The organism is Streptomyces chattanoogensis, from assembly GCF_001294335.1.
In the GTDB taxonomy this organism is placed as follows: Bacteria; Actinomycetota; Actinomycetes; order Streptomycetales; family Streptomycetaceae; genus Streptomyces; species Streptomyces chattanoogensis.
Genome location: NZ_LGKG01000145.1, coordinates 56,273 through 113,943 on the forward strand (window position 1 = coordinate 56,273; position 57,671 = coordinate 113,943).

Consider the following 57,671-nt stretch of genomic DNA (forward strand, 5'->3'; position numbering starts at 1 on the left):
CGACCCCGTCCCGCGGCACCCGGATGCAGCGCTTCGAGTGCGAGGGCGGGATACGGCTGGACGACGGGCGGTTCGGTGACGCCGTCGACCTCGAGCACGCCCGCTTCGTCATGGAGTCCGACCAGGAGCTGTCGCTGCGCCGCATCCAGACGCCCGAGCTGCGGTTCCTGTGCGAGCGGCCGCAGCGCGGCCGGGTGATCCTCTCCGGCGCCCGGGTGGTGAACCTGGTCGACAAGTCGGCGAGCTGGCCGGGGCTCGGCGGGCTGTGGATGGCCGGCTTCGCGTACGAGACGCTGATTCCGCGCGGCCATTTCCCGCTCTCGCTGCGGCTCCAGTGGGTGGCCGCGGCGACCCCCGAGTACGCGCCCGAGCCGTACGAGATGCTCGCCACCTCGCTGCGGGCCAGCGGGGAGGACGCCGACGCCCGCGAGGTGCTGCTGGCCAAGCAGCGCCGCCGCCGCGAGACGCTGCCGCTGGCGGCGAAGGCCTGGGGCTTCCTGCAGGACTGGACGGTGGCGTACGGCTACCGCCCCGGCCGGGCCGCGGTCTGGATGGCCATCCTCTGGGCCATCGGCACGGTCTACTTCTCCGAGAACCCCCCGCCCCCGCTCAAACCGGGCGAGACCCCGCCGTGGAACCCGTATCTCTACGCCCTCGACCTTCTCCTCCCGGTGATCGACCTCAACCAGGACGCGGCCTGGAAACCGGGGGGTGCCGCCCAGTGGGCGGCGGCCGTACTGATCCTCGCAGGCTGGGTCCTGGCGACGACGGTGGCCGCCGGGGCCTCGCGGCTGCTGCGCCGACAGTGACCCGTCCGCTGCGCTTTGCCCGGGCCCCACGTTGTCGGCTTTCCCGCCGTGGGGGTTGTTCGCCGTTGCGCCTGCGGCGGGCGGGGGTTGTTTGTCGGCCGCGGTGCCGGCCCTCCGGACTCCGTCCTGCGGTCCGTCCCCTCCCGACGGTGGGGGTGCGGGCGGGAGGTCGCCCCCACCGCACAGGGCATGCCGGACGCCACGCTGCCGACCGCGGAGGGCCCCGCGGCCGGTTTCGGCGACGACCCGGTGCAGGCGTTCCACACGGTGGGCTGTGTCGCGGATGCGGCCACCATCCGTGCCAAGTCGTCCGCTGCCGACAGCGGCTACGAGGTGCTGGCCACCGGCACCACCCGCTTCCGGCTGCGGTCGGTGGATGCCTCCGGGCCGTATCTGACGGCCGAGACGGAGGAGCTGGAGGAGGACCACGGCGAGGGTGCGGGGGCGCTCGCCTCGGGTGTCGTACGGGCCTTCCGTACCTATCAGAAGCGGCTGGCCTGGGCGAACGAGCGGACCCTGTCGAGCGGCCAGGACCTGCCCGCCGACCCGTCGGTGCTGTCGTATCTCGTCGCCGCGGCGGCCGTGCTGGACGTGCCCGCCAAGCAGCAGCTGCTGGAGGCCCCGGACACCGCGGCGCGGCTCGGCCAGGAGCTGAAACTCCTTCGCCAGGAGTCGGCGCTGCTCGGTAAGCTCCCGTCGCTGCCGGCGGTGGATCTGACCCGGCAGCCGACCAGCCCGAACTGATACCGACGCGAGGCACGACGACGGTGGCGAAGAAGTCGAAGAAATCCGTCGGGACGCCCGCGACGGTCGCCCTGACCGAGGCGGGTGTCGCCTTCACGACGCACTCCTACACTCATGACCCGGCCGCCGCCTCGTACGGCGAGGAGGCCGCCGAGGCGCTCGGGGTCGCACCGGAGCAGGTGTTCAAGACGCTGCTGGCGGATGTCGACGGCACGCTGACGGTGGCCGTGGTGCCGGTGTCCGGTTCGCTGGACCTCAAGGCGCTGGCGGCCGCGGTGGGCGGCAAGCGGGCCGCGATGGCGGACCCGGCGGCGGCCGAGCGCACCACGGGGTACGTCCGCGGCGGGATCTCGCCGCTCGGGCAGCGCAAGCGGCTGCGTACGGTGGTGGACGCGTCGGCCGAGGAGCGGGAGACGGTCTGTGTTTCGGCGGGGCGGCGCGGCCTGGAGGTCGAGCTGGCGCCCGCGGACCTGGTGGCGCTCACCGGGGCGCTGCTCGCGCCGATCGCCCGCCCGTAGACACCGTACCGGGTGGCCGATAACGGCCGCCGGCCCCGTGCCGGGGCATCCGCGGGGCTTTACGGCGGCCTCGTCCTCGATTACACGGACCGGTCGAGGAGGTACGCCATGTCGAAGCGCACCCGCAAGCGGAAGTGGCGGATCCGGAAGCACCGGGCGAATCACGGACGGCGGCCGGCCTGAGAGGCCGTGGTTCGTCCGCCGCCCGGTGACGGGCAGGCCGCCGCCCGGTGACGGGCGGCGGGCGGCTAGGCGGCCGGGGGTTCCTGCCCGTGCGCGGCCGGGGGTTCCTGGCCGTACTGGCCGGACCAGTCCGGGTGGGGCGGCTCCGGGTCGCGCGGTGCGAACAGGGCGGTCAGCGCCAGCTGGGTCAGCATCGCCGCGACCGGCCAGGCCACGAGTGCGCCCTTGGCGCCCAGCCGCAGCGGGCCGTCGAAGGTCACGCCGGGGCCGACCTGCTTGGCGTGGGCGGCGACGTCCGCCATGGGGCCCAGCCACATGCCGGTCAGCCAGCCCAGTACCGCGCCGAGCAGGCCGCCCACGACCAGCGCCACCACCAGCGGGATGCCGCCGCGCCGGCGGAAGAGGAAGACCGCCGCCGTGGTGAGCACGCCGAAGGCGACGGCGAGCAGGATGAAGGTGCCGTCGGTGCCGATCGCCTCCTCGCCCTCGGTGTTCTTGAGGTAGACGGCCTTGGTGTCCGAGATCAGCGGGGTGTGCGGGGCGAGCCAGTTCCACAGCACGCCGAGCAGCACGCCGCATACCGCGACAAGGAGCGCGATCACCACGCCCTCGCGCAGTTCGCGGGCGAGTTCGGGGCCGCCGGAGCCGGCCGTGGCCCCCGTGCCGGAGCCGGGTGCGGCCCAGGGGTCGTGCGGCTCGTCCGGCGGTGGCGGGTTCTCGCCGTCGTGCGGCTCGTGGGGCGGCTGGTTGTTGTGTGGCGTCAGCGGTGCGGTCACCCTGTCATCGTGCCAGGTCGGCGCGGTGGGGCGGGAAGAGGGACGCCCGTGGGGGCCGGCGGCCGCGGTCAGCGGCCCGCGGCGCGGCGGTATGCCCAGGTCGCGACGGTCAGCGAGAGGACGCCGACGGCGGCGCAGACGCCCAGGTCGGCGCCGATCATCAGCCAGTCGGGGCGGGCGGCGTAGCTGCGGGTCAGCGCCTCCACTCCGTAGGTGGAGGGCAGCAGATCGCGGGCGTAGCCGATCGCGGTGGGCAGGCCGCCGGGCGGGAGGACGCCGAGCAGCAGGGCGGCCGACATGCCGAGCTGGCCGCAGAGAGTGGCGATCTCCTGGCGGGGGGCGAGCAGTCCGAGGGCCGCGCCGAGGCCGGAGAGCGCCGCTCCGGAGACGGGAATCACGGCGGCCAGCACCCACAGGTGCGCCATCGGGAGGTGGAAGAGGACGCCGCCGATGAGCGCGGTGGCGAGGGTGCCGGGGACGGTGAACGAGGCGTAGGCGGCGGCCGCTCCCAGCACCACGGCGGCCGGGGGCACCGGGAGCGTGGCGTAGTGGTCGAGGCCGCCGTCGGCGCGTAGCCGGCCGAAGTACTGGGCGAGGAGGTTGAGCGCCACGAAGGCGACGACCAGGACGCTGGCGCCGGAGACCACGGACCGGGCCTCGGTGCCGTCGTGGACCACCCCGCGCATCATGATCATGATGCCGACGGACTGGAAGGTGGCGACGAACAGCAGGGGGATGCGGGCGACCCGGGCGCGGGAGAGCTGGGCGCGGTAGACGGCGCCGAGCGCGGGCAGCAGCCGGGCGCGCGGCGCCAGCGGGGCGGGCGCCGCGTCGTCGGGCCACGTGCCGGTGCTCCGGGACGCCTCCGTGTCCGGCGCCGCACCGGTGTCCGTGGCTGCCCCGGACACTGCCTGCGCAGGAACCGCACTCACACCGTCACCAGTCTTTCCTCGGTCCGTCCGCGGTCTGTCCCCACCCGGTGCCTCATCCCTTGACCAGCCCCGCCGCGCGTCCGCCGAGGGAGAGGTAGACGTCCTCCAGGCTCGGCGTGGCGAAGGTGAAGTCGTCGAGGGCGGCGAAGGCGGGGCCGCGGGTCACGGCGGACACCGCGGCGCGGGCCTGGTCGGCCGGGAGCCGCAGGGTCCAGCGGCGGCCGGAGACCTGGGCGGCCGGGTGCAGGGCGGCGACCTCGGCGACGTCGAGGGGCGGCCGGTCGCGCCACACCAGCTCGAGGCGGACCTCTTCGGCGACGCGCTCCTTGAGGCCGCCGGGCGTGTCACAGGCGATGACCCGTCCTTGGTCGATCACCGCGACCCGGTCCAGCACGCTCTCCGCCTCCAGGACGTTGTGGGTGACCAGGAGCACGGTGGCGCCCCGCTCGGCGCGGCGGCGGTCCACCGCGGCCCAGACGGCGCGCCGGGCGACCGGGTCCATGCCGGTGGTGGGCTCGTCCAGGACCAGCAGCGGCCGCTCGCCGATCAGTACGGTCGCGAAGCAGGCCAGACGGCGCTGGCCGCCGGAGAGTTTCTTCAGGGGGCGGGCGGCGAGGTCCGCCAGGCCCAGTTCGCCGATCACCGCGTCCCGCTCGGCGCGCGCCCGGCGGACGTCGAGGCCGCGCAGCCGGCCGGTGGTCTCCACGGCCAGTGCGACGGTCATCTCGTCCAGGGCGGTGGATTCCTGGCCCAGATAGCCCAGCAGCCGGGCGGCGCGCGCGGGGTGGCGTACCAGGTCGTGGCCGAGGACGGAGATGGTGCCGGAGTCGGGGCGCAGCAGTCCGGTCAGCTGGCGGACCAGGGTGGATTTGCCGGCGCCGTTGGGGCCGAGCAGCCCGAAGATCTCGCCGCGGCCCACGTCCAGGCTGATGCCGTCGCTGGCGCGTACGGCGGGCGCCCGGTCCGCCCCGCGGCGCCCGCGCACCGCCGGGTAGGTCTTGACCAGGTCCCGCACCACGCATGCCGCAGCGCCGTGCTCCACCTGTTTTGCGGCCGTCCTCACGAGCTATGAGGGTACGCGTCCCCGGCGCGGCCCCGGCCCGCGGGGCACTCGGGGCGCGGGCTCACTCGCCGGCCGGTGCATGCTCCGCTGCCGTGCGCACATCGACCTCGCGCCAGAATCCGGCGCGGATGGCATAGCGGTCGTGCTCGTCGATCTGGTCGTCCTTGTGGGCCAGCAGGCCGAACCGGGCGGCGTAGCGGAGCAGTTCGCCGTCGATGCGGTGCGGGATGCGCGGGTACTCCGTCGAGAGCTGCTGGAGATGGGCGGTGTCGGAGAGGCGGTCGGTCCAGCGGCGGGCGAAGACCTGGCCGACCTCGAAGGGGTCGCCGCTGACGGCGGTGATGTCCTCCTCGCGGTCGGCCCAGCGCTGCTCGGCGCTGGTGAGCTGGGCGAGGGTGGGCAGGGAGGCGGTCTCGGAGGGTTCGCCGACGGGGCCGCCGCGTTCGGCCCAGCCCTTGTCGGAGGACCAGCGCAGGGTGGCGGAGGGGGCGGGCACCTGGGTGCCGTTGCCGTTTCCGGCGGGCGAGGCGTGGGTGCGGCCGAGTCCGGCCAGGTCCTTGGGGGTGGGGACGACCCGGGAGCCGCCGGAGCCCGGGGAGGCGGCGGTCTGGTCCCGGCCGTCGGCGGCTGCGGTGCGGGAGGTGCCGTTGGTGCCGTTGCGTTCGTGGCCGTCGGTGTCCGGTCCGCCGGCGGCCGCGGCGGCCGCGGCGACGGCGGATTCGGGCAGCGGGGCGGAGAGGATCGCGGCGATCTCCGGGCGCGGCGCGGGGGGCGGTGCGCAGGGCCCGCCGAGCTCCTTGGCCCGTACGGCGCGGGTGATCCAGGCGCGGTCCAGGACCCGTCGTTCGTCGGCCTCGGCGACCAGGTCCTCGGACTGGTTGTAGTCGCCGTCGGCGGCCTGGACGGCCCAGAGGTGGACGGCGACGCCGTGTTCCTTGGCCGACATCAGGCCGGGCAGCAGATCGCCGTCGCCGGTGACCAGGACGATGTCGGAGCAGGCGCGGTTGCGGGCGAGCTCGGTCAGCTCGGCGTGCATGGCGGCGTCCACGCCCTTCTGTGCCCAGCGGCCGTCGCTGCGGGTCAGGGCGCCCAGCCGGACGGTGACGCGGGGCATCACGCGCAGTCTGCGGTGTTCGGGCTGGGGGACGCGGTCGGGGGCGCCGTCGAACCAGTAGATGCGCAGCAGCGGCCGTTCCGTGTCGGCTTCGGCGCGTTGTCGCAGGCCCTGGATGAGGGCGGCGTGATCGACGGTGATCCGGGACCGGGCGGGCTCTCCCGCGAGGAGACTCGCGGCGGCGCCCAGCAAATATCCGGCGTCCACCAGGACGACGCAGCGATCCACGTTCCACCCTCTTCCCTGAGGTGCTGAAGTCCGGTCGCCCCCCGGCTCGGCCCGTGGCACGAGTTCTCTTCGGCTTTCCCTCGAGTCTGCCCGACCGTACGGGTGTTATCTGCCCCGTCTGGATCATCGGCGTGGCGGATTCGGCGGGGATCTTCGGTACCTGGCGTGCGCATCCGCGGCGCATGGTGCGTCACACCGCCTCTTACGCACGGTAATTGTCCGACATGCGGCTTTTCGCCCGACGTGTAAGTCTGATCCCGGCCCCGATCCAGGATCCCCCTCAGGAGGCACGGCCATGGCGAAGAACAAGAACAAGAAGGACCGAAGTAGTCAGCAGAAGGGCGGCCCGGCCGAACGCGGCCACGAGGCGGCGGAGAAATCGGCCATCGAGGCCATCTCCCAGCCCCAGCAGCAGGCTCAGGGCAGCCCGTCGGACGTGGCCCGCAAACACCAGCGGCGCTTCGGCCACAACTGAGCCTCCCCTCGTGCCCCGAGGGCATGAGGGACGCCCGTCGCAGACGGGCCGAGGGGCGCGCCCGGTTGCGGGCGCGCCCCTCGTGCGGGTGCCGTGAGCGGTCAGCCCGCCAGGCAGGACGGGCCGAGCAGCACCTTCAGATCGCCGAACAGGGACGGATCGGGCGTGACCCGATGGCGGTCCAGCCGCAGCACCGTCGTCTTCCGTGCGCCCTGGAGCTTGATCCGTACCTCGGTCGAGCCGCGGTGGCTGCTGAGCACCTCGCCCAGCTTCTCGACCATCGGCGGGGTGACCTTGACCGTCGGGATGGTGATCGTCACCGGGGCGTTGGTGCCCGCGTCCGAGAGGTCGGGGACCATCATCTCCATGGCGACCAGCCGGGGCACGTCCTCGCGCTTGTCGAGGCGGCCCTTGACGAACACGATGGCGTCCTCGACGAGTTGGGTGGACACCAGCTGGTAGGTGGCGGGGAAGAACATGCAGTCGATGGAGCCGGCGAGGTCCTCGACGGTGGCGATGGCCCAGGCGTTGCCCTGCTTGGTCATCTTGCGCTGCAGGCCGGAGATGATGCCGCCGATGGTGACGATCGAGCCGTCGGAGTAGTCGCCTCCGGTCAGCTGGGCGATGGCGGCGTCCGCCTTGTCGGACAGCACGTGCTCGAGGCCGAAGAGGGGGTGGTCGGAGACATAGAGGCCGAGCATCTCCCGCTCCTGGGCGAGCAGATAGGTCTTGTCCCACTCGATGTCGCCGAACTCGACGTCGAGACCGAAGCCGGGGCCGTCGTCGGTGCTGTCGTCGCCCATCCCACCGAAGAGGTCGAACTGCCCTTCGGCCTCCTTGCGCTTGACCTGCACGACGTTGTCGATCATCGACTCGTACTGTGCGGTCAGGCCCTTGCGGGTGTGCCCCATCTCGTCGAAGGCACCGGCCTTGATCAGCGATTCCGTGGTGCGCTTGTTGCAGACGACCGCGTCGACCTTGTCGAGGTAGTCGGGGAAGGAGGAGTACTTCCCCTTCGCCTTGCGGCAGCGGATGATCGACTCGACTACGTTCTGGCCGACGTTACGGACCGCGGTGAGGCCGAAGAGGATGACGTCGTCGCCCTGGGCCGCGAAGTTGGCCTCGGACTCGTTGACGTTGGGCGGCAGCACCTTGATGCCCATCTTGCGGCATTCGTTCAGATAGACCGCGGACTTGTCCTTGTCGTCGCGGACCGAGGTCAGCAGCGCGGACATGTACTCGGCCGGGTAGTTCGCCTTGAGGTAGGCGGTCCAGTAGGTGACCAGGCCGTACGCGGAGGAGTGCGCCTTGTTGAAGGCGTAGCCGGCGAAGGGGACCAGGACGTCCCACAGGGCCTGGATGGCCTCGTCGGAGAAGCCCTTCTTCTTCGCGCCCTCCTGGAAGAGCACGAAGTTCTTCGCCAGTTCCTCGGGCTTCTTCTTGCCCATGACGCGGCGGAGGATGTCGGCCTCGCCGAGGGAGTACCCGGCGATGATCTGGGCGGCCTTCTGGACCTGCTCCTGGTAGACGATCAGGCCGTAGGTCAGGCCCAGCGTCTCCTTCAGGGGCTCTTCGAGCTCCGGGTGGATCGGGGTGATCTCCTGGCGGCCGTTCTTGCGCTCGGCGTAGTTGATGTGCGAGTTCATGCCCATCGGGCCGGGCCGGTACAGGGCCGAGACGGCGGAAATGTCCTCGAAGTTGTCGGGCTGCATCTGGCGCAGCAGCGAACGCATCGGGCCGCCGTCGAACTGGAAGACGCCGAGCGTGTCACCGCGGCAGAGCAGCTCGAAGGTCTTGGGGTCGTCGAGCGGTACGGAGAGCAGCTCCAGGTCGACGCCCTTGTTCTTCTTCACCATCTTGACGGCGTCGTCCATGATGGTGAGGTTGCGCAGGCCCAGGAAGTCCATCTTGAGCAGGCCGAGCGATTCGCACTGCGGGTAGTCCCACTGTGTGATCGTGACGCCGTCGGTGTGCCGCACCCAGACCGGGGCGTGGTCGACGATCGGCTCGCTGGACATGATCACGCCGGCCGCGTGCACACCCATCTGCCGGACCAGGCCTTCCACACCCTTCGCGGTGTCGATGACCTTCTTGACGTCCGGCTCGTTCTCGTACATCCCCCGGATCTCGCCCGCCTCGCTGTAGCGGGGGTGCTTGGGGTTGGTGATGCCGTCGAGGTCGATGCCCTTGCCGAGGACGTCGGCGGGCATGGCCTTGGTGAGGCGGTCGCCCATCGCGTACGGGTAGCCCAGGACGCGGGCGGAGTCCTTGATGGCGTTCTTGGCCTTGATCTTGCCGTAGGTGCCGATCATGGCGACCTTGTCGGCGCCGTACTTCTCCGTGACATACCGGATCACTTCGACGCGCCTGCGCTCGTCGAAGTCGATGTCGACATCGGGCATGGAGACGCGCTCGGGGTTGAGGAACCGCTCGAAGATCAGTCCGTGCTCGATCGGGTCGAGGTCGGTGATGCCCATGGCGTACGCGACGATCGAACCGGCCGCGGAGCCACGGCCGGGGCCCACCGCGATGCCGTTGTTCTTGGCCCACATGATGAAGTCGGCGACGACGAGGAAGTAGCCGGGGAACCCCATCTGGATGATGACGTCCATCTCGTACTCGGCCTGCTTCTGGCGGTCCTCGGGGACGCCGCCCGGGAAGCGGCGGGCCATGCCGCGCCGGACCTCTTCCTGGAACCAGGTGACCTCGGTGAAGCCGTCCGGGATCTCGAACTTCGGCATCAGGTCGCGCTTCTCGAACATCCCGGAGACGTCGATCTGGTCGGCGACCAGGCGGGTGTTGTCGCAGCCCTGCTGCCAGGCGTCCGAGGAGTCGATGGCGTACATCTCCTCCGTGGACTTGAGGTAGTAGCCGGTGCCGTCGAAGCGGAAGCGGTCCGGGTCGGAGAGGTTCTTGCCCGTCTGGATGCACAGCAGGGCGTCGTGCGCGGTCGACTCGTGCGCGTAGGTGTAGTGCGAGTCGTTGGTCACCAGCGGCGGGATGCCGAGCTTCTTGCCGATCTCCAGCAGGCCGTCGCGCACCCGGCGCTCGATCTCGATGCCGTGGTCCATCAGCTCCAGGAAATACCGGTCCTTGCCGAAGATGTCCTGGTACTCGGCGGCCGACTTCAGGGCCTCGTCGTACTGGCCCAGGCGCAGCCGGGTCTGCAGCTCACCGGAGGGGCAGCCGGTGGAGGCGATCAGGCCCTCCGACCACTGGGAGATGGTCTCCTTGTCCATCCGCGGCCACTTCTGCAGCCAGCCCTCGGCGTACGCGTCCGAGGAGAGCCGGAAGAGGTTGTGCAGACCGGTCTTGTTCGCCGCCCAGATCGTCTTGTGGGTGTAGCCGCCGGAACCCGAGACGTCGTCGCGCTTCTGGTGCGGCTGGCCCCACTGGATCTTGCGCTTGTTGCGGCGCGACTCGGGGGCGACATAGGCCTCGATGCCGATGATCGGCGTCACCCCGGCCTTCTGCGCCGAGTGGAAGAAGTCGTACGCGCCGTGCAGGTTGCCGTGGTCGGACATGGCGATATGCGTCATGCCCATCTCGTTGGCCGCCTTGAACATGTCCGTCAGCCGCGCCGCACCGTCCAGCAGCGAGTACTGGGTGTGGACGTGCAGGTGCGTGAACGGCTGTTTGGCCACGGCGCGGATCCTCCGGAAAGGGGTGGTGGTCGGGTGACGGGTGGACGGGGCGGACGGGGTGGACGGTGTCGAAGTCTACGACTCGCGGCGGACAATCGCGGGCAGCCGGCCGACCTCTCCGGGGCACTTCCGAGTAGCCTCACCCGTTGTCATCGGCAGATCCGTAACGAACAATCCACGAAAGATTCCGGACAAGATCCGGTCAGTCTTTGGACACGTTGCGTTACGAGACTCCGTAACCCCTCGTCAACCCCTCTTCCGCACACCCCGCACCCCAGGAGGCACCCAGCGATGTCGTCCCAGCACGCCCCGGCACCGGACGCCGCGCAGCGCGGCGAGGAGATCCTCGCCGTCTTCGACACCGCCTTCGGAGAGCTGCTCGCCGCCGACCCCGCGGCCTTCCGCGTCAAGTTCCGGAAGATGGCCGCCTCGGCCTTCGCCTTCTACCGGGGCACGGCCTGCCTGTTCTACAAGGACCTGGAGGACGGCAAGGACAGCGGCCCCTACCTGGACGAGCGGACCGCCCGGGTGTGGATCCACGGCGATCTGCACGCCGAGAACTTCGGCACATACATGGACTCCACGGGCCGGCTGATCTTCAACGTCAACGACTTCGACGAGGCGTATGTGGGGCCCTTCACCTGGGACCTCAAGCGGTTCGCCGCCTCGGTGGCGCTGATCGGCTACGCCAAGGCGCTCAGCGACGAGCAGATCACCGACCTGGTGCGCGTCTACGCCGCCGCCTACCGCGAGCGCATCCATGCGCTGGCCTCCGGCGCCAAGGATGACGAGGTGCCGCCGTTCACGCTGGACACCGCCGAGGGCCCGCTGCTGGACGCGCTGCGCGACGCCCGCTCGCTGACCCGGTTCGGGCTGCTGGAGTCGATGACGGAGATCCGCGACTTCGAGCGGCGCTTCGCGGCGGGCGGCGGCAGCGTCGAGCTGGACGCGGCGACCCGCTACAAGGTGCTGGCGGCCTTCGACGGCTATCTGGAGACGCTGCCCGACTCGAGCCTGAACCGCCCCGACTCCTACCGCGTCAAGGACGTGGTGGGCCGCCGCGGCATCGGCATCGGCTCGGCCGGGCTGCCCTCGTACAACATCCTGCTGGAGGGCAACAGCGACGCCCTGGAGAACGACGTCGTCATCTACATGAAGCAGGCGCAGACCCCGGCCGTCTCCCGGCACATCACCGACCCCGCGGTCCGCGGCTACTTCCAGCACGAGGGCCACCGCACGGTGATCTCCCAGCGCGCCCTCCAGGACCACGCCGACCCGTGGCTGGGCTGGACGGAGATCGAAGAGGAAGGGCGCCGGACCGGCCAGCTGGTCGCCGAGATCTCGCCGTACGCGGTCGATCTGGACTGGTCGGACATCGACGACCTCGAGGAGATCGCCGCCGTGGTCGCCGACCTCGGGCGGGCGACGGCCACCATGCACGCCGCCGCGGACGACGAGAGCGGCCACTCGCTGGTGCCGTTCTCCACCGAGCGCGCCATCGACGCCGCCATCGCGGCCGACGAGGACGGCTTCGCTCCGGTCCTGGTGGACTTCGCGCACTCCTACGGCGCCCGCGCCCGCGCCGACCACCAGATCTTCGTGGATCTGTTCCGCAACGGCCGGATCCCCGGTCTGTGACCGGTTGGTCCCCCTGCAGGTCCGGGTGCGGGTTCTCTTAGACGCGCCTTATCCGAACGCGTGGCACACTCGCTGCAATGGACATCTCGGCGGCACATCTGCGGGCACTGCGCGCAGCGCTCTTCACGGCGCTGTGCGTGACGCTGTCCTCGGCGTCCCATGTGCTGCTGTCCCGTATGCCGCTGCCGCTGACCACCGTCGCCGCGCTTTCGGGCGCCGTCTTCGCCCTCGCCTACGCACTGGCCGGGCGGGAGCGCGGCTACTGGCGGATCGCGGCGCTGCTGCTCCCCCTGGAGCTGGCCGCCGACACGGTCTTCAGCTTCGGCCAGCACACCTGTTACGGCGCGGGCGGCGGTCCGGTCACCGGGCCGCTGCGCTCGCTGGGGGTGGATCTCCTCTGCGGCGGCGGCGCCGTCGGCGCCCCCCTCGTACGGCTGCCGCAGGACGCCGCCACCCCTGCCGCCGCCGCACCGTGGCTGCTGCTGCTCGCGGCGCATCTGCTGACCGGGCTGCTGGCGGCGGCCTGGCTGCGCCGCGGCGAGGCCGCGCTGGCGCAGCTGCTCGGCGCGGTGGCCGGCTTCGCCTTCCGCCCGCTGCTGATCGCCGTCGCGGTCATCGGCGCCACGGCCGCCCCGCGCCGCCCCGCGCCCGTCCCCGTACGGTCCGCGCGGCCCGCCCGCACCGTCCCCCTGCTCGTGCACTGCGTCGTACGCCGAGGACCGCCCTGCGCGCTCGCCGCCTGAGGCCCCCCGGCGCGTGGCAGAGCGCCCGCCCCGTGGACTTCACGGCCCTCACGGACCTCACAGACCTCACGGACTTCGACGGAGCAGAACAGTCATGAGCAATCGCAACAGCCAGGCCAACAAGCAGGCAGCCCGCGAGCGGCTGCGCGCCGAGCGGGAGCGCCAGGCGAAGAAGGAGCGGCTGCGCCGGCAGCTGGTCGTCGGCGGCGCGGTCGTCGGTGTGCTGGCGGTGGCCGGCGGGATCGGGCTGGCGGTCGCCAAGTCGGGCGGCGACAGCGGCAGCGGTGGCCGCGGCGCCGCGGCAGCGGCGGGCGACAGCAAGGTATGGGCAAAGGCCGCGAAGGCCGAGCTCACCAAGCCCGCCAACGCCTCCGGCCCCAAGGGCACCACCATCGTCATCGGCAAGCCGGCCGCGAAGAACACCCTCAGCCTCTTCGAGGACCCGCGCTGCCCCGGCTGCGCCGGCTTCGAGCAGACCGCCGGTGCCACGGTCGAGAAGGACATCAAGGACGGCAAGTACAAGGCGGAGTACCACCTCGGTACGTTCCTCGACGCCAACCTCCAGGGCACCGGCTCCAAGAACGCGCTGAGCGCGCTGGGTGCGGCGCTCAACGTCAGCCCGGACGCCTTCCTGAAGTACAAGTACGCGCTGTACTCGAAGGAGTACCACCCGGACGAGAGGGGTCCGGACAAGTTCGCCGACGACGGCTACCTCATCAAGGTCGCCGACACCATTCCGGCGCTCAAGGGCAACGCGGCCTTCCAGAAGGCCGTCAAGGCCGGCACGTACGACAAGTGGGCGCTGGAGGTGTCCGACGAGTTCACCTCGCACAAGGACGTCACCAGCACCCCGACCGTCAAGGTCAACGACACCGTGATCGGCACCCGGACGCCGCAGGGCATGTCCGCGCCCTCCAGCGTGGCGGAGTTCAACTCCATGGTGGACAAGGAGCTCAAGCACTGAGCGGCTCGGGCACCTAGCGGCTCGCGCCGGTGAAACCGGCCGATGCCAAATCTTGACCCGGGAGTCTGCCGTGCTCATGGCAGACTCCCGGCATGCGAGGGAGGGGATGCGGACATCGGGCGGTACGGGCGGGGCTGTTCACCGCGCTGTGCGTCGCCCTGTCCGCCGCCTCCCATGTCCTGCTCTCCGGCACCCCGTTGCCGCCCGCCGCACTCGCCGCGGTCTGCACCGGGGTCTGCGCGGCGGCGTATGCGCTGACCGGCCGGGAGCGCGGCTTCGGGGCGGCCGCCGCGCTTCTGGTGCCGCTGCGCCCGGCCGGCAGGGAACTGCTGTGCCGGGGCGGGGAGTCGGGCACCCCGCCGGCCCGGCTGATCGCACACGCGGGCGGCCTGCTGCGCGCGGTCGCCGCGTTCGCCTTCCGCCCGCTTCTGCGCGTACCGGGCTGTACCGCCGACAATTCCCGCCCCGGCCGGGCCCGCCGCGGGGCGCCGCGCCACCTTCCGCCGGCCGCCCCGTTCCCCCTCCTCGCGCACTGCGTACGGCGCCGCGGTCCCCCTCGTACGGCCGCTGTGTGACCACTCCGTACAACCATCTCCGAGGAACGGGAACCCCCCATGAGCAATCGCCACAGCCAGGCCGCCAAGTCCGCGGCGCGGGAACGCATCCGGGCGGAGCGCGAACGGCAGAAGAAGCAGGAGAAGACGCGCCGCCAGCTGCTCGTCGCCGGCGCGGTCGTCGGTGTGCTGGCGGTGGCCGGCGGGATCGGCTTCGGCATCATGAAGCTGACCGAGCCCACGGGCTGGGCGGCCGCCGCCGAGGCGAAGCTGGTGAAGCCGGCCCACACCCAGGGCAGGAACGGCACCGAGATCCTCATAGGCGACCCGAAGGCCAAGGAGACCCTGGAGGTCTTCGAGGACATCCGCTGTCCCGCGTGCGCGGGCTTCGAGCAGACCAGCGGCCCGGATCTGCTGAAGGACCTCAAGGAGGGCCGGTTCAAGGTCCGCTACACGATGTACTCGTTCATCGACACCATGGGGGCCGGCGGCGAGGGCTCGAAGAACGCGCTCAGCGCGCTGGGTGCGGCGCTCAACGTCAGCCCGGACGCCTTCCTGAAGTACAAGACCGCGCTGTACTCCGCCAAGAACCACCCCGATGAGCGGGAGGACCTCTACGCCAAGGACTCGGTGCTGCTCAAGGTGGCCGCCGAGGTGCCGGAGCTGAAGGGCAACAAGGAGTTCGAGAAGGCGGTCAAGGAGGGCACCTACGACCGCTGGACGATGGAGATGACCGCGCTCTTCGGCCGCAAGGGCGTCAAGGGCACGCCGACCTTCTTCCACGGCGACAAGAAGCTGGTCATGGACCGGATCCCGCAGCGGCAGATGACGCAGGCGGAGTACAACAAGATCTCGCAGAACAACTTCCGGAAGATGATCGACAAGGAGTTCGGCCCGGCCAAGGGGATCCAGAAGGGCGAGAAGGACCCCAGCGCCGGCGGCAAGGGGATCCAGAAGGGCGAGAAGGACCCCACGGCCGGTAACTGACCGCCGCGGCAGGGCCGTAGCAGGGCCGCAGGGGAGCAGCAGGGAACGGGCGGGCGAATTCTCGGGTATCCGGGCCTTCGCCCTCCCGCTTCCCCTTACCGGCCAGTAGGGTGATCGGCCGTGACCGATCATGACCACATCTCACGCCGCTCCGCCGTTACGGCCGTAGCCGCCACCGCCGCCCTGCTGCCGCTGGCCGGAGCCGCCACGGCACATGCCCAAGAGGCCCCGCACCGGGCCCGGTTCTTCCGGCACGGCGTCGCCTCCGGTGACCCGCTGCCCGACGGCATCCTGCTGTGGACCCGGGTGACCCCGGCCGACGACGCCACCCCCGGCTCCGGCCGCGGCCCGGCCGCCGAGGTGGCCTGGCAGGTGGCGGAGGACGAGGCCTTCACCGCCGTCGTGGCGCACGGCAGCGTCACCGCCACAGCTGCCGCCGACCACACCGTCAAAGCCGATGTCCGCGGCCTGCGCCCGGCCACCCGCTACTACTACCGCTTCACCGCCGGCGGACAGCACTCCCCCGTCGGCCGCACCCGGACGGCGCCCGCCACCGGCGCCGCGCCCGGCAGCGTCCGCTTCGGCGTGGTCTCCTGCGCCAACTGGGAGTCGGGCTACTTCTCGCCGTACCGCCACCTGGCCGCGCGCCACGACCTGGACGCCGTGCTGCACCTCGGCGACTACATCTACGAGTACAAGTCCGGCGAGTACCCCGCCTTCAAGTACGTCGTCCGCCCGCACTCCCCCGCCCACGAGCTGCTCACCCTCGCCGACTACCGCATCCGGCACGGCGTCCACAAGACCGACCCGGACGCGCTGGCCATGCATGCCGCCCACCCGGTCATCGCCATCTGGGACGACCACGAGTTCGCCGACAACGCCTGGAAGGGCGGCGCGGTCAACCACACCCCCGGCGCCGAGGGCGACTGGTCGCAGCGGATGGCCGCGGCCAAGCAGGCGTACTTCGAGTGGATGCCGGTACGGCCCTCCGTCGCCGGGACCACCTACCGCCGGCTGCGCTTCGGCAGGCTCGCCGATCTGCATCTGCTGGATCTGCGGTCCTTCCGCGACGAGCAGGCCAAGACCGGCAGCTCCGCGGTCGACGACCCCGGCCGTACGATCACCGGCCGGGCCCAACTGGACTGGCTCAAGGCGGGACTCGAGCGCTCCGACACCGCCTGGCGGCTGGTCGGCACCTCGGTGATGATCTCGCAGGTGGCGTTCGGCTCCATACCCGCGCATCTGCTGGGCCCGCTCGCCGAGGTCCTCGGCATCCCCAAGGAGGGCCTGGCGGTCAACACCGACCAGTGGGACGGCTACACCGACGACCGCCGCGAACTGCTGGCGCACCTGAGCGACCGCGGGATCGGCAACACGGTGTTCCTGACCGGCGACATCCACATGGCCTGGGCCAACGAGGTGCCGCGGGAGGCCGCGACCTATCCGCACACCCCGCCCGTGGCGACGGAGTTCGTGGTCACCTCCGTCACCTCGGACAACGTGGACGACCTCCTGCATGTCGCCCCGCACACGGTCTCGCTGGCCGGGGTCGCCGCCGTCCGCGCCGCCAACCGCCATGTGAAGTGGCTGGACATGGACTCGCACGGCTACGGCGTCCTCGACGTCAGCGCCGAGCGCACCCAGATGGACTACTACGGCGTCTCCGACAAGACCGACCCGGACGCCACCAGCGCACTGCTGCGCTCGTACCGGACCCTGACCGGCACCCAGCGGATGGAGAAGGCCGACCGGCCGATCGCCTGAGGGGCCTTGAGGGCCTACAGCCCGGCCAGGAACCCCAGCGCCACCCTCCAGGTGCGCTCCGCCGCCTCCTCGTCGTAATCCGGCAGACCGGAGTCGGTGTAGAGGTGGCCGGCGCCGGCGTAGCGGAAGATCTCGACGTCCGCGCCGGCCCGGCGCATCTGGAGGTACCAGGCGTTCAGCCAGTCGTGCGGCTCGTACGGGTCGGGGTCGGCGACGTGCAGCTGCACCGGCAGGTCGTCGGCGGCGGCGCCCTCGGCGATGTCGGAGGTGCCGTGCAGCAGAAGCAGCCCGCTGGTCTTCTCGTCGGCCAGCGCGAGGTTCTGCGCGATCGAGCCGCCGAAGGAGAAGCCGGCATAGACCAGACCGCGGTCGGAGTACGGGGCCACGGCCGCAACGGCCCGCTTGAGCAGCTCCTCCTTGCCGATCCCGTCCTTGATCTCCATGCCCTCCGCCACCGAGTCCGCGGTCCGGCCGTCGAACAGATCGGGGACGATCACCTCATGGCCCGCCGCCCGCAGCCGGTCCGCCGCCTCCCGCACGGCGGGGCGCAGCCCGCACACCGAATGAAACAGGACAATCGTCGCGGACCCGCTGGTAGCGGCCTCGCTGGGCTCGGACACCGACATCACTTCCCTGAACACTTCCCTGAACCTACTGAACTTGCCTGAGGTGTATCGCTCCGCCCCATGGTGCCAGCTACGGTCGGAAGACCGGCCCGAGCACACCGCACCGGACGCACCGAGGAGGTATCCGTGTCCCTGGAGGACGTGCTGCGCCCCGTAGTCGTCATCGGCGGCTCGATCGTGGTCACGGTCATCCTGGTCTGGCTCGCCGACCGGATGCTGCGCAAGATCGACGCCGTGCATCCCGAGACCCCCTTGTGGGGGCTGCTGCGCCGCTGCCGGATACCGGCCCAAGTGGTGCTGTGCGCCGCCCTGTTGCGCGGCGCGTACGACGAGACCGGGCTGGCGCCCGTCGACGAGCACGAGGCGGGGGTCGGCCAGGCGCTGACCCTGGTGCTGATCGCGGCCACCGCCTGGCTGCTCATCCGCGCCGCGGCCGCCGTCGTCGAATCGTCATACACCCGCTATGCGGCGAGCGGGCGGGACGCGGCGCGGGTGCGGCGGGTACGGACCCAGGTGACGCTGATCCAGCGGGTGGTGACCGCCACCGTGATCATCGTCGCGGCGGCCGCGATGCTGCTGACCTTCCCGGAGATGCGGGCGGTCGGCGCGTCCATGCTGGCGTCGGCCGGGCTGCTGGGCATCGTCGCCGGTATCGCCGCCCAGTCCACGCTGGGCAATCTCTTCGCCGGGCTGCAGATCGCGTTCGGCGACATGGTGCGCATCGGCGACACCGTCGTCGTGGACGGCGAATGGGGCACCGTCGAGGAGATCACCCTGACCTTCCTGACCGTGCGGACCTGGGACGAGCGGCGGATCACCATGCCGGTCTCGTACTTCACCGGCAAGCCGTTCGAGAACTGGTCGCGCGGCGGCGCGCAGATGACCGGCACCGTGCTTTTCCATCTCGACCACAGCGCGCCGGTGGAGAAGATGCGCCAGCGCCTGTACGAGATCCTCCAGGAGTGCGAGGACTGGGACGGCCGGTCCTGGAGCCTGGTGGTCACCGACACCACGCCGTCCACGATGGTGGTCCGGGCGCTGGTGACCGCCCGCGATGCGGACGCCATCTGGGCGGTGCGCTGTCAGGTGCGGGAGCGGATGATCGAGTGGCTGCGGACGGAGCATGCGTACGCGCTGCCGCGGATCGCCACCGCGCCCGCGCCCCTGGGCCACCACGAGGTTCCCAGGGACGGGAGGCGGGACTGACGGGCGGGGCCGGCGCGCCGTCCGGGGCCGCTACGGCGCACCGCGCAGGCTGCGCATGTCCAGGTGGCGCAGCACCCGGTCCACGATCTCCGGGTCGGCGCCGGGCTCGCTGCGCGCGGCCAGCACCTCGTGCCGGGCGGCCGAGAGCATTTCGCCCTGGATGCGCTGCACCTTCTTCATCCGGGTGATCCGCTTGTCGAACAGCTCGCGCCGCTCGTCGTCCACGATGTCCGGCGCGATGCGGGCGCCGATGTCGTAGGCCCGGCGCGAGAGCTGGTCGCTGACCTCCTCGGGCAGCTCCTCGACCGCCAGGATCTCCTTCAGCCGCCGCTTGGACGCCTTGATCACCCGGATCGCCAGCTCCCGCTCCAGCGCGTCCTCGGCATCGGCATCGGCCCGCACCCGCAGGGTGCGCACCAGCCACGGCAGCGTCAGCCCCTGGACGAGCAGCGTGGTGAGCACGACGGCGAAGGCGATGAAGAGGATCTCCTGACGGGCGGGGAAGTCACCGCCGCCGTCCACGGTGTACGGGATGGCCAGCGCCAGCGCCACCGAGGCCACCCCGCGCATCCCCGACCACCACAGGATCAGGGTCTCCCGCCAGCTCACCGGGATGTCCTCGTCGTAGTCGCGCCACCCGCGCCACCGATGCCACCGCGCGCACCGAGCGGCACCACCAACGGCTCCTGCCCCGGCCGGCCATGCCGCGGGGCGCCGTCGCCGGTGCATGCGCTTCGCGAGCCAGGCGGCGGGCAGCAGCCACACCAGCCGCACGGCCACGACCACCGCGACCACCGCGGCGCCGGCGCCCAGCAGCGCGCCCCACCGCTCGGACGCGGCCCCGAAGATGTTGTGCAGCTCCAGTCCGATCAGCCCGAAGGCGACACCGGTGACGAGGGTGTCGACGACCTCCCAGAAGGTGTAGCCGGCCAGCCGGCCCAGCACGTCGTCGGCGTCGACCGCGTACTCGGCCAGGAAGAGGGCCGTGGTCAGCACGGCGAGGACGCCGGAACCGTGGAAGTTCTCGGCCAGGACGTACGCGACGAACGGCACCAGCAGCGTCAGCCCGATCTGCAGTGTGGGATCGCCGAGCAGCGCCATCAGCTTGTTGGTGGCCCAGCCCAGGACGAGCCCGACCGCTATGGCGACGACCGCGGACAGGACCAGCGAGCCGACCGCGGCGGGCACCGAGAAGGTGCCGCTGACCGCCGCGGTCAGCGCCACGTGGTAGAGCACGATCGCGGTGACGTCGTTGAACAGCCCCTCGCCCTCGAGGATGGAGACCATCCGGCGGGGCAGTCCCAGCTTCCCGGCGACGGCGGTCGCGGCCACCGGGTCGGGCGGGGCGACCAGCGCGCCGAGCACCACCGCGGCGGCGACCGGCATCCCGGGCACCACCGCCTGGGTGACCGCGGCGACCGCGGCCGTGGTCGCGAAGACCAGCGCGACGGCGAGCAGGAAGATCGGCCGGACGTTGGCGGTGAACTGGCGCCAGGAGGTGCGCTGCACGGCGGCGTAGAGCAGCGGCGGCAGCACCAGCGGCAGGATGAACTCGGGCGGCACCTCGACGTTGGGCACGAACGGCAGCAGCGCCAGCACGGCCCCGGCGAGGGTCATCAGCACCGGTGACGGCAGCCCGAGCCGGTCGCCGACCGGCACCATGACCACGGCTCCGAGCAGCAGGACGAACAGCAGAGCCAGCTGGTCCACGGTGGCTACGCTCCGGGGTCGGGTCTGATCACTTTCGTCCCCAGCGTGCCATGTTCTGTTCGATCACCCGCTGTGCAAGCCGCCTGCGTCTGCAGCTTTCCTCAGCCGCCGCCGTCACCTGCTGTCCGTCAGCTGCTTTCGTCCCGCACGGTGTCCAGCGCATGCTGCAGATCGTCCGGATACGCGCTCTCGAACTCGACCCACCGCCCGTCGGAGGGGTGCTCGAAGCCCAGCCGGACCGCGTGCAGCCACTGCCGGCCGACACCCAGCCTCCTCGCGAGGGTGGGGTCGGCCCCGTACGTCAGGTCGCCGACGCAGGGGTGGCGGTGCGCGGCCATGTGCACCCGGATCTGGTGCGTACGGCCGGTCTCCAGCTTGATGTCCAGCAGGCTGGCCGCGCGGAACGCCTCGATCAGGTCGTAGTGCGTGACCGACGGCTTGCCCTCGGCGGTGACCGCCCACTTGTAGTCGTGCTGCGGGTGCCGGCCGATGGGGGCGTCGATGGTGCCGCTCATCGGGTCCGGGTGGCCCTGCACGAGCGCGTGGTACCGCTTCTCGGGGACGCGCTCCTTGAACTGCCGCTTCAGCGACGTGTAGGCGCGCTCCGACTTGGCCACGGCCATCAGGCCGGAGGTGCCGACGTCGAGGCGGTGCACGATGCCCTGGCGCTCGGCGGCGCCGGAGGTGGAGATGCGGTAGCCGGCCGCGGCGAGACCGCCGATGACGGTGGTCCCGCTCCAGCCGGGGCTGGGGTGCGCCGCGACGCCGACCGGCTTGACGATCACTACGATGTCGTCGTCGTCATGCACGATCTCCATGCCCTCGACGGGCTCGGCGACGATCTCCACGGGCGGCGCGGCCTGCGGCATCTCGACCTCCAGCCAGGCGCCGCCGGAGACCCGCTCGGACTTCATCACCTCGGATCCGTCGACCCGGACCTTTCCGGCGGTGGCGAGCTCGGCCGCCTTCGTCCGGGAAAAACCGAACATACGGGCGAGCGCGGCGTCGACGCGCTCGCCCTCCAGGCCGTCCGGTACGGGCAGGGTGCGGATCTCGGGAAGCGTGCTCACCCCACGAGTATGGCAGTCCCGCCGGGGTGCCCGGCCGGGCGCCGGACTCCTGGCCCCGCCCCCGCCCCGCCGCGGGGTGCCGCTCAGTCCTTGTGCACGGTGCCGTCCGGATCCAGCCCCCGGAAGGACAGGATCACGATCAGGATGCCGCCGCAGACGATCGCGGAGTCGGCGAGGTTGAAGACCGCGAAGTGCGCCGGGGCGATGAAGTCGACCACCGCGCCCTCGAAGACGCCCGGCGAGCGGAAGATCCGGTCGGTGAGATTGCCGAAGGCGCCGCCGAGCAGCAGCCCGAGCGAGATGGCCCAGGGCAGGCTGTAGAGCTTGCGGGCGATCCGGGCGATCACCAGGATCACGGTCGCCGCGATGATCGTGAGGAAGATCGTCAGCGCCTCGCCCATACTGAACGCGGCGCCGCGGTTGCGGATCACATTGAACTGCAGCAGCGTCCCGATGACCTCGACCGGCGCATGGTGCTCCAGCTTGGCGACGACCAGCAGCTTGCTGCCCAGGTCCAGCGCGTAGACCACGGCGGCCACCAGCAGCAGCGCCAGGATCCGCCGCTTGCCCCGGCCTGCCTTCTGCTCCGGTTCCGGATCCGGCTCCACCGGCTGTCCCCCTTCGGCACCCGGCTCGCTGTCGGCCCCCGGATCCGCTCCGGAACCCGGCCCGGATTCCGGCGTGCTGGTGATGCGTTCCGCCTTTGCCACGTGTGAGTCCTCAGCCCGTTCGAGTCAGCTGTCAGGCCACGCCTGACCGGTCACGAGCGTACGACACGCACGTACGGTCGCGGGCGGTACGGGCGCCGCCCGCGACGAAATCCGGCGCGGCGTCAGCCCCGCCGTTCCCCCTTCACACCCGCCGCTCCTGCCTCTGCTTGCACTCCACACACAGCGTCGCCCGCGGAAAGGCCTGCATCCGTGCCTTCCCGATGGGATTGCCGCAGTTCTCGCACAGGCCGTAGGTGCCCGCGTCCAGCCTGCCGAGTGCCCGCTCGGTCTGCTGGAGCATCTCGCGGGCGTTGGAGGCCAGCGCCAGCTCGTGCTCGCGGGTGATGTTCTTGCTGCCGGTGTCGGCCTCGTCGTCCCCCGCACCGTCACCGGAGTCCCGCATCAGCCCGGCGATGGCGTCCTCCGACGCGACGATCTCCGCGCGCAGCCGTCCCGCCTCGCCCAGCAGGCCGGACCGTGCCTCGTCGACCTCCTGCGGGGTCCAGGGGTCCTCGCCGGGCCGTACGGCGAGTTCGCCGGGGGCCGCCGCGGCCACCCGGGCCGGGGGGACCGCGCTGTCCACCGTGCCGTCCATGGCGTGCGCCTCAGCGGCCGCCGTCTTCTTCGCCACCACCGTGTGGGCTCCCGTCTTCTTCGCGGGCACCGCGGCGTTCCTGGCCGCGGTCTTCCTCGCCGCCGTCTTCGACGCCGTCTTGGTGACTGCTGTTCTGGTGCCGGCCGTCTTGGTGCCGGAGGTCTTGGTGCCGGAGGTCTTTGCCGCGGCCTTCCCAGCCGGTGCCTTGGCTTCCGCCTTCTGCGCCGTCTTCGGGTCCGCCTTCTTCGCCGCTGCCTTCTTCGGTGCTGTCGCCTTCGGGGCTGCCTTCTGCGGGGCTGTCGTCTTCCGGGCCGTATGCGGGTGAGCCGTCTTCGTCCGGGCCGTCTTCGTCCCCGGAGCCGTCTTCGCCGGTGCCGGCTGCTTCGCGGCAGCCTCATCGGCCTCATCGGCAGGCGTCGAGCTCCTCTGCGCGGCGGTCTTTTTCGCCACCATGGCCGCGACCCCTTCACATATGTGAGCTTGTGCGCGAATCGTGACGGGAACGATAAATCGCCACACGGCACGCGGCAACGGGGCGCACCGCCCGGCGGGACCGGCCGCCCCGCCCGTGCGCCCGGTCTGCCTCGGTTGTGCCCCGCTGCCCGCGCCGCACACCCCGGAGCCGCTATCCGGCCATTCGGGTCATTCCCCGGGCGGCGCCCCCGCCCGGGGCCCCGGGAAAAATACGGTCGGCCCCTGTCGGCGCGGCCCCGTACACTGGGCGCAGCGAGAGGCATTGATGGGACGAGTAGCGTCGTACGCAGCCAGCAGCGACCCGGGGACGGTGCGAGCCCGGGGGCGTGCACGACGTGAAGATCACCCCGGAGCCGCCGGAAGAAAGCTTTGGACAGTGGGCTCCGCCCACGGGCCGCGGGCCGCCCAGGGCGAGTAGAACCGGCAGCGCGACCCCAATGAGGGGGCGGTGCCAGCGGCACCGCCAAGGAGGGTGGTACCGCGGGAGCCCAGGCTCTCGTCCCTCCGGACGGAGAACGCAGCAGGTGTCCGCCGGAGGAAACCCCCGATGAGTGAGCAGCCCCAGTACCGCCAGGTACCCGCCCAGGTAGACCTCCCCGCCCTCGAGCACGCGGTGCTCGAGTTCTGGCAGGAGCAGAAGGTCTTCTCCCGTACCCTCCAGCAGTCCGAGGGCCGGCCCGAGTGGGTCTTCTTCGAGGGCCCGCCGACGGCCAACGGCATGCCCGGCGCCCACCACATCGAGGCCCGCGTCTTCAAGGACGTCTTCCCCCGGTTCCGCACGATGCAGGGCTACCACGTCGACCGCAAGGCCGGCTGGGACTGCCACGGCCTCCCGGTCGAGCTGACCGTGGAGAAGGAGCTGGGCTTCAGCGGCAAGAAGGACATCGAGGCGTACGGCATCGCCGAGTTCAACGCCAAGTGCCGCGAGTCGGTGACCCGGCACACCGACGCCTTCGCCGAGCTCACGACCCGGATGGGCTACTGGACCGACCTGGATGCGCCGTACCGCACCATGGACCCCGACTACATCGAGTCGGTGTGGTGGTCGCTCAAGGAGATCTTCGGCAAGGGCCTGCTGGTCCAGGACCACCGCGTCGCCCCCTGGTGCCCCCGCTGCGGCACCGGCCTGTCGGACCACGAGCTGGCGCAGGGCTACGAGACCGTCGTCGACCCCTCGGTCTACGTCCGCCTCCCGCTGACCTCCGGCCCGCTCGCCGGCCAGGCGTCCCTCCTGATCTGGACGACGACCCCCTGGACCCTGGTCTCCAACACCGCCGCCGCCGCGCACCCCGACGTCACCTACGTCGTCGCCACCGACGGCACGGAGAAGCTGGTCGTCGCCGAGCCCCTCCTGGAGAAGGCCCTCGGCGAGGGCTGGGAGGCCACCGGGCAGTCCTTCACCGGCCGCGAGATGGAGCGCTGGGCGTACGAGCGCCCGTTCTCCCTCGTCGAGCTGGAGGGCGCCAACTTCGTCGTCAACGCCGAGTACGTCACCACCGACGACGGTACGGGTCTGGTCCACCAGGCCCCGGCCTTCGGTGAGGACGACCTCAGGACCTGCAAGGCGTACGGCCTGCCGGTGGTCAACCCCGTCCGCCCGGACGGCACCTTCGAGGAGGGCCTGGCGCTGGTCGGCGGCGCCTTCTTCAAGAAGGCCGACCAGACCCTGGTCGAGGACCTCTCCTCCCGCGGCCTGCTCTTCCGGCACATCGCCTACGAGCACAGCTACCCGCACTGCTGGCGCTGCCACACCGCGCTGCTCTACTACGCCCAGCCGTCCTGGTACATCCGCACCACCGCGGTCAAGGACGCCCTGCTGCGCGAGAACGAGCACACCAACTGGTACCCGGAGTCGGTCAAGCACGGCCGGTTCGGCGACTGGCTGAACAACAACATCGACTGGGCGCTGTCCCGCAACCGCTACTGGGGCACCCCGCTGCCCATCTGGCGCTGCGAGGAGGACCACCTCACCTGCGTCGGCTCGCTGGCCGAGCTGACCGAGCTGACCGGCACCGACCAGTCGGGCCTGGACCCGCACCGCCCGTTCATCGACGAGATCACCTTCGGCTGCACCGCCGAGGGCTGCTCGCTCACGGCGACCCGCGTCCCCGAGGTGATCGACGCCTGGTACGACTCGGGCTCGATGCCGTTCGCGCAGTGGGGCTACCCGTACCGCAACAAGGAGCTGTTCGAGAAGCGCTACCCGGCGCAGTTCATCTCGGAGGCCATCGACCAGACCCGCGGCTGGTTCTACACCCTGATGGCCGTCGGCACCCTCGTCTTCGACAAGTCGTCGTACGAGAACGTCGTCTGCCTGGGCCACATCCTGGCCGAGGACGGCCGGAAGATGTCCAAGCACCTGGGCAACACCCTCCAGCCGATCCCGCTGATGGACCAGCACGGCGCCGACGCGGTCCGCTGGTTCATGGCCGCCGGCGGCTCTCCGTGGGCCGCCCGCCGGGTGGGCCACGGCACCATCCAGGAGGTCGTCCGCAAGACGCTGCTCACCTACTGGAACACCGTCGCCTTCCAGGCCCTGTACGCCCGTACGTCCGGCTGGGCGCCGTCCGCCGCCGACCCGGCCCCGGCCGACCGCCCGCTGCTGGACCGCTGGCTGCTCGGCGAACTGAACACCCTGGTCGACGGCGTCACCCAGGCGCTGGAGGCCTACGACACCCAGCGCGCCGGCAAGCTGCTCTCCTCCTTCGTCGACGACCTCTCCAACTGGTACGTCCGCCGTTCCCGCCGCCGCTTCTGGCAGGGCGAGCCGGCCGCGCTGCGCACCCTCCACGAGGTCATCGAGACGGTCACCCGCCTGATGGCCCCGCTGACCCCGTTCATCACGGAGCGGGTCTGGCAGGACCTGGTCGTCCCGGTCACCCCGGACGCCCCGGACTCCGTCCACCTCGCCACGTGGCCGGTGGCCGACAAGGCGGCCATCGACCCGGTGCTCTCCGAGCGGATGCTGCTGGTCCGCCGCCTGGTCGAGCTGGGCCGCGCGACCCGCGCGGAGTCCGGCGTCAAGACCCGGCAGCCGCTGTCCCGCGCGCTGGTGGGCGCGGCCGGTTTCGCCGGTCTCTCCGAGGACCTGCGCGCCCAGATCGCCGAGGAGCTGAACGTCTCCTCCCTCGCCTCCCTCTCGGAGGTGGGCGGCTCCCTGGTGGACACCACCGCCAAGGCCAACTTCCGTGCCCTCGGCAAGCGGTTCGGCAAGGGTGTCCAGGCGGTGGCCAAGGCCGTGGCGGCGGCGGACGCGGCGGCCCTGTCGCTGGCGCTGCGCGACGGCACGGCGTCCGTCGAGGTCGACGGCGAGACCGTCACCCTCGCCCCGGACGAGGTCATCATCACCGAGACCCCGCGCGAGGGCTGGTCGGTGGCCTCCGACTCCGGCGCGACGGTCGCCCTCGACCTGGAGATCACCCCGGAGCTGCGCCGCGCGGGCCTGGCCCGTGACGCCATCCGGCTCATCCAGGAGGCCCGCAAGAACAGCGGGCTGGACGTCGCCGACCGGATCGCCCTGCGCTGGTCGGCCACCGACGAGGACGTCCGCACGGCCCTGACCGACCACGCCGCCCTGATCTCCGACGAGGTCCTCGCCACGGACTACGCCCAGGGCGAGCCGGACGGTTCCTTCGGCTCCGCGTTCACGGACGAGAGCCTGGGCCTGACGTTCCACCTGCGGAAGGCGTAAGCGGCGACGGCACGGCCGTTACGGCGAAGCCCCCGGCACCCGGTGTGCCGGGGGCTTCGCCGTAACGGGGCGGCCGGACCGCGCCCCCCGGCACGGCACCGCACACGGCAAAAGGGCCGGGCCCCGAGGAAGTCCTCGGGGCCCGGCCCTTGATTGCCGACGTCAGCGCTGGGCGGACGTCAGTTGTCGTCCTCGTCGATGAGGAAACCGCGCATCGGCGACGGCGCCTGTCCCATCGGGGACGGGCCCTGCGGCCGTACCGGTGCCATCGGCTGGGTCATCGCCGGCGACATCTGCTGCTGACCGCCGTAGGACGGGCCGCCACCGGCGCCGTTGCCCATCGACTGGCCGCCGCCCATGGTGTGGTTACCACCCATGGTGTGGTTGCCGCCCATGGTGCCCGCACCGGCCGACGCCATCGACGGGGACGGCGGCAGCGAGGCCGCGGCGGTGGGCGCCGGGGTCCGCGGCGGGGCCAGCGAGTCGTCGGACTGGTTCTCCAGCTGGCGCAGCTGGCTCTCCAGGTACGACTTCAGGCGGGTGCGGTACTCGCGCTCGAAGCCGCGCAGGTCCTCGACCTTGCGCTCCAGCGTGGCGCGGGCCGACTCCAGCGAGCCCATCGCTACGCGGTGCTTCTCCTGCGCGTCCCGCTCCAGCGCGTCGGCCTTGGCGCGGGCGTCCCGCTCCAGGCCCTCGGCGCGGCTGCGCGCCTCGCCGACGATCTTGTTGGCCTCGGAACGGGCCTCCGCGATCGCCTGGTCGGCGGTCTGCTGCGCCAGCGACAGCACGCGCGCCGCGCTGTCACCGCCGGGGCCGCCCTGCTGGCCGCCGCCCTGCTGCAGCTGCTGCGGACCGCCGGGGCCGCCCAGGGGGCCGCCCATCGGGCCGTCGGGGCCCATCGGACCGGGACCGTGCGGGCCCTGCGGGCCGCCGTGGCCACCGGGACCTGGAGGCAGCTGCGGTGCACCACCGGGCAGTTGGGGCGGGCCACCCATCCCCTGCTGCTGCGGCGGGACCGGCTGCGGACCGGATATGGCGGCGGGCACCGGGGCCCCGCCTCGCTGCTGCTGCGGCTGCTGCTGGTCGGGTCCCTTGCGCAGGCCCTGCTGCTGCTGGTTCTGCGCAGCGGCGCGGGTGGCAGCGGCCAGCTTGGCGCGCAGGTCCTCGTTCTCCCGGAGCAGCCTGGTCAGCTCTGCTTCAACCTCGTCGAGGAAGGCATCGACCTCGTCCTCGTCATAGCCTTCTCGGAGGCGGACGGTCGTGAACTGCTTGTTCCGCACGTCCTCGGGGGTCAACGGCATCTCTACTTCACCTCAACGTAGTCGTCGGCAATCGGCAAGACCGTATCGTTCACAACAACACCGACCTCACGACGGTGATCAGGATGTAGACGATGATCATCAATACGAAGAAGGACAGGTCGAGCGCCACGCCCCCGAGACGCAGCGGCGGAATGACCCGCCGCAGAAGCTTGAGTGGCGGATCGGTGACAGTGTAGGTGGCCTCCAGAACGACCACCATCGCCTTGCCGGGTTGCCATGAACGGGCGAACTGGAACACGTAGTCCATCACCAGCCGGAAGATCAACACGATCAGGAAGCAGTACAGCGCGATATAGATCACCTGACCAGCGACACTCATCTCGCGCGTCCCTCTCCCCTTGATCCCGTCTCGGCCTTGCCGGCCTCGGTGTTGCCCGGTGTTGCGTCTCAGCTCTGGTTGAAGAACCCGCCCTCTGCGATACGGGCCTTGTCCTCCGCCGTGACATCGACGTTAGCAGGCGACAACAGGAACACCTTCTGCGTCACCCGCTCGATGCTCCCGTGAAGACCAAACACCAAACCGGCCGCAAAGTCGACAAGTCGCTTTGCGTCTGTGTCATCCATCTCTGTGAGATTCATGATCACCGGAGTGCCCTCACGGAAGTGTTCCCCGATGGTACGGGCTTCGTTGTAGGTCCGGGGGTGAAGCGTCGTGATGCGGTACGGCTCCCGCTCGGACACAACCTTGGGCATGATCACCGGTGCGTTCTTCTCCAGATTCGGGCGGTCGGGTGTGATGGATGCCACGGGGGCGATTCGGGCGGGTCGTCCGCTTTCCGCGGCGATCGGGGCGGGTTCACGCTGCGCCGGGGGTGTCACGGCACGGACCGGTTCCTCCCGTTCCGGGCGTGTTTCCGCCTGGACTTGGTGCTGCTGGCGCCGACCCCGTTCCGGCTCCGGGTCAAGCTCGGGCTCGAACTCGTCGTCGGGGTCGAAACCCCGGCCGTCGTACCCATCGTCCTCCACGAGGCCGAGGTAGACCGCCATCTTGCGCATCGCGCCGGCCATTCTCTGCGTCCTCCGCTCTGTGGTGGATCGGCTCCGTCACCGGGCGCCTTGGATCCACTTTCGGCCTACCCGCCCCCTTTTGACGGGAATGACCATATTTTGTGCTGTGGTCCGACTTGCTTCGCGACGTTACCCGAGCCGTGGTCGGACTCCGAGTACCGCAGTGCCGACGCGCACATGTGTCGCCCCGGCCCGCACGGCGTCTTCGAGGTCCGCGCTCATGCCTGCTGACACCATGTTGGCAGCAGGATGGTTGACGCGCAGGTCGGTTGAGATTTCCATGAGTCGTTCGAATGCGGCGAGTTGCCGCCCGGCATACGGTCCGCTCAACGGCGCGACGGTCATCACACCGTCCAGCCGCAGCCCTTGGGCCCCGGCGATCGCCTCGGCCAGCGCCGGCACACCGTCCGGTGCCACTCCGCCCCGGTCCCCCTGCCGCCCTGACTCCGCGTCAAGCGCCACCTGGATCAGGCATCCCAGCTCCCGCTCGGCGCGCACCGCCTCCCGGGAGAGCGCGGTGACGAGCCGGGCCCGGTCGACCGACTGGACAAGTCCGGCATAGCGGGCGACGGACCGCACTTTGTTCGTCTGCAATTGACCGACGAAGTGCCAAGTAAGAGGCAAATCGGCACATTCGGCGGCCTTCGGTGCCGCATCCTGATCGCGATTTTCCGCGACGTGCCGCACCCCCAGCTCCGCGAGCAGCCGGACGTCGCTCGCCGGGTACGTCTTGGTGACCACGATCAGGGTCACCTCTTCACGCGGCCGGCCGGCCTTGGCACAAGCGGTGGAGATACGGTTCTCCACCGCCGCCAGGTTGTCGGCAAGTTCCGTTTTCCGCACGTCCGTCACACGCTCAGCCTCCCCCGGCCTGCGGCCGGGGGGTCCCCGAGCCATACATAACTCGCGAGCCGCCCCGTGGTGCGGTCCCGCCGATAGGAGAAATGGTCCGCCGATTCGCGGGTGCAGACGTGGGCGTCCTCCCGCACCGGCACGCCCGCCGCGGCCAGTTGGGCCCGGACACCTGCGGTGACATCCACCGCGGGGGTGCCCCAACTGGTCGTCGACCAGGCCTCGGGCACGGCCGCGGCGACCTCGGCGCGCATCGCCTCCGGCACCTCGTAGCAGCGTCCGCAGACTGCGGGCCCGGTGTACGCGATGATCCGCGCGGGGTCGGCGCCCAGCCCGGTCATCGCCTCGACCGCCGCGGGGACGACCCCGGCGACCAGGCCCGGCCGCCCGGCGTGCGCGGCCCCGGCCACCTGGGCGACCGGGTCGGCGAGCAGTACCGGGGTGCAGTCGGCGGTCAGTACGGCGAGCGCGAGACCCGGACGGGCGGTCACCACCGCGTCCACGCACGGGATCCCGCCGGTGCCCCAGGGGCCGTCGACCACGGCCACGTCCCGGCCGTGGACCTGGTTCATCCAGACCACCGCGGCCGGATCGAGGCCGAGTTCCCCGGCGGCGAGCTCCCGGTTCGTACGGACCGCCGAGGGGTCATCGCCGACCGCGCCGCCCAGATTGAGCTGATCATACGGAGCGGCGCTCACCCCGCCCCACCTGTCGGTGAAGGCGAAATGCGCGCCGCTCTCGTGGTGCTGTTGCCCTATCACTTCGGTGCTTTGGTCACTTCAGGAAGTCGGGGACGTCGAGCTCCTCGGCCGCGCTGTCCGCGTACGACGGACGGGCCGGGGGAACCTGCGCCCCGCCGGCCGAGGACGAGGAGGACTCGCCCAGCGGGGAGGAGGACTCCGCCGGGGCCGGCTCGCCGGCTCGCTCCGCGGGGGCCGTCCCCGCGTCCCGTACGGGCACCGAGCCCAGGCCGCCGAAGGACGAGGCCCGCGGCTCGGGCGGGTTGACCGGGCGCGGGGCCGGGGCCGGCTCCTCGCGCTTGGGGGCGGTCAGCGCGGACTGCGCGTCGCGGCGGGCCGGCGGCTGGCCGCCGTCGAAGCCCGCGGCGATGACGGTGACCCGGACCTCGTCGCCCAGCGCGTCGTCGATGACCGCGCCGAAGATGATGTTGGCCTCCGGGTGCGCCGCCTCGCTGACCAGCTGCGCGGCCTCGTTGATCTCGAAGAGACCGAGGTCGGAGCCGCCGGAGATGGACAGCAGCACCCCGCGGGCGCCGTCGATGGACGCCTCCAGGAGCGGCGAGGAGATCGCCATCTCCGCGGCGGCCACCGCGCGGTCGTCGCCGCGCGCCGAGCCGATGCCCATGAGGGCCGAGCCGGCCTCCGACATCACGGACTTGACGTCCGCGAAGTCGAGGTTGATCAGGCCGGGGGTGGTGATCAGGTCGGTGATGCCCTGGACACCCGACAGCAGCACCTGGTCCGCGGACTTGAACGCGTCGAGCACGCTCACCTGGCGGTCCGAGATGGACAGCAGCCGGTCGTTGGGGATCACGATGAGGGTGTCGACCTCTTCGCGCAGCTGGGCGATGCCGTCCTCGGCCTGGTTGGCGCGACGGCGGCCCTCGAAGGTGAACGGCCGGGTGACCACACCGATCGTCAGGGCGCCCAGCGAGCGGGCGATGTTGGCGACGACGGGTGCACCGCCGGTGCCCGTGCCGCCGCCCTCGCCCGCGGTCACGAAGACCATGTCGGCCCCCTTGAGGACCTCCTCGATCTCCTCGCGGTGGTCCTCGGCCGCCTTGCGGCCCACGTCCGGGTTGGCGCCCGCGCCGAGTCCGCGCGTCATTTCGCGGCCGACGTCGAGCTTGACGTCGGCGTCGCTCATCAGCAGCGCCTGTGCATCGGTGTTGATCGCGATGAACTCGACGCCCTTGAGCCCGACCTCGATCATCCGGTTGATGGCGTTCACGCCACCGCCGCCGATGCCGACGACCTTGATGACTGCGAGGTAGTTCTGCGGTGCTGCCACGTCGAAGGCCTCTCGCCTCGAGTTACGTGTCGCCGCCTCACATTCCGTGTGGGCGCCGACTGATGCCGATTGGGACGGTCCGTGTTGCCGACCCGAACCCTAAACCTTAAGTTTAGGGTTACCTGTGCCTGTGTTCCTTGGTTCCACAGTCCCTTTGGAACGAGACACTAAGTCGACAAGGCGCGCGCGTTCAACGAACACGCCGAACCTCCCGTTTTTCTTTTCACCCTATGTGATCACCCATAGTCGTAGCCATCCAGGGTGCTGGCCTGCGGCTACGTACGTCAACTCCCCGCTGCGGCCGGGGCGCTGGGCACCGAGACGTCGAAGTGGCGCGCCCCATGCGCCGCTTTCAGCAGGGCGGTGAGCACCCTGGCCTTCTCCGCGCCCCGTTCGGAACTGCCCCATACGACCGTACGAGCCCCCGTCAACTCCAGGGTGAGGGAGTCGTAAGAGGTGACGCGGACCGTGCGCAGGTCCTTGCGGACCGCGCCCGGGAGCTGCCCGACGGCGTCCGCCGCGGCGCGACGCAGACGGCCGGTTCCGAAACGGGACAGGCTCGGAGAATCGGAAACGGCCATTTCCAGAAGCGGAACGCCCTTGGGGACGGTACGGACGGTGGCGAAACGGACGCCCTCGCGGTCCACTTCGCGATAGTTTCCGCCCGATCGCTGCACAAGTTCCGGCGTTCTTTCCGACACTTTCAGCGCGATGGTGCCCGGCCAGGACCGGATCACCTCCACGGTCCGGATCCGCGGCAGCCGGGCCCGGATCCGGCGGACCGTCGCGCCGGTGTCCACCGAGAGCAGCGGCGCGTTCCTCGGGACGCGGGCCGCGGCCACCACCTCATCCGGCGTCAGAACCCGGGTGCCGACGGCCTTGACGTCACGGACACGGAACCAGTCCGAGCCGTAGAGGGCCCAGCCGCCGAAGCCGCCGAGGCCCGCCACGAGGACCAGCACGAGGACCGACCGGCGGCGGCGCGGGGTGCCGAACGGGATGCGCAGCCATGCGGTTCGGCGCGGGTGCGGCGCACGGGCGGAGGGCGGGCCGGACGGCCGCTTGCTGTCACCGCGCCGGGCGGTTCTGAGTCCGGCCACGCTCCCCTGCCTTTGCTCGTTCGCTACTGCTGCTGCGCGATCGCCTCGTACACCATGCCGACCAGCAGTTCGTCGGCGTCCCGGCGGCCGAACTCGGAGGCCGCGCGGGACATCTCGTACAGCCGGTGCGGATCGGACAGGACCGGGAGCACGCTGGACTGCACCCACTCCGGGGTCAGCTGGGCGTCGTCGACCAGCAGGCCCCCGCCGGCGTTGACCAGCGGCTGGGCGTTGAGCCGCTGTTCGCCGTTGCCGATGGGCAGCGGGACGAAGGCGGCCGGGAGCCCGACGGCGGACAGTTCGGCGACGGTCATCGCGCCCGCGCGGCAGAGCATCATGTCGGCCGCAGCGTACGCAAGATCCATCCGGTCCACGTACGGTACCGGCACATACGGCGGCATCCCGGGCATGTTGTCCACATGCGGCAGTTCGTTCTTCGGGCCGACCGCGTGCAGGACCTGGATACCGGCGCGCTGGAGTGCGGGCACGGTGGCCTGGATGACCTCGTTGAGCCGGCGGGCGCCCTGGGAGCCGCCGGACACCAGAAGAGTCGGCAGGTTCGGGTCGAGCCCGAAGGCGGCGCGCGCCTCGGGGCGGACGGCCGCGCGGTCCAGGGTGGCGATGGTGCGGCGCAGCGGAATGCCGACGTAGCGGGCACCGCGCAGCTTGCTGTCGGGGGTGCTGACGGCGACGAACTTGGCGTACCGCGAGCCGATCTTGTTGGCCAGGCCCGGCCGGGCGTTGGCCTCATGAACGATGATCGGCACACCGAGCCGCTTGGCGGCCAGATAGCCGGGCAGCGCGACATAGCCGCCGAAGCCGACGACACAGTCCGCCTTGGTGCGCTCCAGGATCTGCTCGGCGGCCTTGATCGTGCCGCGCAGCCGCCCGGGGACGGTGATCAGTTCGGGCGTGGGCTTGCGCGGCAGCGGTACGGCCGGGATCAGGCCGAGCTCGTAGCCGCGCTCCGGGACGAGCCGGGTCTCCAGGCCCTTCTCCGTGCCGAGTGCCGTGATCCCCACGGTGGGGTCCTGCCTGCGCAGGGCGTCCGCGAGGGCGAGCGCGGGCTCGATGTGGCCGGCGGTCCCCCCACCGGCGAGTACGACATGCACCGAAATTCACCGCTCTCCGGACGGCCGTCGGGCGACGCGCCGTCTCATCGTTTTCCATCTCACCCCAGCCGGTTTTCTGCCGAAAACCGGCTTCCGCGTAGCCAAAGCCAGTGCCGCCCGCGCAGCGGGCTCGTCACGCGCGAAGGCGATCAGCAGCCCGATGGCGAACATCGTCGGCAGCAGGGCGGAGCCTCCGTAGGAGAACAGCGGGAGCGGGACTCCGGCGATCGGCAACAGGCCGAGCACCGCACCCATGTTGATCATGGCCTGGGCCATGACCCAGGTGGTCACGCCTCCCGCTGCGTACCTGACGAAGGGGTCCTCCGTGCGTCCGGCCACGCGGATACCCGCATAGCCTAGAGCCGCGAAGAGGGCGAGTACCGACAGCGTCCCCGCCAGGCCCAGTTCCTCCCCGGTGATGGCGAAGATGAAGTCGGTGTGCGGTTCAGGGAGTTCACCCCATTTTTCCATACTCGCACCGAGGCCGGAACCGAAGAATCCGCCGGATGCGAGGGCATAGATGCCGTGCACCGCCTGCCAGCACTGGTCGCCGGGGCCGGGATCGGTGGCGCCGATGCAGGCCAGCCGGGACATCCGGTTGGCGCTGGTGAGGATCAGCAGCGCCCCGATGGCCACCGCGCCGCCCAGGACCCCCGTGAAGAGCCTGGTGGGGGCGCCGGCCAGCCACAGCAGCCCGAAGAGGACCGCCGTGAGAATGATCGCGGTGCCCATGTCGCCGCCGAGCATGATCAGCCCGAGCAGCAGAAAGGCGACCGGGACCAGCGGCACCAGCAGATGCTTCCACTGCGTCAGCAGCTTCCGCTCCTGCTTGCGGGCCAGCAGGTCGGCGCCCCACAGGACCAGGGCGAGCTTGCCGAACTCGCTCGGTTGCATCTGGAAAGGACCGCCGAGGCTCAGCCAGTTCCGGTTGCCGTTGACCGCGACCCCTATGCCCGGAATCTGAACCAGGCACATCAGGAACACCGAGACCGCGAGCAGCGGATAGGCCATCGCCCGGTGCAGCTTCGCGGTCATCCTGGACGCGGCCAGCAGCAGGACCCCGCCGATGGCCGCCGCGAGCAGCTGCTTGCGGAAGAAGTACGACGGGGCGAGGCCGGACTGCAGGGCCTTGATCTGGGAGGCCGAATAGACCATCACCAGCCCGAGGACGGTGATCAGCAGGCTGCCGCCGAGGATGAGGTAGTAGGCGGTCAGCGGCCGGTCCCAGGCCCGCCGGACACGGCTGTAGAGGCGCCGGGGCCCGCCGCGGCCGGCGCGCGGCGGGCGCACCGCGGAGGTGCGCCGGGCCGGGCGCGGGGGCCGTCGGGACACAGCCTTGGCCGGTCGGGCCGTCATCCTCGTCCCCTCCACAGGTGCGCGCGCCGCGGGTCGCCGACGGCAGCGGGGAGCGGCTAGTTTTCCGCGGTGTCCGCGCCGCCCGTGGCGGTCTGCTCACGGACGGCGTCGGCGAAGGCTTCGCCCCGCTTGGTGTAATTGACGAACATGTCCATCGAGGCGCAGGCCGGGGCCAGCAGAACGGTGTCGCCGGGCCTGCCGAGCCGGGTGGCTTCCCGTACGGCCTCGGACATCGCCCCAGTGTCGGTCCGGCCGAGGTCGACGACCGGGACATCCGGGGCGTGTCGCGCCAGGGCCTCGCCGATCAGCGCCCGGTCGGCGCCGATCAGGACCACCCCGCGCAGCCGCTTCGCCGACTTCTGCACCAGCTCGTCGAAGGTCGCGCCCTTGGCGAGGCCGCCGGCGATCCACACGATGTGCTCGTACGCCGCCAGCGACGCCTCGGCGGCGTGGGTGTTGGTGGCCTTGGAGTCGTCGATGTAGGTGAGGCCGCCGGCGTCCGCGATGTGCTCGATGCGGTGCGGCTCGGGGCGGAAGGCGCGCAGTCCGTCGCGTACGGAGGCCGGGCGCACCCCGAAGGCCCGCGCCAGGGCCGCGGCGGCGAGCGCGTTGGCGACGTTGTGCGGCGCGGGGGAGGCGAGGTCACCGATCTCGGCGAGCTCCTGGGCGGTCTGCGGATTGGCGACGAAGGCGCGGTCGACGAGAAGACCCTCGACCACGCCCACCTGGGACGGGCCGGGGGTGCCGAGGGTGAAGCCGATGGCCCGGCAGCCCTCCTCGACGTCGGCCGCGCGGACCAGCTCCTCGGTCGCCGGGTCGGCGACGTTGTAGACGCAGGCGACGGTGTTGCCCTCGTAGATCCGGCCCTTGTCGGCCGCGTACGCCGCCATGGAGCCGTGCCAGTCGAGGTGGTCCGGGGCGAGGTTGAGGACGGCCGCGGAGTGGGCGCGTACCGAGGGCGCCCAGTGCAGCTGGTAGCTGGAGAGCTCGACGGCGAGGACGTCATAGGGCCCGCAGGGCTCCTCCCCCTCCTGCCCCCGGCCCAGCACCACGTCCACGAGCGGGACGCCGATGTTGCCGACGGCGGCCGTGCGCAGGCCCTCGGCCTCCAGGATCGACGCCAGCATCCGGACGGTGGTGGTCTTGCCGTTGGTGCCGGTGACCGCCAGCCAGGGCGCGGCGTCGGGGCCGCGGAGCCGCCAGGCCAGCTCGACATCGCCCCATACCTCGATGCCCGCCTTCTCGGCGGCGAGGAAGAGGGGGCTGGTGGGCTTCCAGCCGGGGGTGGTGACAACCAGCTCCGTGCCCTCGGGGAGGGTGTCGCCGTCGCCGAGGCGGACGGTCACCCCCAGGGGCTCGAGCTCGGCCGCCTGCGCGCGCTCGCGCTCACCGTCGCTGCTGTTGACGACGGTGACCCGGGCGCCGAGGCCGGCCAGGGCGCGGGCGGCGGGAACGCCGCTCACGCCGAGGCCGGCGACGGTGATGTGCATACCGGTGAAGTCCACCGGGCCCTGCGTGGTCACTTCGCTGCCTGCCAGCCGCCGTAGAAGATGCCGAGTCCGACGATCACGCACATGCCCTGAATGATCCAGAACCTGACCACCACAAGGACTTCCGACCACCCCTTTAGCTCGAAGTGGTGCTGAAGTGGCGCCATACGGAAGACCCGCTTGCCGGTCAGCTTGAAGGAGCCGACCTGGATGACCACGGACATGGTGATCAGGACGAAGAGGCCGCCGAGGAGGGCGAGCAGCAGCTCCGTACGGGAGCAGATCGCCAGGCCGGCGAGCGCGCCGCCCAGGGCCAGCGAGCCGGTGTCGCCCATGAAGATCTTGGCGGGCGAGGTGTTCCACCACAGGAAGCCGAAGCAGGCACCCATCAGGGCGGAGGCGACGACCGCGAGATCGAGGGGGTCGCGGACCTCGTAACAGCCCGGTCCCGCGGTGATCTGGTTGGCGCAGGACTCCTGGTGCTGCCAGATGCCGATGAACGTGTACGCGCCGAAGACCATCACCGACGCGCCGGTGGCCAGGCCGTCGAGTCCGTCGGTGAGGTTCACGCCGTTGGACATCGCCAGGATCATGAACAGGGCCCAGATCACGAAGATCACCGGGCCGACCTGCCAGCCGAAGTCCTGGGTGAAGGACAGCCGGTCGGAGGCCGGGGTCTGGCCCCGCAGGTCCGCGAACTGCAGCGAGAGCACCGCGAAGGCGATGCCGACGATCAGCTGGCCGGCCATCTTCGCCTTGGCCCGCAGGCCCAGCGAACGCTGCTTGACGATCTTGATGTAGTCGTCGAGGAAGCCGACCAGGCCCATGCCCGCGAAGAGGAAGAGCACCAGCACACCGGAGAAGGTCGGATCGCTGGAGGTGATCACCTTCGTCACGGCGTAGGCGATGATCGTCGCCAGGATGAAGGAGATGCCGCCCATGGTGGGCGTCCCCTTCTTGCTGCCGTGGGTGCGCGGGCCGTCATCGCGGATGAACTGCCCGTACCCCTTCTTGGCCAGCAGTTTGATCAGCAGCGGGGTGCCGATCAGGGTCAGGAAGAGCCCGATCATCCCCGAGAAGAGGATCTGCTTCATGGAGTTCATCGGGATGCGGCTCCGCCCTGGGCGCCCGCGGCGTCCAGCAATGCCTCGGCCACCCGCTCCAGACCCACCGACCTGGACGCCTTCACCAGCACGACGTCTCCCGGTCGCAGCTCGCTGCGCAACAGGTCGACCGCCGCCCGCGCGTCGGACACGTGCACCGACTCCTCACCCCACGAACCCTCGTTCTTGGCGCCCATGTCGAGCCAGGCCGCTTCCCTGCCGCCGACCGCCACGAGCTTGCTGACGTTGAGCCGGACGACCAGGCGTCCGACCGCGTCGTGTTCGGCGAGCGAGTCCTCGCCGAGCTCGGCCATCTCACCGAGCACCGCCCACGTACGACCGCCCTTCGCCTTGGCGGCGGTGCCCATCGCGACCAGCGCTCGCAGCGCCGCTCGCATGGACTCGGGGTTCGCGTTGTAGGCGTCGTTGACGACCGTCACGCCGTCCGCGCGCTCGGTGACCTCCATGCGCCAGCGGGAGAGCGTGCCGGCTTCGGAGAGCGCGGTGGCGATCTCGTCTACGGGCATGCCCAACTCATGGGCGACGGCGGCCGCGGCGAGCGCGTTCGACACGTGGTGCTCACCGTACAGCCGCATGGTCACATCACTGCACCCGGAGGGTGTGTGAAGCGTGAAAGCGGGCTGTCCGAGAGCGGTGAGCCGGACATTCTCGGCACGGATCTCGGCATTTCGGGCCTCGCCGAACAGGACCGTACGGGCTTTCGTCCGCGAGACCATGGCGCTGACGTACGGATCGTCCGCATTGAGCACCGCGACGCCGTGCTCCGGGAGCGCCTCGACGAGTTCGCCCTTGGCCACGGCGATCTGCTCACGGCCGCCGAACTCGCCGATGTGGGCGGTGCCGACGTTGAGCACGACGCCGATCTCCGGCGGGGTCAGCCCGGTGAGATAGCGGATGTGGCCGACGCCGCGGGCGCCCATCTCCAGGACGAGATGGCGGGTCGAGGCGTCGGCGCGCAGCGCGGTCAGCGGCAGCCCGATCTCGTTGTTGAGGTTGCCTTCCGGCCAGACGGTCGGCCCGTGCCGCTGCAGCAGCTGGGCGATGAGATCTTTGGTGCTGGTCTTCCCGGCTGATCCGGTGAGGGCGACGACCTTGGTGCCGAGGCGCTCGACGACGGCGCGGGCGAGCGCGCCGAGGGCGGCGACCACGTCGTCGACCACGATCGCGGGGACGCCGACGGGCCGGGCGGCCAGCACGGCCACCGCACCGTCCGCGACCGCGCCCGCGGCGAAGTCGTGGCCGTCGGCGCGTTCACCGGCGAACGCGACGAACAGACCGCCGGGGCGGACCTGGCGGGAATCCATCACGACGGATCCGGTGACCGCGGCGCCGGCGTCCGGTATGTCGTGCATCTGTCCGCCGGTGATCCTGGCGATCTCGGCGAGGGACAGGGAGATCACAGGTCACCCCCGGCCGGGGGCAGAGGGTGCCAGTAAACGGGTTGTGCGCGCATGGCGGTGTGTCATCCCTGGTGGTTCGGCTGCGGTGACTGCTGCGACTGCGGTGACTGCTGCGACTTCAGCGATTCCTCGATGGCCTGGCGCAGCACCTGGCGGTCGTCGAAGGGGCGTACCACTCCGGCGATGTCCTGGCCCTGCTCATGGCCCTTGCCCGCGACGATGACCGTGTCGCCGGGCTCGGCGCGGGCGACTGCGGCGGCGATGGCCGCGGCCCGCTCCTCCTCGACCAGCACCGTGCCGCGCTCGTGGACCGGCACCTCGGCGGCGCCCTGGAGCATGGTGGCCAGGATCGCGAGCGGGTCCTCGGTGCGGGGGTTGTCGGAGGTCAGGATGGCCGTGTCGGCGAGCCGGGCCACCGCGGCGCCCATCGGGACGCGCTTGAGCGGGTCGCGGTCGCCGCCGCAGCCGAGGACGGCGTGCAGCTTGCCGTCGGTGACCTTGCGCAGCGCGCGCAGAACCGATTCGACGGCGTCCGTCTTGTGGGCGTAGTCGACGACCGCGAGGTACGGCTGGCCGGCGTCGACGCGCTCGAGGCGGCCGGGGACGCCGGGGACCGCGGCGATGCCGTCGGCGGCGGTCTGCGGGTCGATCCCGGCGACGATCAGCGAGGTGATCGCGGCGAGCGCGTTGGCGACGTTGAACGGGCCGGGGATCGGGGAGGCCGCACGCAGCGTCTCGCCCTTGGGGCCGTGCACGGTGAACGTCGAGCCGAGCGTGCCGACCTCGACGTCGGCGGCGCGCCAGTCGGCGTCCGGGTGGCCCTCGGCGGAGAAGGTGGTGACCGGGACCTCGGACTCGCCCTCGGCCAGCCGCTTGCCGTACTCGTCGTCGAGGTTGACGACGCCGGCGCGGCTGCGGGCCCTGGTGAACAGCCGGGCCTTGGCCTGGAAGTAGTCCTCCATGCCGGAGTGGAACTCCATGTGCTCCGGGCTGAGGTTGTTGAAGATCGCGACGTCGAAGACACAGCCGTCGACCCGGCCCAGGACCAGCGCGTGGCTGGAGACCTCCATGGCGACCGCCTTGACGCCGCGCTCGCGCATCACCGCGAACAGCGCCTGGAGGTCGGTGGCCTCGGGGGTGGTCCGCTCGGACTTGATGCGCTCGTCGCCGATACGGGTCTCGACGGTGCCGATCAGGCCGGTCAGCCCGCCGTCGGCCTTCTTGGCCGCCGCGGCCCGCAGCCCGCCCTCGATGAGGTACGCGGTCGTGGTCTTGCCCGAGGTGCCGGTGATGCCGATCTGGAGGAGGTCCTCGCCCGGGGCGCCGTAGATCGAGACGGCCAGTGCGCCCATCCGGGCGCGCGGGTTCTCGACGGCCAGGACCGGCAGGCCGGTCTCGAGGGCGCGGGCGGCGCCCGCCGGGTCGGTCAGGATCGCGGCGGCACCGAGGTCGGCGGCCTGCGCGACGAAGTCGGCGCCGTGGAGGCGGGCGCCGGGCAGCGCGGCATAGACATCACCGGGACGGACCGCCCGGGAGTCGTGGGTGATGCCGGTGACCTGGACATCGGAGGCGCCGGCCGGAGCTGGGGTGCCCAGCTGTTCGGCGAGATCCGCCAGCGGGGTGGGGCGGACCTGCTCGGGGCGGGGCGCACCCGGATATCTGCCGGGGCCGCCCTCCTCCGTGTGCGGGGGTTTCGGGGACTGATCAGCTTGTGACACGGCGGTGAGCGTACCGGGCTGAACGGGCCCGGGGCGAAGTGAGGGCGCCGCGCGGGAGCTGTTCGCGGGTTCGGGAGTGCCGTCGGTGGTGATGGTCGTCACGGCGGTATTGCCTCGATTTCATTCGCCTGGCTTGAAGGTGACCGGCAGCCTGGGGGCTTTGGTGCCGGTCGGCGGAACCTGGAGGGTTTTCAGCGCGAACTCCATGACCTGCTGGTAGATCGGGCCGCAGACCTGGCCGCCGAAATAGCTGCCCCGGGTGGGGTTCTGGACGGCGCAGTAGACCGTGATCCGTGGCTTGTCGGCGGGCGCGAAGCCGGCGAAGGAGGCGGTGTAGCCGTGGTAGCGGCCGGTTTTCGGGTCCACCCGGTTGGAGGTGCCGGTCTTGCCGCCGACCCGGTAGCCGTCGATCTTCGCCCTGGGGCCGGTGCCCTCGTGGTCGTCGACCACCGATTCGAGCATGGTGGCCAGGGTCGCGGCGGTCTTCTTGCCGACCACACGGCTGCGCTCGGGGTGGGCGGCGGGGGTGTAGCGGCCGCCGGGTCCGGTGGTGCCGCGGACCAGCGAGGGGGCGATGCGCTCGCCGCCGTTGGCGATCGTGGAGTAGATGGAGGCGGCCTGGACGGCGTTGAGGGAGAGCCCCTGGCCGAACGGGATGGTGTACTGCTGCGAGGTGTTCCAGTCCTGCGGCTTGGCCAGGATGCCGTCGGTCTCCCCGGGGAAGCCGAGCCCGGTCGGCTTCCCGATGCCGAATTTCCGCAGGTAGGAGTAGAGCACCCGGTTGGCCTCGGGCTGCGTCTTCCCCAGCTGGCCGGCCGCCAGGATCGTCCCGATGTTGCTGGATTTGGCGAGCACGCCGTTGAGGGTCAGATACCAGGTGCGGTGGTCGACGTCGTCCGCGAACAGCCGGTCGCCGCGGTGCAGCCGGTTGGGGACGGTGACGCGGGTGGCGGGGGTGGCCGCACCCTCCTCCAGGACGGCGGCCATCGACATCAGTTTGCTGGTGGAGCCCGGCTCGTACGCGTCGGTCAGCGCGGCGTTGCCCAGCGCCCCCGGGTCGGCCCGGGAGATGTCGTTGGGGTCGAAACCGGGCGAATTGGCCAGCGCCAGGATCTCGCCGGTGCGGGTGTCCTGGACGACGACGTAGCCGCGGTCCGCCCGGGACTTCCTGACCTGCCGGGTGATGGCCCGCTGTGCCGCCCACTGGATGTCCCGGTCGAGGGTCAGCTGGACGTCGCTGCCGGGGACGGCGGGGTGCTCCTGGGCGTCCGCGGTGGGCACCCGGCGGCCGCCGGACTGGGCGTAGACGAGCTTGCCCTCCTTGCCCGCGAGGGCGGTGTCGAGCAGTGCCTCTATGCCGCCGCGGCCCTTGCCCTCGCCGTTGACGAAGCCGAGGACACCGGAGGCGAGGTCCTTGTTCGGGTAGATCCGTTTGCTGTGCTTGTCGGCGAAGATCCCGACCAGGACGTTGGGGCGGGGGGCGCGCCTGGGCGCGGCGGCCGCCTCGGCGTCGAGGGTCTTGCGGAGGTCCTTGATCCGCTTCCAGGCCTGCGGGGTCTGCTGCCGCGAGAGCAGGACGTAGCGGGTGTGGTGCCGGGCGAGCTTCCCGGCCAGGGTGCCGCGGTCCTCGTGGAGGATCGGCGCGAGCAGTTTCGCGGCGCGCTGCGGGGCGTCGTCGATCCCCGTCCGGTCGGGCGCCAGCAGGCTCGGGTCGGCGGTGATGTCGTACGCGTCCACGGTGCTCGCCAGCGCCACGCCGTTGCGGTCGGTGATCGCCCCGCGTTCGGCGGCCAGCCGGACCGGGACATAGCGGTTCTCGTTGGCCTTGGCGGCGAACGCCGAGGCGTCCACGGCCTGCACCTGGAAGAGCCGTACGACGAAGGCGAGCAGGACGAGGGTCAGGGCGAGGGAGACCAGGCGCAGCCGGGGGCGGGGGCTGGCCAGCCGGAACGGGGCGGCGGGGCGGCGGGCGGCGGGCCTCTTGGCGCCGGGCTTCGGGGCAGGTTTCGGGGCGGGCCGGGCAGTGGGCCTGGCGGCGGTCCGCTTGGCGGCCGGGCGCTGCGGGCCGCCGCGGGCGGGCCGGGCGGCCGGGCGCGGTACGCGGCGGCGGGGCTCCCTGGGCTCGGTCATGCCGCCGCTCACCTGCCGGGGGTCGTCGGGGCGGGGGCCCCGGCCCCGGGTGCGGACGGCACGGATGGCGCGGACGGCCCCGCCGGCGGCTCGGCGGGCGGCTCGGCGGACGAGCTCAGCGCCGCCGGCTCCTCCCCCGTCGCCACGCTCGGCCGGCCGCGCACCGTGCCGTCCGGCATCAGGAACGCCGGACTGCCGCCGGGCACCATCCCCAGCTCCCGCGCCCGCTTCTCCAGCGCGCCCGGCGCGGAGTAGCCGTCCACCTCCTGCTGGAGCGCCTGCTGCTCGTCCTTCAGGTCGTCCGTCTTCTTCTCCAGCTTGCTGAGCTCGAACGACCCTTGGTTCAGGGCGGAGTTGAGCATCAGCAGGCTGATCAGCCCGGAGCCGAGCAGCACCACGATCAGCAGGACGAAGGGCGCACGGGCCGCGGTGCCGGTGCCGGCCGGGAGGAGCGCGGCCAGCCGCCGCGGCCGCCGCCCTTTGCCGTTCACGCCGTGTCCTCGACGTCCGCGCGGATGCGCTCGGCGCCGCGCAGCCGGGCGGGGGCCGCCCGGCGGTTCTCGGCGACCTCTTCCTCGGTGGGGAGTTCGGCGCCGCGGGTCAGCAGCTTCAGCCGGGGCTGGTAGCGCTCGGGGACGACGGGCAGACCGGGCGGCGCGGTGTTGGCCGCACCGGCCGCGAAGACCTGCTTGACCAGGCGGTCCTCCAGCGAGTGGTAGGCGAGCACGGCGATCCGGCCGCCGACCGCGAGCGCCTTGACCGCGGCCGGGATGGCGCGCTCCACACAGGCCAGCTCGCCGTTGACCTCGATGCGCAGTGCCTGGAAGGTGCGCTTGGCGGGGTTGCCGCCGGTGCGCTTGGCGGCCTGCGGCAGCGCGTCGCGGATCAGCTCGACCAGCCGGGCGCTGTTGGTGAAGGGCTCCTTGGCGCGCTCGCGCACGATCGCCGCGACAATCCGCTTGGCCTGCTTCTCCTCCCCGTAGGCGCGCAGGATCCGGACGAGCTCGCCGGGCGCGTAGGTGTTGAGGACGTCCGCGGCGCTGATGCCGCGCGTCTGGTCCATCCGCATGTCCAGCGGGGCGTCCTGGGCGTAGGCGAAGCCGCGCCCGGCCTCGTCCAGTTGCATCGAGGAGACACCGAGGTCGAACAGCACGCCCTGCACCCGCGGCACCCCGAGCCGGCCGAGGACCTCGGGGAGCTCGTCGTAGACGGCGTGCACCAGGGTGGCGCGGTCGCCGTACGGGGCCAGCCGCTCCCCCGCCAGCTTCAGGGCCGCCGGGTCGCGGTCGAGGGCGATGAGCCGGACCCCGGGGAAGGCGGCGAGCAGCGCCTCACTGTGCCCGCCGAGGCCGAGGGTGCAGTCGACGACGACCGCTCCGGGCTCGGCGAGCGCGGGGGCGAGCATGTCCAGGCAGCGCTGGAGCATGACGGGTACGTGCCGAGTGTTGCTGCTCATGCCTCTTCCGATGGGGTGGGCGGCAGGTGGGTCCCCGGCCGCTGGCTGGGGGATGCCGTACGTACCGCTTGGTCCCCGCCCGCTCTGAAGGGGAAGCGGCCCTCCGGCGACGGGGAAGTGGCGTCGGAAGACCGGTGGAGCGGGAGGAGGCCGAGCCGTACGTGCGACGTGCCGCACGCGAGGGATTCGGGATCCAAGGAGAGCGTCACGCCTCCCACTTCGCGCCACTTTAGTCCACCGGCTGCCCCGGTCAATCAACCGGTTCCGCGCGTCCTGCGACGGCTTTCGCGCCGGCCGCTCACCCGGATGGAGGCGGCCCCCGGATCACTGTGGGTTACCTCACACGGGGTACACAAGTGGTGACGTTGACCCCTATGCCCGGCCTCACATGCGGCCGGATCGGGCGGTGACGTTTACGGTGAGGGCATGCCCATACCTGCGTCGCAGCCGCTGCCCCCGTCCGCCGACAGCGCCGCCGCCCCTGCGGATGGCACCGTCACCGACCGCCTCGTCGAGGCGAACCGGCGCTATGCCACCGCGTTCACCGACCCCGGCATGGACGCCCGGCCCGTCCTCAAGGTCGCCGTGGTCTCCTGCATGGACGCCCGGATCGACCTGCATGCCGCGCTGGGCCTGGAGCTCGGCGACTGCCACACCATCCGCAACGCGGGCGGTGTGGTGACCGACGACATCATCCGTTCCCTGACGATCAGCCAGCGTGCCCTCGGCACCCGGTCGGTCGTCCTCATCCACCACACCGGCTGCGGTCTGCTGAACCTGACCGAGGACTTCCGCCACGATCTGGCGGCCGAGGTCGGACAGCGGCCCACCTGGGCGGTCGAGGCCTTCAAGGACCTCGACGAGGACGTCCGGCAGTCCATGCAGCGGGTGCGCACCTCGCCCTTCCTGCTGCACACGGACGACGTCCGCGGCTTCGTCTTCGATGTGACGACGGGACTGCTGCGGGAGATCGACCCCCGGCCCTGAATGCGGACGGGCCGGACATACCGGCCGCAGTTGTGCGCAGTTGTCCACAGGTCATGACGCAAAGCCGCGCGGACGGCAAGAATGCGTGGGTGACCAGTGCTGGGGGAAGGGCCGGGGAGGGCCGAGTGACGACGTACGACGAACGAACGGGCCTGGGAGATCTGGCCGCCACCGTGGAGCGGGTGCACCGTTCGGTGGAGGGAGTGATCGAGGGCAAGCCCGAGGTCGTACGGCTCGCGCTGACGGTGCTGCTGGCCGAGGGACATCTGCTCATCGAGGATGTGCCGGGCGTGGGCAAGACCATGCTCGCCAAGGCGCTGGCCCGCTCCATGGACTGTTCGGTGCGGCGTATCCAGTTCACGCCCGATCTGCTGCCGTCCGACATCACCGGCGTCAGCATCTTCGACCAGCAGCGCCGGGACTTCGAGTTCAAGCCCGGCGCGATCTTCGCGCAGATCGTGATCGGCGACGAGATCAACCGCGCCTCGCCCAAGACCCAGTCGGCGCTGCTGGAGTCCATGGAGGAGCGCCAGGTCACGATGGACGGGCAGACCCATGAGCTGCCCAGCCCCTTCATGGTCGTCGCAACGCAGAACCCGGTCGAGATGGAGGGCACCTACCCGCTGCCCGAGGCGCAGCGGGACCGTTTCATGGCGCGGGTGTCGATCGGCTATCCCAGCCCCGCGGCCGAGCTGCAGATGCTGGACGTGCACGGCGGCGCCTCCCCGCTGGACGGCCTCCGCCCGGTGGTGCACGCCGACGAGATCGTGAAGCTGATCGACGCGGTGCGCACGGTCCATGTCGCCGAGGCGGTGCGCAGATACGCGGTGGACCTGGTGGCGGCCACCCGCAGCCATGCCGAGCTGCGGCTGGGTGCCTCGCCGCGGGCCACGCTGCATCTGGTGCGGGCCGCGAAGGCCGCGGCGGCGCTGGCCGGGCGGGAGTTCGCGCTGCCGGACGATGTGCAGTCGCTGGCGGTGGCGGTGCTCGCGCACCGGCTGCTGCCCACCGCACAGGCCCAGTTGAACCGCCGTACCGCCGAGCAGATCGTGCTGGAGATCCTGCACCGCACTCCGGTTCCCGAACCGTCCGCACCGCAGTGGCGGGCGGGCATCCGCGGTCAGCAGCCGCCCGGTGCACGGGGGTTGTGATGTCCGGCGGGGGGAGCTTCGGGGCGGGACACGAGGGGACGCCGGGTCGGGGCGGGGTGCGGGCGGCGCTCGGGGGGCTGACGACGCGCGGCAGATCGTTCCTGGCGGCCGGGGTGGCCGCCGCGGTGTGCTCGTTCCTCCTCGGGCAGGCGGATCTGCTGCGGGTCGGGCTGCTGCTGGCGGCGCTGCCGCTGGTGTGCGTCCTGGTGCTGCACCGCACCCGCCACCGCGTCGCGGGCAGCCGTACGCTCTCCCCCGCCCGGGTGCCCGCGGGCGCCGAGTCCCGGGTCCGGCTGGTGATCGAGAACGTCTCCCGGCTGCCCACCGGGGTGCTGCTGCTCCAGGACCGGGTGCCCTACGTCCTGGGGCCGCGGCCCCGCTTCGTACTGGACCGGGTCGAGGCCGGCGGCCGCCGCGAGGTCTCCTACCGCGTCCGCTCCGACCTGCGCGGCCGCTATCCGCTGGGCCCGCTGCAGCTGCGCCTGTCCGACCCGTTCGGGATGTGCGAGCTGACCCGCTCGTTCAGCGCCTCCGACACGCTGACCGTGGTGCCCCGCACGGAGCCCCTGCCGCCGGTCCGGCCGGCGGGCGAGACGCCCGGCTACGGCGACGGGCGGCAGCGCTCCCTGGCGCTGGCCGGTGAGGACGATGTCATCCCGCGCGGTTACCGCCACGGCGACGATCTGCGCCGGGTCCACTGGCGGTCCACCGCGCGCCACGGCGAGCTGATGGTCCGCCGGGAGGAACAGCCGCAGAAGGCGCGCTGCACGGTCCTGCTCGACACCCGTGCGGTGGCCCACGACGGGGCCGGGCCCGACTCGGCCTTCGAGTGGGCCGTGACGGCCGCCGCGTCGCTGGGCGTCCATCTGCCGGCGCGGGGCTTCTCGGTGCGGCTGCTCACCGACACCGGCGCCTCGGTGCCCGGCCCGGACGGCACCGGCGGCGATGGGTCCGCCGACGCCGCGGGGCTGCTGCTGGACACCCTGGCCGTGCTGGAGCACTCCGAGGAGGCCGGGCTCTCGGCCGCGTACGACGCCCTGCGCGGCGGCAGGGAGGGGCTGCTGGTCGCCTTCTTCGGCGATCTGGACGAGGAGCAGGCGGCGGTCGCCGGGCGGATACGGCAGCGCTGCGGCGCGGCGGTGGCGTTCGTGCTGGACGGGGACGCCTGGCTGCCGGGTCCCGGCGGGATCAGATTCTCGTCGGGACAGGTGCCGGTGGAGGAGCGGGTGCTGATGCTGCAGAAGGCGGGCTGGACGGCCCTGCCGGTGGCCCCGGGGACCTCGCTGGCCGAACTGTGGCGGTGCGCCGCCGACCGCACCGGGGCGGGCCGGGACCACGGCACGCGGAGCGGCGCCACGGCGGGAGGCGGGGCATGAGCGCACGGGCGGACAGCGGCGAGGGAAGCGAGGTGGCCGCATGAGCAGCCGGGCGCGGCTGGCACTGTGTGCGGCGGTGGCGACCCTGTGCGCGGCCTGCGCACTGCTGCCGCTGGTGCAACCGATGGACTGGGTGGTGCTGGCCACGCTCCTGCTGGCGGTCATGACCGGCGTGGGGGCGCTGACCCGGCGGGTGCCGCTGGCGAGACCGCTGACCGTCGGGGTGCAGGCGCTGGTCGCCGTACTGCTGCTGACCCTGTTTTTCGCCCACGGCCAGGCGGTTCTCGGGCTGCTGCCCGGCCCGGACGCCGTCACGGAGCTGGGCCGGCTGGTCCACGACGGGGTCCGGGACGTCGGCCGGTACGCCACCCCGGCCCCGGCCACGCCCGGCATCCGGCTGCTGCTGGTGGCGGGTGTCCTGGTGATCGGTCTGGTGGTGGACGCGCTGGCGGTCACGTACCGCAGTGCCGCGCCCGCCGGGCTGCCGCTGCTCGCGCTGTATTCGGTGGCGGCCGGGCTGTCCCAGGGCGGTGCGGGCTGGCTGTGGTTCCTGCTGGCGGCCGGCGGCTATCTGCTGCTGCTCCTGGCCGAGGGCCGCGACCGGCTCTCCCAGTGGGGCAGGGTCTTCGGCGGGACGGGTACGGGCCGGCCGGGCGGCTTCGGCTCCGCGGCGGGCGGCCCCGCCCTGGCCCCGGTCCGTACGGGCCGCCGGATCGGCGCGCTGGCCCTCGGCATCGCGCTGGTGGTGCCCGCCGTGCTGCCCTCGCTGGGCGGCGGGCTGATCGGCCCGCCCGGCGGCGGCAGCGGCCCCGGGGGCGGCGGCGGAACGATCTCCGCGGTGAACCCGCTGGTCTCGCTGCAGAACAGCCTGAACCAGCCGGAGGACAGGGAAGTCCTCAACTACCGCACGACCGCGGACGACACCCGGGACCTGTATCTGCGGATAGTGGCCCTGGACCAGTTCGACGGCACGGCCTGGAAGCCGTCCGAGCGCACCGTCACCGACGTCCCCGACCGGCTGCCGGGCCCGCCCGGCCTGTCCGGCAAGGTGGCCGCCACCAGGATCACCACCTCTGTGTCGACCGCCGAGTGGTACGCCCAGAACTGGCTGCCGCTCCCCTACCCGGCGTCCAGGGTGGACATCGCCGGGCGCTGGCGCTTCGAGCCCAAGGGCCGCACCCTGGTCGGCGACCGGGGGCAGACCACCCGCGGGGTGCAGTACCAGGTCGAGAGCCTCCAGGTACGGCCGACCGCCAAGCAGCTGGCCGCGGCCCCGCCGCCGCCCCCGCAGCTGGTGCGCGAATACACCAGGGTGCCTCAGTCACTGCCCCCGGAGGTACGGGCCACCGCGCTCAAGGTCACCCGCGGCGCCCGGACCCCGTACGACAAGGCGGTCAAGCTCCAGGACTGGTTCTCGCTCAACGGCGGTTTCACCTACAACACGCAGGTCAGCGCGGGCAGCGGCAGCGAGGCCATTGCGCGGTTCCTGGAGGAGAAGGAGGGCTTTTGCGTCCACTTCTCCTTCTCGATGGCGGCGATGGCGCGCACCCTGCGCATTCCGGCCCGGGTGGCGGTCGGCTTCACCCCCGGCTCCCCGCAGTCCGACGGCACGACCTCCGTCAGCCTCAAGGACGCGCACGCCTGGCCCGAGCTGTACTTCCAGGGCATCGGCTGGACCCGCTTCGAGCCGACCCCGAGCCGCGGCAACGTCCCGGAGTACACCTACCCCGAGCAGGGGCCGGCCGACGGCGGTCCCCGTGCCCCCGAGCCGAAGCCGGGGCAGTCCGCCGGCGCGCCGGACGCCCCGTCCACGGCTCCGAGCTGTGCCCCCGGTGAGCGGCGGCAGGGCGCCGGGACGGCCTGCGCCGCACTGCCTGCAGCACCCGGCGGGCGTCCCGCGGACGGCGGTCCGCGGCTGTGGCCGGTCCTGGCCGTCGGTCTGGCCGCCCCGCTCGTCCTGCTGGTGCCCGTCCTCCCGCTGCTGTGGCGCCTGCGGATGCGGTCCCGGCGGCTGGCGGACGGCGACGGCCCGGCGGGCACGCTGGCCGCCTGGCAGGAGCTGCTGGACACCGCCTGGGACTTCGGCATCCTGCCGGACGAGTCGCTGACCCCGCGCAGGGCGGCCGACCGGATCGTTCGCATCGGTGAACTGCCGGCGGACGCCGCCGGTGCCGTCCACCGGGTGGCGGCGGCCGTCGAGCAGACGCTGTACGCCCCGCGGCCGCGCCCGGCCACCGGGCTCGCCGCGGACGTCCGGCGGGCCCGCGCCGGGCTGCACACGGCGGCGACACGCGGTCTGCGGCTGCGCGCCCTCCTCGCCCCGCGCTCGGCGGTCCGCCTCGCGCGGGCCTGCGCGGCCCGCTGGACGGCGTTCGTCGTCCGCTGCAAGTCCAGCGGCCCGGCCACCGCGGCCCGTCGGGCGACGGCGGCCCTGCGGCCGGGACGGCAGCGGGCGTAGCGGCCGCAGTACCCCGGCCCTGCACACAGCGGCGCGGCCGCCCGATCCTGTCGGGCGGCCGCGCGAAGTGTGTACGAGGCGGAGGCCGGTCTCAGTGGCCCTGTTCGTCCCTGCGGCGCTGCCAGCGGTCCTCGATGCGGTTCATCATCGAGCGCTTCTGCCTGGGCTGACGGCCTGCCGGTCCGCCCGCGGCGCCCTGGGCGGCCGGCCGGTCACCCGGTTTGGGGGCCTTACGCCATCCGGTGACGGCCAGTACCGCGCAGCCGAGCATGACGACGAAGCCCACCAGGCTGATCCAGATCTGGTCCGGGATCATCACACCGGCCATGAGCAGGCCAATACCGACCAGGAAGCCCGCGGCCGCTTGGTAGACCCGTCGCCGGGTGTACGTGCGCAGCCCGCTTCCCTCAAGCGCCGTCGCGAACTTGGGATCTTCGGCGTACAGCGCTCGCTCCATCTGCTCGAGCATGCGCTGCTCGTGCTCCGAGAGCGGCACGGAGTCCTCCTACTCGTCGGTCGCGGGGGGCGACCGGGTGCGACCCTTTCAGGATAGGCAGGGATTCGCCCCCGTGAAACCCGCCCCTCAACGCCAGTTCACTGCTCCGGGCCGCCACGGCGACCGGTGTGATGCTGGCTGCATTCCCCACCCGCCCTTCCGTCATGCCGGAACGTCGTACCCCGATCATACGGGGAGAAGGGGCCGATCGGGTGGCCCGTGACCGACTGCACGCGGTGATCGTGCAGCCCGCACGAGGCCGGCCGGGGATCAGTCGCGCTCGGCGAGGACGTGCAGCTGGGTGGCCACCGAGTGGAAGGCGGGCTGCTCGGCGGCGGCCGCCTCGAGCTTGAGGAGGGCGTCCATGGCGCCGGGCTCGGTGTCGACCAGTACGCCGGGGACCAGGTCGGCGAAGACCCGTACGCCGTGCACCGCGCCGACCTGCAGGCCGGTGGCGGCGACCAGGTCGGTGAGCTGCTCGGCGGTGAAGCGGCGGGGCACCGGGTCGCCCGCGCCCCAGCTCCCGGCGGGGTCGGCGAGGGCGTGCCGGGCCTCGGTGAAGTGGCCGGCCAGGGCGCGGGCCAGTACGGCGCCGCCCAGGCCCGCGGCGAGCAGGCTGAGCGTGCCGGCCGGGCGCAGCGCGTCGACGGCGTTGCGGAGGCCCTCGGCGGGGTCGTCGACGTACTCCAGGACGCCGTGGCACAGCACGGTGTCGAAGCCGCCGCGCTCGACGACGTCGAACAGGCCGTGGGCGTCGCCCTGGACGGCGCGCACCCGGTCCTCGACCCCTGCCTCCGCGGCCCGGCGCTCCAGGGCGAAGAGGGCGTTGGGGCTGGGGTCGACGACCGTGACGCGATGGCCGAGGCGGGCCACCGGGACGGCGAAGTTGCCGGTGCCGCCGCCGGTGTCCAGGACATCCAGGGCGTCGCGCCCGGCGGTCTTGACCCGGCGCTCCAGGGCGTCCTTGAGGACCTCCCAGACCACGGCGGTACGAAGGGAGGCGCGGGGGCGCAGCGGGTCAGACACGGCGGGTGGCTCCTCGGCGGGGGCATGAACATCCAGTCGCCCACCACCCTATTCCGTTCCGCACCGTCCGCGGCCTGCGGCGCCTCCCCCGCCGTGCATCACGCCCGCCGGAGCCCTCGGGCCGCTGCGCCGCCGCTGCCGCCGCGCCGGTCAGCCCGCCCGCTGCGGCGGCAGCGGCGGCTGGAGCAGCAGCATCCGTTCCACCAGACGCAGGAACATCCACACGTCCCGCAGCAGATCGTCGGCATCGCGGCTGCTGGCCGCGCCGGCTATACCGGCCTCCGCCCTGGCCCGGCGGTCGGCGCCGGAGGCGAACAGGGCGCTCCATTCGGCGAGTTCGGGCGCGACCTCGGGGAGCACCTCCCAGGCGCTGCGTATCCGCTGCCGGCGGCGTGGGGTGGTTTCGGGCCGGCCGCGCACGGCGAGCACGGCGGCAGCGGTGCGCAGCGCGGCCAGATGGGCCGTGGCGAACCGTTCGTTGGGCGTCTCGAGGGTCTCCGCTTCGCCGAGGCCGTGGCGGGCCTGGGCGAGGAGACCGAGGGCGGCGGGCGGTGCTGTCGTCCGCCGCAGGACGGGGTGGACATCGCTCGGGGGACCGTACGCAGCGGAGCTGCCCGCGGTGGGACGAGCTGCCATGACGAACCTCCTGTCGTCGCATGCCGGTTCGGACCGAATGCTGATTCGGGACCGTATGACCCCATCGTGAGGTACACCACTGACAATCGGCGCTGACCTGCACTTTCTCCGACACTCCCACCGAAAAGCGGGGGCATGGCGAAGGGATCGGACCGGCGGTGCGGGCCGGCCGGACATCGATTCCCCGCAACCCCTTGCGTGCGGGCGGGTGCGGCACCGATACTTTTTGAACTGACCAGTCAGTTCAAGTAGCATTCGGCCCGAGGAGGGGAAGGGATCGTGGACAGCACCCCGCACGGGGCGGCGGTCACGGCCGCGGGCTTCGGCATCAAGGGCCCCCGCGGCTGGGCGTTCCGGAGCATCGACATCGCGGCGGCGCCGGGCTCGCTGATCGCCGTGCAGGGCCCGTCGGGTTCCGGCCGTACGTGCCTGCTGCTCGCGCTCACCGGACGGATGAAGTCCGCCGAGGGCACCGCCGAGGTCGCCGGGCTGCCACTGCCCAAGAAGATAGCCGCGGTCCGTTCCGTCACCGCACTCGCCCACGTACCCGGGGTCGCCGAGCTCGACCCGGCGCTGACGGTGGGCGAGCATCTGCGGGAACGCGCCCTGCTGCAGGGCCGGTTCGGGGCCTCGCTGCGGGCGCTGCTGCGGCCCCGCCGGGAGCGCCGGGCCGAGGCCCGCGCCCTGGTGGACGCCGCGCTCGAGGCGGCCGGGCTGGACCTGGAGTCGCTGCCCAAGGGGATCCGCACATCGGTGCGTGACCTGGAGCGGCTGGAGGCACTGCGGCTGTCCGTGGCGCTGGCGCTGATCGGCGGCCCGCGGCTGCTGGCCGTGGACGACACCGATCTGAAGCTGTCCGACGACGAGCGGCGCCAGGCCTGGGCGATGCTGCGCGCCCTGGCGGCGGCCGGCACGACGGTGCTCGCGGTGTGCAGCGAGCCCCCGGAGGACGGCGCGGAGGCCGAGGACGTGGTCCTGGTACGCACCGGCCGCACCGAAGCCGTACCGGACGGCGCGGCACAGAGCACGTCCGTACAGAACTCAGCCGTACAGAACGAGATGGACGACGACGAGGAGGGGGCGGCCGATGCGCTCGCCGAGACTGGCCGCGCTTGAGCTGAAGCGGTTCGGGAGGGGGAAGCTGCCGCGCGCGGCGCTGGCCGCGCTTCTGCTGCTGCCGCTGCTGTACGGCGCGCTGTACCTGTGGTCCTTCTGGGACCCGTACGGACGGCTCGACAAGATACCGGTCGCGCTGGTCAACGAGGACAAGGGCGCCGACGTCGGCGGGCAGCGGATCTCGGCGGGCGAGAGCATCGTCGACGGGCTGGGCGACAGCCACACCTTCGACTGGCGCCCGGTGGACGCCGGGGAGGCCGCCAGGGGCGTCGAGGACGGCACGTACTACCTCTCGCTGTCCATCCCCCGGGACTTCAGCAAGCGGATCGCCTCCAGCTCCGGCGACCACCCGGAGACCGGCGCCCTGAAGGTGCGGACGAACGACGCGAACAACTACATCGTCGGGCAGATCTCCCGGACGGTGTTCTCCGAGGTGCGCGCGGCGGCCTCCGAGAAGGCCTCGCGCACCTTCTTCGACAAGATCTTCGTCTCCTTCTCGACACTCCACGACAAGACCGAGGAAGCCGCCGGCGGCGCCGACAAGCTCAAGAACGGCATCGGGAAGGCCAAGGACGGCAGCGGCCGGCTCGCCGACGGACTGGGCACCGCCAAGGACGGCAGCGGCAAGCTGGTCAAGGGCCTGGGCGACCTCGACGCGGGCGCCGGGCGGCTCACCCGGGGCAGTTCCGACCTCGCCAAGGGGGCCGGTACGGCCGCCGACGGGTCGCGCCAACTGGCGGACGGCTCCGGGCAGGTGGCCGACGGCACCCAGCAGCTGGCCGACACCGTCAACGGCATCAACGACAAGGTGGGGCCCTTCATCCACGCGCACGGCAAGGAGATCGGCGAGGCGGCACGGCTCGTCGCCGACGGCTCCCAGGCCGTCCGCGACCACCTGGACAAGCTGCCCGGCGCGGCCGCCGACGGAGCGCGCCTCTCCCGGGGCATCTCCGACCACCTGGCCAGGTACTACCGGATGCGCTGCGAGAGCGGGATCACTCTCGAGACCTCCTGCCCCGAGCTGAAGCAGCTCAGGGACGACGCGGACCGGGCGGCGGACGTCGCCGAGAAGGTCAGCGGCTACGTCCACGACCAGAAGAACCTCGACCAGCTGGACCGTGACCTGGGCACGCTGCACTACCTGGCGGGCGAGCTGGCGAAGCACGGGCCGACCATGGGCCGGGACATGGACGCCGCGGTCAAGAAGATCAATGACCTCAACGACGGTGCGCACAAGGTGGCCGCGGGCGCGCGCAAGCTGGCGGCGGGCAATGCCCGGCTGGCCGACGGGGCGGGCCGGCTCAGCGACGGTGCCCACCAGCTGCACGACGGCACCGGCCGCGCCGCCACCGGGATGGGCGACCTCGACTCCGGTGTGGGCAGGCTCAAGAACGGTGCGCAGACGCTCGACGGCGGTCTGTTCAAGCTCTCCGACGGCTCGCGGAAGCTGGCCGGCGGGCTGCACGACGGCGCCCAGCAGATCCCCGATTACGGCAAGAAGGACCGCGACGCGCGCACCCTGGTGATGTCCGACCCGGTGCAGCTGGCGTCCGACTCCGCCCACAAGGCGGCGAACTACGGCACCGGCTTCGCCCCGTACTTCATCCCGCTGTCCCTGTGGGTCGGCGCCATGGTGGCGTACATGCTGATCCAGCCGCTCAACCGGAGGGCGCTGGCGATGGGCGCCGCCCCCTGGCGGGTGGCGGTGTCCGGATGGCTGCCGGTGGTCGGTATCGGGGTGCTGCAGACCGCGGCCCTGATGTCCGTACTGCACTTCGCGCTCGGCCTCGAGATGGCCCGGGCGGCCGGCACGATCGGCTTCCTCGTCCTGGTCACGGCCTGTTTCTCGGCGATCGTGCAGTGGCTGAACGCGAAGTTCGGACCGGCCGGCCGGATCCTGGTGCTGGCGCTGCTGATGCTCCAGCTGACCTCGGCGGGCGGTACGTACCCGGTGCAGACCAGCCCCGGCTTCTTCAACGCCATCCACCCCTATCTGCCGATGAGTTACATCGTCGAAGGGCTGCGCCGGCTCATCACCGGGGGCGGTCTGGAGCCCGTGTGGCAGGGCAGTCTCGTACTCGCCGCCTTCACCGTGGGAGCGCTCGCGCTGACCTCTGTGGCGGCCCGCGGCCGCCAGGTGGTGCGGATGAAGGACCTCCACCCGGAGCTGAGCCTGTGAGCAGGCGGGCCGCGGGGACCGGCACAATCGCCCCCATGGACAGCTCCACTACACGCCGCGACGCCACCCGGCGCAAACTCTTCGAGGCCGCGGTCACGCTCATCGCCGAACAGGGCTTCTCCTCCACCACGGTGGACGAGATCGCCGAACGGGCGGGCGTCGCGAAGGGCACCGTCTACTACAACTTCGCGAGCAAGAACGTTCTCTTCGAGGAGCTGCTGCGGCACGGCATCGAGCTGCTGGCGACCTCCCTCCAGGAGGCCGCCGACGAGGTGACCGGCCGCGGCGGCAGCCGGATCGACGCCCTGGACGCGATGATCCGGGCCGGGCTGGAGTTCATCTCCGCCTACCCGGCGCTCACCCAGCTCTACGTGGCCGAGCTGTGGCGCACCAACCGCGCCTGGCAGTCGACGCTGATGGTGGTGCGCGAACGGGCCATCACGGTGGTGGAGAACGTGCTGCGACAGGCGGTGGCCCATGAGGAGCTCAGCGAGGAGATCGACATCCCGCTGACCGCCTCGGCGCTGTTCGGGATGGTCCTGGTGGCCGCCCTGGACTGGCAGTCGTACCAGCCGGACCGGTCGATCGACGATGTGCACGCGGCGCTGTCGCGGCTCCTCCAGGGGAGGGTCACCGGCCGCCGGGAGTGACCCGGGGCCGGGGCGGCGGTGCGCGCCGAGTGGTCGGTTCCGGCGCGCACCGTACGTACGGCCCCGCGCTCCCCACAAAAGAGTGCGCTGCCCTGGCCAGGATCGTTCCCCCGCCGATCCGACCAGGACAGCGCTTCCCCCGTGCTCCCCCGTGCTCCCCCGTGGAGCCCCCGTACGTTCCCCCGTGTTTCCCCGTTACGGCCGGGAGCCGCGCCGTTCCGCCGCCCCGTGTCGGCGGTGCGGCGCCGCGTCCCTTCCGTGGTGAACACTCTTCCTTCC

At 71.8% G+C, this 57,671-nt stretch carries 47 protein-coding genes and 1 pseudogene (1 of these 48 cut by a window edge); 19 read left to right on the plus strand and 29 right to left on the minus strand.

The annotated features are described in order from the left end of the window. The 3 genes and pseudogenes from ADL29_RS22750 to ybaK form a co-directional block, all read left to right on the plus strand. A protein-coding gene (locus ADL29_RS22750) for a hypothetical protein (RefSeq protein WP_053925461.1) crosses the window boundary here: on the plus strand, window positions 1–809 show its 3' portion. 799 nt of this gene lie to the left of the window's left edge; 809 of the gene's 1,608 nt are visible here — the last part of the coding sequence; the start codon falls outside the window, past its left edge; the stop codon is at window positions 807–809. A 159-nt stretch (window positions 810–968) separates the two neighbouring features. Beyond that, window positions 969–1,553: pseudogene (locus tag ADL29_RS22755) on the plus strand (LON peptidase substrate-binding domain-containing protein); the annotation flags it as partial. A 23-nt stretch (window positions 1,554–1,576) separates the two neighbouring features. Then, on the plus strand, window positions 1,577–2,071 hold the full coding sequence (gene ybaK, locus ADL29_RS22760; RefSeq protein WP_053925462.1) for a Cys-tRNA(Pro) deacylase: 495 nt from the start codon (window positions 1,577–1,579) through the stop codon (window positions 2,069–2,071). Between the two features lie 248 nt (window positions 2,072–2,319). On the opposite strand, the gene ADL29_RS22765 is transcribed toward ybaK, so the two are convergent. From ADL29_RS22765 to ADL29_RS22780, 4 genes are all read right to left on the minus strand, one after another. Then, on the minus strand, window positions 2,320–3,030 hold the full coding sequence (locus ADL29_RS22765; protein ID WP_053925463.1) for a hypothetical protein: 711 nt from the start codon (window positions 3,028–3,030) through the stop codon (window positions 2,320–2,322). A gap of 68 nt (window positions 3,031–3,098) precedes the next feature. Continuing rightward, on the minus strand, window positions 3,099–3,962 hold the full coding sequence (locus tag ADL29_RS22770; RefSeq protein ID WP_053925464.1) for an ABC transporter permease: 864 nt from the start codon (window positions 3,960–3,962) through the stop codon (window positions 3,099–3,101). Window positions 3,963–4,014: 52 nt separating this feature from the next. Next, complete coding sequence (locus ADL29_RS22775) at window positions 4,015–4,980, minus strand: ABC transporter ATP-binding protein (protein WP_053925465.1); 966 nt, start codon at window positions 4,978–4,980, stop codon at window positions 4,015–4,017. A gap of 106 nt (window positions 4,981–5,086) precedes the next feature. Continuing rightward, entirely contained in the window at window positions 5,087–6,367 is a 1,281-nt protein-coding gene (locus ADL29_RS22780; RefSeq protein WP_053925466.1) for an NYN domain-containing protein, read from the minus strand. 295 nt (window positions 6,368–6,662) lie between these two features. On the opposite strand from ADL29_RS22780, the gene ADL29_RS22785 reads away from it, so the two are divergent. Next, on the plus strand, window positions 6,663–6,842 hold the full coding sequence (locus tag ADL29_RS22785; RefSeq protein ID WP_046928519.1) for a hypothetical protein: 180 nt from the start codon (window positions 6,663–6,665) through the stop codon (window positions 6,840–6,842). Window positions 6,843–6,943: 101 nt separating this feature from the next. Here the strand turns inward: ADL29_RS22785 and dnaE are convergent, their stop codons facing one another. Then, complete coding sequence (gene dnaE / locus ADL29_RS22790) at window positions 6,944–10,486, minus strand: DNA polymerase III subunit alpha (RefSeq protein WP_053925467.1); 3,543 nt, start codon at window positions 10,484–10,486, stop codon at window positions 6,944–6,946. A 291-nt stretch (window positions 10,487–10,777) separates the two neighbouring features. On the opposite strand from dnaE, the gene ADL29_RS22795 reads away from it, so the two are divergent. The 6 genes from ADL29_RS22795 (at window position 10,778) to ADL29_RS22820 (ending at window position 17,136) form a co-directional block, all read left to right on the plus strand. Then, the gene (locus ADL29_RS22795; protein WP_053925468.1) at window positions 10,778–12,124 is read left to right on the plus strand and encodes a DUF2252 domain-containing protein; all 1,347 of its coding nucleotides are present in this window, start codon (window positions 10,778–10,780) and stop codon (window positions 12,122–12,124) included. A 77-nt stretch (window positions 12,125–12,201) separates the two neighbouring features. After that, window positions 12,202–12,867 carry a hypothetical protein gene (locus tag ADL29_RS22800; protein WP_053925469.1) on the plus strand — a complete coding sequence of 222 codons (666 nt, stop codon included), beginning with the start codon at window positions 12,202–12,204 and terminating at the stop codon, window positions 12,865–12,867. Between the two features lie 94 nt (window positions 12,868–12,961). Then, a complete protein-coding gene (locus ADL29_RS22805) occupies window positions 12,962–13,831 on the plus strand; it encodes a thioredoxin domain-containing protein (RefSeq protein WP_053925470.1) in 870 nt (289 codons plus the stop codon). Between the two features lie 92 nt (window positions 13,832–13,923). Further along, window positions 13,924–14,406 (plus strand): hypothetical protein, encoded by a 483-nt coding sequence (locus ADL29_RS22810; protein WP_053925471.1) that lies wholly within the window; start codon window positions 13,924–13,926, stop codon window positions 14,404–14,406. 39 nt (window positions 14,407–14,445) lie between these two features. Then, window positions 14,446–15,372: a thioredoxin domain-containing protein gene (locus ADL29_RS22815; protein ID WP_053925472.1), complete on the plus strand. Its 927-nt coding sequence runs from the start codon at window positions 14,446–14,448 to the stop codon at window positions 15,370–15,372. A 120-nt stretch (window positions 15,373–15,492) separates the two neighbouring features. Further along, complete coding sequence (locus tag ADL29_RS22820) at window positions 15,493–17,136, plus strand: alkaline phosphatase D family protein (protein WP_053925473.1); 1,644 nt, start codon at window positions 15,493–15,495, stop codon at window positions 17,134–17,136. Between the two features lie 14 nt (window positions 17,137–17,150). On the opposite strand, the gene ADL29_RS22825 is transcribed toward ADL29_RS22820, so the two are convergent. After that, window positions 17,151–17,756 (minus strand): dienelactone hydrolase family protein, encoded by a 606-nt coding sequence (locus ADL29_RS22825; protein WP_245689593.1) that lies wholly within the window; start codon window positions 17,754–17,756, stop codon window positions 17,151–17,153. A gap of 138 nt (window positions 17,757–17,894) precedes the next feature. Here ADL29_RS22825 and ADL29_RS22830 point away from each other — a divergent pair, with 138 nt between their 5' ends. Continuing rightward, on the plus strand, window positions 17,895–18,968 hold the full coding sequence (locus ADL29_RS22830) for a mechanosensitive ion channel family protein (protein ID WP_053925532.1): 1,074 nt from the start codon (window positions 17,895–17,897) through the stop codon (window positions 18,966–18,968). Window positions 18,969–18,998: 30 nt separating this feature from the next. Here the strand turns inward: ADL29_RS22830 and ADL29_RS22835 are convergent, their stop codons facing one another. The 4 genes from ADL29_RS22835 to ADL29_RS41395 form a co-directional block, all read right to left on the minus strand. Beyond that, window positions 18,999–20,678, minus strand: a complete 1,680-nt coding sequence (locus ADL29_RS22835) for a cation:proton antiporter (protein ID WP_053925475.1) — start codon at window positions 20,676–20,678, stop codon at window positions 18,999–19,001. Window positions 20,679–20,806: 128 nt separating this feature from the next. Further along, entirely contained in the window at window positions 20,807–21,748 is a 942-nt protein-coding gene (locus ADL29_RS22840) for an RluA family pseudouridine synthase (RefSeq protein WP_053925476.1), read from the minus strand. A gap of 83 nt (window positions 21,749–21,831) precedes the next feature. Continuing rightward, window positions 21,832–22,458: a signal peptidase II gene (gene lspA / locus ADL29_RS22845; RefSeq protein WP_053925477.1), complete on the minus strand. Its 627-nt coding sequence runs from the start codon at window positions 22,456–22,458 to the stop codon at window positions 21,832–21,834. Window positions 22,459–22,600: 142 nt separating this feature from the next. After that, the gene (locus ADL29_RS41395; protein ID WP_053925478.1) at window positions 22,601–23,506 is read right to left on the minus strand and encodes a TraR/DksA family transcriptional regulator; all 906 of its coding nucleotides are present in this window, start codon (window positions 23,504–23,506) and stop codon (window positions 22,601–22,603) included. A gap of 568 nt (window positions 23,507–24,074) precedes the next feature. Between ADL29_RS41395 and ileS the strand changes: the two genes are divergently transcribed. Further along, window positions 24,075–27,218, plus strand: coding sequence for an isoleucine--tRNA ligase (gene ileS / locus ADL29_RS22855; protein WP_053925479.1), 3,144 nt, complete (start codon window positions 24,075–24,077; stop codon window positions 27,216–27,218). Window positions 27,219–27,397: 179 nt separating this feature from the next. On the opposite strand, the gene ADL29_RS22860 is transcribed toward ileS, so the two are convergent. From ADL29_RS22860 to rsmH, 16 genes are all read right to left on the minus strand, one after another. Next, a complete protein-coding gene (locus tag ADL29_RS22860) occupies window positions 27,398–28,519 on the minus strand; it encodes a DivIVA domain-containing protein (protein ID WP_046928504.1) in 1,122 nt (373 codons plus the stop codon). A 49-nt stretch (window positions 28,520–28,568) separates the two neighbouring features. Then, window positions 28,569–28,859 (minus strand): YggT family protein, encoded by a 291-nt coding sequence (locus tag ADL29_RS22865; protein WP_046928503.1) that lies wholly within the window; start codon window positions 28,857–28,859, stop codon window positions 28,569–28,571. Between the two features lie 68 nt (window positions 28,860–28,927). Then, window positions 28,928–29,548 carry a cell division protein SepF gene (locus ADL29_RS22870; RefSeq protein ID WP_046928502.1) on the minus strand — a complete coding sequence of 207 codons (621 nt, stop codon included), beginning with the start codon at window positions 29,546–29,548 and terminating at the stop codon, window positions 28,928–28,930. Between the two features lie 129 nt (window positions 29,549–29,677). Then, entirely contained in the window at window positions 29,678–30,400 is a 723-nt protein-coding gene (locus tag ADL29_RS22875) for a YggS family pyridoxal phosphate-dependent enzyme (protein WP_053925480.1), read from the minus strand. Beyond that, window positions 30,397–31,161, minus strand: coding sequence for a peptidoglycan editing factor PgeF (gene pgeF, locus ADL29_RS22880; RefSeq protein ID WP_078971207.1), 765 nt, complete (start codon window positions 31,159–31,161; stop codon window positions 30,397–30,399). Before pgeF ends, ADL29_RS22875 begins: the two co-directional genes overlap by 4 nt. A gap of 13 nt (window positions 31,162–31,174) precedes the next feature. Next, a complete protein-coding gene (gene ftsZ / locus ADL29_RS22885; protein WP_053925482.1) occupies window positions 31,175–32,431 on the minus strand; it encodes a cell division protein FtsZ in 1,257 nt (418 codons plus the stop codon). Window positions 32,432–32,715: 284 nt separating this feature from the next. Continuing rightward, complete coding sequence (locus ADL29_RS22890; protein WP_053925483.1) at window positions 32,716–33,531, minus strand: cell division protein FtsQ/DivIB; 816 nt, start codon at window positions 33,529–33,531, stop codon at window positions 32,716–32,718. 23 nt (window positions 33,532–33,554) lie between these two features. Next, window positions 33,555–34,643 carry an undecaprenyldiphospho-muramoylpentapeptide beta-N-acetylglucosaminyltransferase gene (gene murG, locus ADL29_RS22895; protein WP_046928497.1) on the minus strand — a complete coding sequence of 363 codons (1,089 nt, stop codon included), beginning with the start codon at window positions 34,641–34,643 and terminating at the stop codon, window positions 33,555–33,557. Between the two features lie 6 nt (window positions 34,644–34,649). Next, window positions 34,650–35,999, minus strand: coding sequence for a putative lipid II flippase FtsW (ftsW, locus tag ADL29_RS22900; RefSeq protein ID WP_053925484.1), 1,350 nt, complete (start codon window positions 35,997–35,999; stop codon window positions 34,650–34,652). Between the two features lie 56 nt (window positions 36,000–36,055). After that, window positions 36,056–37,489, minus strand: a complete 1,434-nt coding sequence (gene murD / locus ADL29_RS22905; RefSeq protein ID WP_245689595.1) for a UDP-N-acetylmuramoyl-L-alanine--D-glutamate ligase — start codon at window positions 37,487–37,489, stop codon at window positions 36,056–36,058. A 29-nt stretch (window positions 37,490–37,518) separates the two neighbouring features. Beyond that, window positions 37,519–38,583 (minus strand): phospho-N-acetylmuramoyl-pentapeptide-transferase, encoded by a 1,065-nt coding sequence (gene mraY, locus ADL29_RS22910; protein WP_046931340.1) that lies wholly within the window; start codon window positions 38,581–38,583, stop codon window positions 37,519–37,521. A 5-nt stretch (window positions 38,584–38,588) separates the two neighbouring features. Next, the gene (locus ADL29_RS22915) at window positions 38,589–40,013 is read right to left on the minus strand and encodes a UDP-N-acetylmuramoyl-tripeptide--D-alanyl-D-alanine ligase (RefSeq protein ID WP_053925486.1); all 1,425 of its coding nucleotides are present in this window, start codon (window positions 40,011–40,013) and stop codon (window positions 38,589–38,591) included. 62 nt (window positions 40,014–40,075) lie between these two features. Further along, on the minus strand, window positions 40,076–41,833 hold the full coding sequence (locus tag ADL29_RS22920) for a UDP-N-acetylmuramoyl-L-alanyl-D-glutamate--2,6-diaminopimelate ligase (protein WP_053925487.1): 1,758 nt from the start codon (window positions 41,831–41,833) through the stop codon (window positions 40,076–40,078). A gap of 18 nt (window positions 41,834–41,851) precedes the next feature. Next, window positions 41,852–43,861 carry a peptidoglycan D,D-transpeptidase FtsI family protein gene (locus tag ADL29_RS22925; protein WP_053925488.1) on the minus strand — a complete coding sequence of 670 codons (2,010 nt, stop codon included), beginning with the start codon at window positions 43,859–43,861 and terminating at the stop codon, window positions 41,852–41,854. Window positions 43,862–43,869: 8 nt separating this feature from the next. Continuing rightward, window positions 43,870–44,352, minus strand: coding sequence for a cell division protein FtsL (gene ftsL, locus ADL29_RS22930; protein WP_053925489.1), 483 nt, complete (start codon window positions 44,350–44,352; stop codon window positions 43,870–43,872). Further along, window positions 44,349–45,317: a 16S rRNA (cytosine(1402)-N(4))-methyltransferase RsmH gene (gene rsmH, locus ADL29_RS22935; protein WP_053925490.1), complete on the minus strand. Its 969-nt coding sequence runs from the start codon at window positions 45,315–45,317 to the stop codon at window positions 44,349–44,351. Before rsmH ends, ftsL begins: the two co-directional genes overlap by 4 nt. Before the next feature lie 426 nt (window positions 45,318–45,743). Here rsmH and ADL29_RS22940 point away from each other — a divergent pair, with 426 nt between their 5' ends. From ADL29_RS22940 to ADL29_RS22955, 4 genes are all read left to right on the plus strand, one after another. Next, window positions 45,744–46,304, plus strand: a complete 561-nt coding sequence (locus ADL29_RS22940; protein ID WP_046928491.1) for a beta-class carbonic anhydrase — start codon at window positions 45,744–45,746, stop codon at window positions 46,302–46,304. 125 nt (window positions 46,305–46,429) lie between these two features. Beyond that, the gene (locus ADL29_RS22945) at window positions 46,430–47,455 is read left to right on the plus strand and encodes an AAA family ATPase (protein WP_046928490.1); all 1,026 of its coding nucleotides are present in this window, start codon (window positions 46,430–46,432) and stop codon (window positions 47,453–47,455) included. Continuing rightward, a complete protein-coding gene (locus ADL29_RS22950) occupies window positions 47,455–48,831 on the plus strand; it encodes a DUF58 domain-containing protein (protein ID WP_053925491.1) in 1,377 nt (458 codons plus the stop codon). The genes ADL29_RS22945 and ADL29_RS22950 overlap by 1 nt, the downstream gene beginning before the upstream one ends. A 40-nt stretch (window positions 48,832–48,871) precedes the next feature. Further along, complete coding sequence (locus ADL29_RS22955) at window positions 48,872–51,289, plus strand: transglutaminase TgpA family protein (protein WP_053925492.1); 2,418 nt, start codon at window positions 48,872–48,874, stop codon at window positions 51,287–51,289. Window positions 51,290–51,380: 91 nt separating this feature from the next. Here the strand turns inward: ADL29_RS22955 and ADL29_RS22960 are convergent, their stop codons facing one another. The 3 genes from ADL29_RS22960 to ADL29_RS22970 all read right to left on the minus strand — a co-directional run bounded on the left by ADL29_RS22960 (window position 51,381) and on the right by ADL29_RS22970 (window position 53,447). Then, window positions 51,381–51,785, minus strand: coding sequence for a DUF3040 domain-containing protein (locus ADL29_RS22960; protein ID WP_053925493.1), 405 nt, complete (start codon window positions 51,783–51,785; stop codon window positions 51,381–51,383). A 270-nt stretch (window positions 51,786–52,055) separates the two neighbouring features. After that, a complete protein-coding gene (locus ADL29_RS22965) occupies window positions 52,056–52,811 on the minus strand; it encodes a methyltransferase (protein ID WP_046928486.1) in 756 nt (251 codons plus the stop codon). A 150-nt stretch (window positions 52,812–52,961) separates the two neighbouring features. Next, window positions 52,962–53,447, minus strand: coding sequence for an SAV_6107 family HEPN domain-containing protein (locus ADL29_RS22970; protein WP_046928485.1), 486 nt, complete (start codon window positions 53,445–53,447; stop codon window positions 52,962–52,964). A 279-nt stretch (window positions 53,448–53,726) separates the two neighbouring features. On the opposite strand from ADL29_RS22970, the gene ADL29_RS22975 reads away from it, so the two are divergent. The 3 genes from ADL29_RS22975 to ADL29_RS22985 are packed head-to-tail and all read left to right on the plus strand — an operon-like array spanning window position 53,727 to window position 57,392. Then, the gene (locus ADL29_RS22975) at window positions 53,727–54,563 is read left to right on the plus strand and encodes an ATP-binding cassette domain-containing protein (RefSeq protein WP_053925494.1); all 837 of its coding nucleotides are present in this window, start codon (window positions 53,727–53,729) and stop codon (window positions 54,561–54,563) included. Beyond that, a complete protein-coding gene (locus tag ADL29_RS22980; protein ID WP_053925495.1) occupies window positions 54,535–56,742 on the plus strand; it encodes a YhgE/Pip domain-containing protein in 2,208 nt (735 codons plus the stop codon). Before ADL29_RS22975 ends, ADL29_RS22980 begins: the two co-directional genes overlap by 29 nt. A gap of 35 nt (window positions 56,743–56,777) precedes the next feature. Further along, window positions 56,778–57,392 (plus strand): TetR/AcrR family transcriptional regulator, encoded by a 615-nt coding sequence (locus tag ADL29_RS22985; RefSeq protein ID WP_046931338.1) that lies wholly within the window; start codon window positions 56,778–56,780, stop codon window positions 57,390–57,392. Window positions 57,393–57,671 lie beyond the last annotated feature (279 nt).

Coding starts and splice junctions, on each gene's coding strand:
- ADL29_RS22785 (WP_046928519.1), top strand. CDS start 6,663: ATGGCGAAGAACAAGAACAAGAAGGACCGAAGTAGTCAGCAGAAGGGC.
- ADL29_RS22795 (WP_053925468.1), top strand. CDS start 10,778: ATGTCGTCCCAGCACGCCCCGGCACCGGACGCCGCGCAGCGCGGCGAG.
- ADL29_RS22800 (WP_053925469.1), top strand. CDS start 12,202: ATGGACATCTCGGCGGCACATCTGCGGGCACTGCGCGCAGCGCTCTTC.
- ADL29_RS22805 (WP_053925470.1), top strand. CDS start 12,962: ATGAGCAATCGCAACAGCCAGGCCAACAAGCAGGCAGCCCGCGAGCGG.
- ADL29_RS22810 (WP_053925471.1), top strand. CDS start 13,924: ATGCGAGGGAGGGGATGCGGACATCGGGCGGTACGGGCGGGGCTGTTC.
- ADL29_RS22815 (WP_053925472.1), top strand. CDS start 14,446: ATGAGCAATCGCCACAGCCAGGCCGCCAAGTCCGCGGCGCGGGAACGC.
- ADL29_RS41395 (WP_053925478.1), bottom strand. CDS start 23,506: ATGGTGGCGAAAAAGACCGCCGCGCAGAGGAGCTCGACGCCTGCCGAT.
- ileS (WP_053925479.1), top strand. CDS start 24,075: ATGAGTGAGCAGCCCCAGTACCGCCAGGTACCCGCCCAGGTAGACCTC.
- ADL29_RS22860 (WP_046928504.1), bottom strand. CDS start 28,519: ATGCCGTTGACCCCCGAGGACGTGCGGAACAAGCAGTTCACGACCGTC.
- ADL29_RS22865 (WP_046928503.1), bottom strand. CDS start 28,859: ATGAGTGTCGCTGGTCAGGTGATCTATATCGCGCTGTACTGCTTCCTG.
- ADL29_RS22870 (WP_046928502.1), bottom strand. CDS start 29,548: ATGGCCGGCGCGATGCGCAAGATGGCGGTCTACCTCGGCCTCGTGGAG.
- ftsW (WP_053925484.1), bottom strand. CDS start 35,999: ATGACGGCCCGACCGGCCAAGGCTGTGTCCCGACGGCCCCCGCGCCCG.
- murD (WP_245689595.1), bottom strand. CDS start 37,489: ATGCACATCACCGTCGCCGGCCTCGGCGTGAGCGGCGTTCCCGCCGCC.
- mraY (WP_046931340.1), bottom strand. CDS start 38,583: ATGAAGCAGATCCTCTTCTCGGGGATGATCGGGCTCTTCCTGACCCTG.
- ADL29_RS22925 (WP_053925488.1), bottom strand. CDS start 43,861: ATGACCGAGCCCAGGGAGCCCCGCCGCCGCGTACCGCGCCCGGCCGCC.
- rsmH (WP_053925490.1), bottom strand. CDS start 45,317: ATGAGCAGCAACACTCGGCACGTACCCGTCATGCTCCAGCGCTGCCTG.
- ADL29_RS22940 (WP_046928491.1), top strand. CDS start 45,744: ATGCCCATACCTGCGTCGCAGCCGCTGCCCCCGTCCGCCGACAGCGCC.
- ADL29_RS22950 (WP_053925491.1), top strand. CDS start 47,455: ATGTCCGGCGGGGGGAGCTTCGGGGCGGGACACGAGGGGACGCCGGGT.
- ADL29_RS22955 (WP_053925492.1), top strand. CDS start 48,872: ATGAGCAGCCGGGCGCGGCTGGCACTGTGTGCGGCGGTGGCGACCCTG.
- ADL29_RS22970 (WP_046928485.1), bottom strand. CDS start 53,447: ATGGCAGCTCGTCCCACCGCGGGCAGCTCCGCTGCGTACGGTCCCCCG.
- ADL29_RS22980 (WP_053925495.1), top strand. CDS start 54,535: ATGCGCTCGCCGAGACTGGCCGCGCTTGAGCTGAAGCGGTTCGGGAGG.
- ADL29_RS22985 (WP_046931338.1), top strand. CDS start 56,778: ATGGACAGCTCCACTACACGCCGCGACGCCACCCGGCGCAAACTCTTC.